This window comes from Rhodococcus sp. RCBS9 (genome assembly GCF_029457415.1).
Taxonomy (GTDB): Bacteria; Actinomycetota; Actinomycetes; order Mycobacteriales; family Mycobacteriaceae; genus Rhodococcus_F; species Rhodococcus_F qingshengii.
The window spans coordinates 4,867,808-4,925,478 of record NZ_CP120422.1 but is presented as its reverse complement, the minus strand read 5'-3'; the positions used below and the strand labels follow the sequence as shown (position 1 = coordinate 4,925,478).

Annotated in this window: 59 protein-coding genes (2 of these 59 running past the window's edge); 27 read left to right on the top strand and 32 right to left on the bottom strand. The window is 63.0% G+C overall.

From position 1 onward, the window contains the following. From P0M12_RS23090 to P0M12_RS23045, 10 genes are all read right to left on the bottom strand, one after another. A protein-coding gene (locus tag P0M12_RS23090) for a TetR family transcriptional regulator (protein WP_063316632.1) crosses the window boundary here: on the bottom strand, nt 1–184 show its start. 458 nt of this gene lie to the left of the window's left edge; the window shows 184 of its 642 coding nt (coding positions 1–184); it begins with the start codon at nt 182–184; its stop codon lies off the left edge, out of view. A 48-nt stretch (nt 185–232) separates the two neighbouring features. Continuing rightward, nucleotides 233–415 carry a rubredoxin gene (locus tag P0M12_RS23085; RefSeq protein ID WP_003940894.1) on the bottom strand — a complete coding sequence of 61 codons (183 nt, stop codon included), beginning with the start codon at nt 413–415 and terminating at the stop codon, nt 233–235. Next, complete coding sequence (locus P0M12_RS23080) at nt 412–597, bottom strand: rubredoxin (RefSeq protein ID WP_003940827.1); 186 nt, start codon at nt 595–597, stop codon at nt 412–414. Before P0M12_RS23080 ends, P0M12_RS23085 begins: the two co-directional genes overlap by 4 nt. Next, nucleotides 597–1,823, bottom strand: a complete 1,227-nt coding sequence (locus tag P0M12_RS23075) for an alkane 1-monooxygenase (RefSeq protein ID WP_030535014.1) — start codon at nt 1,821–1,823, stop codon at nt 597–599. Before P0M12_RS23075 ends, P0M12_RS23080 begins: the two co-directional genes overlap by 1 nt. A gap of 111 nt (nt 1,824–1,934) precedes the next feature. After that, nucleotides 1,935–3,431 (bottom strand): amino acid permease, encoded by a 1,497-nt coding sequence (locus P0M12_RS23070; RefSeq protein ID WP_030535015.1) that lies wholly within the window; start codon nt 3,429–3,431, stop codon nt 1,935–1,937. 86 nt (nt 3,432–3,517) lie between these two features. Further along, the gene (locus tag P0M12_RS23065) at nt 3,518–4,477 is read right to left on the bottom strand and encodes a cation diffusion facilitator family transporter (RefSeq protein ID WP_003940794.1); all 960 of its coding nucleotides are present in this window, start codon (nt 4,475–4,477) and stop codon (nt 3,518–3,520) included. A gap of 8 nt (nt 4,478–4,485) precedes the next feature. After that, on the bottom strand, nt 4,486–5,718 hold the full coding sequence (manA, locus tag P0M12_RS23060; RefSeq protein ID WP_063316634.1) for a mannose-6-phosphate isomerase, class I: 1,233 nt from the start codon (nt 5,716–5,718) through the stop codon (nt 4,486–4,488). Then, entirely contained in the window at nt 5,719–6,813 is a 1,095-nt protein-coding gene (locus P0M12_RS23055) for a tobH protein (protein WP_221741983.1), read from the bottom strand. A 163-nt stretch (nt 6,814–6,976) separates the two neighbouring features. Next, nucleotides 6,977–8,350, bottom strand: coding sequence for a phosphomannomutase/phosphoglucomutase (locus tag P0M12_RS23050; protein WP_003941022.1), 1,374 nt, complete (start codon nt 8,348–8,350; stop codon nt 6,977–6,979). 127 nt (nt 8,351–8,477) lie between these two features. Continuing rightward, nucleotides 8,478–8,864, bottom strand: a complete 387-nt coding sequence (locus P0M12_RS23045; protein WP_007731177.1) for a DUF3499 domain-containing protein — start codon at nt 8,862–8,864, stop codon at nt 8,478–8,480. 79 nt (nt 8,865–8,943) lie between these two features. On the opposite strand from P0M12_RS23045, the gene P0M12_RS23040 reads away from it, so the two are divergent. Further along, the gene (locus P0M12_RS23040) at nt 8,944–9,432 is read left to right on the top strand and encodes a metallopeptidase family protein (protein ID WP_003940797.1); all 489 of its coding nucleotides are present in this window, start codon (nt 8,944–8,946) and stop codon (nt 9,430–9,432) included. Nucleotides 9,433–9,607: 175 nt separating this feature from the next. Here P0M12_RS23040 and P0M12_RS23035 read toward each other — a convergent pair whose 3' ends face one another. Further along, entirely contained in the window at nt 9,608–9,886 is a 279-nt protein-coding gene (locus P0M12_RS23035) for a WhiB family transcriptional regulator (RefSeq protein WP_020907098.1), read from the bottom strand. A 380-nt stretch (nt 9,887–10,266) separates the two neighbouring features. Between P0M12_RS23035 and cofD the strand changes: the two genes are divergently transcribed. The 3 genes from cofD to P0M12_RS23020 are packed head-to-tail and all read left to right on the top strand — an operon-like array spanning nt 10,267 to nt 13,206. Further along, nucleotides 10,267–11,259 carry a 2-phospho-L-lactate transferase gene (gene cofD, locus P0M12_RS23030; RefSeq protein ID WP_003940958.1) on the top strand — a complete coding sequence of 331 codons (993 nt, stop codon included), beginning with the start codon at nt 10,267–10,269 and terminating at the stop codon, nt 11,257–11,259. Next, nucleotides 11,256–12,641: a coenzyme F420-0:L-glutamate ligase gene (locus P0M12_RS23025; protein ID WP_003940947.1), complete on the top strand. Its 1,386-nt coding sequence runs from the start codon at nt 11,256–11,258 to the stop codon at nt 12,639–12,641. The genes cofD and P0M12_RS23025 overlap by 4 nt, the downstream gene beginning before the upstream one ends. Nucleotides 12,642–12,645: 4 nt before the next feature. Beyond that, nucleotides 12,646–13,206 (top strand): NUDIX domain-containing protein, encoded by a 561-nt coding sequence (locus P0M12_RS23020; RefSeq protein WP_003940680.1) that lies wholly within the window; start codon nt 12,646–12,648, stop codon nt 13,204–13,206. Here the strand turns inward: P0M12_RS23020 and P0M12_RS23015 are convergent. The 4 genes from P0M12_RS23015 to rfbD are packed head-to-tail and all read right to left on the bottom strand — an operon-like array spanning nt 13,197 to nt 16,876. Then, entirely contained in the window at nt 13,197–13,967 is a 771-nt protein-coding gene (locus P0M12_RS23015; RefSeq protein ID WP_003940765.1) for an SGNH/GDSL hydrolase family protein, read from the bottom strand. The two genes, P0M12_RS23020 and P0M12_RS23015, sit on opposite strands and share 10 nt — an antisense overlap. Nucleotides 13,968–13,999: 32 nt before the next feature. Beyond that, nucleotides 14,000–15,082, bottom strand: coding sequence for an NDP-sugar synthase (locus P0M12_RS23010; protein ID WP_037125580.1), 1,083 nt, complete (start codon nt 15,080–15,082; stop codon nt 14,000–14,002). Beyond that, a complete protein-coding gene (locus P0M12_RS23005) occupies nt 15,079–15,993 on the bottom strand; it encodes a glycosyltransferase family 2 protein (protein WP_277376877.1) in 915 nt (304 codons plus the stop codon). Before P0M12_RS23005 ends, P0M12_RS23010 begins: the two co-directional genes overlap by 4 nt. 43 nt (nt 15,994–16,036) lie before the next feature. After that, nucleotides 16,037–16,876 (bottom strand): dTDP-4-dehydrorhamnose reductase, encoded by an 840-nt coding sequence (gene rfbD / locus P0M12_RS23000; RefSeq protein ID WP_042450118.1) that lies wholly within the window; start codon nt 16,874–16,876, stop codon nt 16,037–16,039. Between the two features lie 114 nt (nt 16,877–16,990). Between rfbD and P0M12_RS22995 the strand changes: the two genes are divergently transcribed. Together P0M12_RS22995 and P0M12_RS22990 are read left to right on the top strand one after the other, a co-directional pair. Next, nucleotides 16,991–18,475, top strand: a complete 1,485-nt coding sequence (locus P0M12_RS22995) for an LCP family protein (RefSeq protein ID WP_346772268.1) — start codon at nt 16,991–16,993, stop codon at nt 18,473–18,475. A gap of 38 nt (nt 18,476–18,513) precedes the next feature. Continuing rightward, the gene (locus P0M12_RS22990; protein ID WP_003940786.1) at nt 18,514–19,227 is read left to right on the top strand and encodes a TIGR03089 family protein; all 714 of its coding nucleotides are present in this window, start codon (nt 18,514–18,516) and stop codon (nt 19,225–19,227) included. 3 nt (nt 19,228–19,230) lie between these two features. Here the strand turns inward: P0M12_RS22990 and P0M12_RS22985 are convergent, their stop codons facing one another. The 7 genes from P0M12_RS22985 to P0M12_RS22955 form a co-directional block, all read right to left on the bottom strand. Next, a complete protein-coding gene (locus tag P0M12_RS22985) occupies nt 19,231–21,681 on the bottom strand; it encodes an FtsX family ABC transporter permease (protein ID WP_275231479.1) in 2,451 nt (816 codons plus the stop codon). After that, complete coding sequence (locus tag P0M12_RS22980; protein ID WP_007731166.1) at nt 21,678–22,475, bottom strand: ABC transporter ATP-binding protein; 798 nt, start codon at nt 22,473–22,475, stop codon at nt 21,678–21,680. Before P0M12_RS22980 ends, P0M12_RS22985 begins: the two co-directional genes overlap by 4 nt. A 134-nt stretch (nt 22,476–22,609) precedes the next feature. Further along, a complete protein-coding gene (locus tag P0M12_RS22975; RefSeq protein WP_003940960.1) occupies nt 22,610–23,302 on the bottom strand; it encodes a response regulator transcription factor in 693 nt (230 codons plus the stop codon). Between the two features lie 35 nt (nt 23,303–23,337). After that, a complete protein-coding gene (locus P0M12_RS22970; RefSeq protein ID WP_007731164.1) occupies nt 23,338–24,525 on the bottom strand; it encodes a sensor histidine kinase in 1,188 nt (395 codons plus the stop codon). A gap of 35 nt (nt 24,526–24,560) precedes the next feature. Continuing rightward, on the bottom strand, nt 24,561–24,938 hold the full coding sequence (locus tag P0M12_RS22965; RefSeq protein WP_218748893.1) for a hypothetical protein: 378 nt from the start codon (nt 24,936–24,938) through the stop codon (nt 24,561–24,563). A gap of 7 nt (nt 24,939–24,945) precedes the next feature. Beyond that, nucleotides 24,946–25,458: a 5-(carboxyamino)imidazole ribonucleotide mutase gene (gene purE / locus P0M12_RS22960; RefSeq protein WP_037129065.1), complete on the bottom strand. Its 513-nt coding sequence runs from the start codon at nt 25,456–25,458 to the stop codon at nt 24,946–24,948. Then, nucleotides 25,442–26,710, bottom strand: coding sequence for a 5-(carboxyamino)imidazole ribonucleotide synthase (locus P0M12_RS22955; protein ID WP_047271712.1), 1,269 nt, complete (start codon nt 26,708–26,710; stop codon nt 25,442–25,444). Before P0M12_RS22955 ends, purE begins: the two co-directional genes overlap by 17 nt. Before the next feature lie 122 nt (nt 26,711–26,832). Between P0M12_RS22955 and P0M12_RS22950 the strand changes: the two genes are divergently transcribed. Further along, entirely contained in the window at nt 26,833–27,432 is a 600-nt protein-coding gene (locus tag P0M12_RS22950) for a GtrA family protein (protein ID WP_064688941.1), read from the top strand. A 26-nt stretch (nt 27,433–27,458) separates the two neighbouring features. Here P0M12_RS22950 and P0M12_RS22945 read toward each other — a convergent pair whose 3' ends face one another. The 5 genes from P0M12_RS22945 to P0M12_RS22925 form a co-directional block, all read right to left on the bottom strand. Next, nucleotides 27,459–28,781 carry a HAMP domain-containing sensor histidine kinase gene (locus P0M12_RS22945; protein WP_003940828.1) on the bottom strand — a complete coding sequence of 441 codons (1,323 nt, stop codon included), beginning with the start codon at nt 28,779–28,781 and terminating at the stop codon, nt 27,459–27,461. Between the two features lie 26 nt (nt 28,782–28,807). Then, nucleotides 28,808–29,488: a response regulator transcription factor gene (locus tag P0M12_RS22940; RefSeq protein WP_003940916.1), complete on the bottom strand. Its 681-nt coding sequence runs from the start codon at nt 29,486–29,488 to the stop codon at nt 28,808–28,810. Between the two features lie 37 nt (nt 29,489–29,525). Further along, nucleotides 29,526–30,092, bottom strand: a complete 567-nt coding sequence (locus P0M12_RS22935) for a PH domain-containing protein (protein WP_003941034.1) — start codon at nt 30,090–30,092, stop codon at nt 29,526–29,528. A 90-nt stretch (nt 30,093–30,182) separates the two neighbouring features. Then, a complete protein-coding gene (locus P0M12_RS22930) occupies nt 30,183–30,758 on the bottom strand; it encodes a DUF308 domain-containing protein (protein ID WP_003941007.1) in 576 nt (191 codons plus the stop codon). A 118-nt stretch (nt 30,759–30,876) separates the two neighbouring features. Continuing rightward, the gene (locus tag P0M12_RS22925) at nt 30,877–31,731 is read right to left on the bottom strand and encodes a biotin--[acetyl-CoA-carboxylase] ligase (protein WP_003940755.1); all 855 of its coding nucleotides are present in this window, start codon (nt 31,729–31,731) and stop codon (nt 30,877–30,879) included. 115 nt (nt 31,732–31,846) lie between these two features. Between P0M12_RS22925 and P0M12_RS22920 the strand changes: the two genes are divergently transcribed. The 3 genes from P0M12_RS22920 to P0M12_RS22910 are packed head-to-tail and all read left to right on the top strand — an operon-like array spanning nt 31,847 to nt 34,483. Next, nucleotides 31,847–33,487, top strand: a complete 1,641-nt coding sequence (locus tag P0M12_RS22920; RefSeq protein ID WP_003940853.1) for an acyl-CoA carboxylase subunit beta — start codon at nt 31,847–31,849, stop codon at nt 33,485–33,487. Next, complete coding sequence (locus tag P0M12_RS22915; RefSeq protein WP_007731147.1) at nt 33,484–33,825, top strand: acyl-CoA carboxylase epsilon subunit; 342 nt, start codon at nt 33,484–33,486, stop codon at nt 33,823–33,825. The genes P0M12_RS22920 and P0M12_RS22915 overlap by 4 nt, the downstream gene beginning before the upstream one ends. Nucleotides 33,826–33,841: 16 nt before the next feature. Beyond that, nucleotides 33,842–34,483 carry a nucleoside triphosphate pyrophosphatase gene (locus P0M12_RS22910; protein ID WP_007731146.1) on the top strand — a complete coding sequence of 214 codons (642 nt, stop codon included), beginning with the start codon at nt 33,842–33,844 and terminating at the stop codon, nt 34,481–34,483. A gap of 109 nt (nt 34,484–34,592) precedes the next feature. Here P0M12_RS22910 and P0M12_RS22905 read toward each other — a convergent pair whose 3' ends face one another. Then, nucleotides 34,593–35,897, bottom strand: a complete 1,305-nt coding sequence (locus P0M12_RS22905) for an HNH endonuclease signature motif containing protein (protein ID WP_277376873.1) — start codon at nt 35,895–35,897, stop codon at nt 34,593–34,595. Between the two features lie 61 nt (nt 35,898–35,958). After that, a complete protein-coding gene (locus P0M12_RS22900) occupies nt 35,959–37,656 on the bottom strand; it encodes an MFS transporter (RefSeq protein WP_231783243.1) in 1,698 nt (565 codons plus the stop codon). A 150-nt stretch (nt 37,657–37,806) separates the two neighbouring features. On the opposite strand from P0M12_RS22900, the gene P0M12_RS22895 reads away from it, so the two are divergent. The 9 genes from P0M12_RS22895 (at nt 37,807) to P0M12_RS22855 (ending at nt 46,751) form a co-directional block, all read left to right on the top strand. Next, nucleotides 37,807–39,300 (top strand): condensation domain-containing protein, encoded by a 1,494-nt coding sequence (locus tag P0M12_RS22895; protein WP_042449584.1) that lies wholly within the window; start codon nt 37,807–37,809, stop codon nt 39,298–39,300. Continuing rightward, nucleotides 39,300–40,763: a condensation domain-containing protein gene (locus P0M12_RS22890; protein WP_042449587.1), complete on the top strand. Its 1,464-nt coding sequence runs from the start codon at nt 39,300–39,302 to the stop codon at nt 40,761–40,763. Before P0M12_RS22895 ends, P0M12_RS22890 begins: the two co-directional genes overlap by 1 nt. A gap of 118 nt (nt 40,764–40,881) precedes the next feature. Further along, complete coding sequence (locus P0M12_RS22885) at nt 40,882–41,787, top strand: sulfurtransferase (RefSeq protein ID WP_003940962.1); 906 nt, start codon at nt 40,882–40,884, stop codon at nt 41,785–41,787. Continuing rightward, on the top strand, nt 41,784–42,200 hold the full coding sequence (locus P0M12_RS22880) for a SufE family protein (protein ID WP_003940804.1): 417 nt from the start codon (nt 41,784–41,786) through the stop codon (nt 42,198–42,200). Before P0M12_RS22885 ends, P0M12_RS22880 begins: the two co-directional genes overlap by 4 nt. Nucleotides 42,201–42,204: 4 nt before the next feature. Then, the gene (locus P0M12_RS22875) at nt 42,205–43,605 is read left to right on the top strand and encodes a condensation domain-containing protein (RefSeq protein WP_003940858.1); all 1,401 of its coding nucleotides are present in this window, start codon (nt 42,205–42,207) and stop codon (nt 43,603–43,605) included. A gap of 138 nt (nt 43,606–43,743) precedes the next feature. After that, the gene (locus P0M12_RS22870; protein ID WP_030535031.1) at nt 43,744–45,540 is read left to right on the top strand and encodes an acetyl/propionyl/methylcrotonyl-CoA carboxylase subunit alpha; all 1,797 of its coding nucleotides are present in this window, start codon (nt 43,744–43,746) and stop codon (nt 45,538–45,540) included. A 76-nt stretch (nt 45,541–45,616) separates the two neighbouring features. After that, nucleotides 45,617–46,042 carry a DUF1707 domain-containing protein gene (locus tag P0M12_RS22865; protein ID WP_277376872.1) on the top strand — a complete coding sequence of 142 codons (426 nt, stop codon included), beginning with the start codon at nt 45,617–45,619 and terminating at the stop codon, nt 46,040–46,042. Beyond that, on the top strand, nt 46,042–46,392 hold the full coding sequence (locus P0M12_RS22860) for a hypothetical protein (protein WP_003940792.1): 351 nt from the start codon (nt 46,042–46,044) through the stop codon (nt 46,390–46,392). The genes P0M12_RS22865 and P0M12_RS22860 overlap by 1 nt, the downstream gene beginning before the upstream one ends. After that, nucleotides 46,389–46,751, top strand: a complete 363-nt coding sequence (locus tag P0M12_RS22855; protein WP_003940977.1) for a VanZ family protein — start codon at nt 46,389–46,391, stop codon at nt 46,749–46,751. The genes P0M12_RS22860 and P0M12_RS22855 overlap by 4 nt, the downstream gene beginning before the upstream one ends. Here P0M12_RS22855 and P0M12_RS22850 read toward each other — a convergent pair whose 3' ends face one another. Beyond that, the gene (locus P0M12_RS22850; protein ID WP_007727222.1) at nt 46,752–47,552 is read right to left on the bottom strand and encodes a tyrosine-protein phosphatase; all 801 of its coding nucleotides are present in this window, start codon (nt 47,550–47,552) and stop codon (nt 46,752–46,754) included. It lies immediately after the preceding gene. 130 nt (nt 47,553–47,682) lie between these two features. Between P0M12_RS22850 and uraD the strand changes: the two genes are divergently transcribed. From uraD to P0M12_RS22820, 6 genes are all read left to right on the top strand, one after another. Beyond that, nucleotides 47,683–48,201 carry a 2-oxo-4-hydroxy-4-carboxy-5-ureidoimidazoline decarboxylase gene (gene uraD / locus P0M12_RS22845; RefSeq protein WP_030535033.1) on the top strand — a complete coding sequence of 173 codons (519 nt, stop codon included), beginning with the start codon at nt 47,683–47,685 and terminating at the stop codon, nt 48,199–48,201. After that, the gene (gene uraH, locus P0M12_RS22840; protein WP_007727227.1) at nt 48,198–48,527 is read left to right on the top strand and encodes a hydroxyisourate hydrolase; all 330 of its coding nucleotides are present in this window, start codon (nt 48,198–48,200) and stop codon (nt 48,525–48,527) included. The genes uraD and uraH overlap by 4 nt, the downstream gene beginning before the upstream one ends. Nucleotides 48,528–48,591: 64 nt before the next feature. Continuing rightward, nucleotides 48,592–49,494, top strand: coding sequence for a factor-independent urate hydroxylase (pucL, locus tag P0M12_RS22835; protein ID WP_065352890.1), 903 nt, complete (start codon nt 48,592–48,594; stop codon nt 49,492–49,494). A 53-nt stretch (nt 49,495–49,547) separates the two neighbouring features. After that, entirely contained in the window at nt 49,548–50,861 is a 1,314-nt protein-coding gene (locus P0M12_RS22830; RefSeq protein WP_231917462.1) for an 8-oxoguanine deaminase, read from the top strand. A 7-nt stretch (nt 50,862–50,868) separates the two neighbouring features. After that, nucleotides 50,869–51,678 (top strand): FAD binding domain-containing protein, encoded by an 810-nt coding sequence (locus P0M12_RS22825; protein WP_277376869.1) that lies wholly within the window; start codon nt 50,869–50,871, stop codon nt 51,676–51,678. Continuing rightward, the gene (locus P0M12_RS22820) at nt 51,675–54,383 is read left to right on the top strand and encodes a molybdopterin cofactor-binding domain-containing protein (protein ID WP_277376868.1); all 2,709 of its coding nucleotides are present in this window, start codon (nt 51,675–51,677) and stop codon (nt 54,381–54,383) included. Before P0M12_RS22825 ends, P0M12_RS22820 begins: the two co-directional genes overlap by 4 nt. On the opposite strand, the gene lat is transcribed toward P0M12_RS22820, so the two are convergent. Further along, on the bottom strand, nt 54,380–55,708 hold the full coding sequence (gene lat / locus P0M12_RS22815; protein WP_277376867.1) for an L-lysine 6-transaminase: 1,329 nt from the start codon (nt 55,706–55,708) through the stop codon (nt 54,380–54,382). The genes P0M12_RS22820 and lat overlap by 4 nt on opposite strands. 65 nt (nt 55,709–55,773) lie before the next feature. Continuing rightward, nucleotides 55,774–56,238 (bottom strand): Lrp/AsnC family transcriptional regulator, encoded by a 465-nt coding sequence (locus P0M12_RS22810; protein WP_003940830.1) that lies wholly within the window; start codon nt 56,236–56,238, stop codon nt 55,774–55,776. Between the two features lie 30 nt (nt 56,239–56,268). On the opposite strand from P0M12_RS22810, the gene P0M12_RS22805 reads away from it, so the two are divergent. Continuing rightward, nucleotides 56,269–57,564: a VOC family protein gene (locus P0M12_RS22805; RefSeq protein WP_081557646.1), complete on the top strand. Its 1,296-nt coding sequence runs from the start codon at nt 56,269–56,271 to the stop codon at nt 57,562–57,564. Further along, nucleotides 57,551–57,671, top strand: the 5' portion of a protein-coding gene (locus P0M12_RS22800) for an aldehyde dehydrogenase family protein (protein ID WP_277376866.1). Its footprint extends 1,385 nt past the window's final position; the window shows 121 of its 1,506 coding nt (coding positions 1–121); its start codon is at nt 57,551–57,553; its stop codon lies beyond the right edge, outside the window. Before P0M12_RS22805 ends, P0M12_RS22800 begins: the two co-directional genes overlap by 14 nt.

Here is a 57,671-nt window from a genome sequence, read left to right as displayed (position 1 = left end):
GCCTCGAGCCGAACTCGTTGTAGAGCGTCTGACGACTCACACCGGCATGCTTGGCCAGAACCGTCAGCGTCACCTCGGACCAGTCGCGCTCGGTCAACAACTCACGCATCGAATCGAGCACCGACGTACGCAGCAGCAGGCGCGACGCTTCTTTCTGCGGCAGACGAGTGGGCGTCGAAGTCATGGTGACGACACTACCGCCGCACCTAGGTCCGTTCGACGCCGACGCATCTCACCGTCGTTCGACCTCAACCATGAAGAAGTCGCTCTTCGCCGCCCCGCAGTCCGGGCAACTCCAGTCTTCGGGAATGTCGTCCCAGCGAGTGCCCGGTTCGATACCGTCCTCCGGCCAGCCGACTGCCTCGTCGTACTCGAAGCCGCATTGCGCGCACTGATACAGCTTGTAGTCGTTCATGATTCACTCCCCGCCGTTGCCGGCATCGGCTCGAAGTCCAGCTTTTCCCTCACGCCGCAGTCCGGACAGCACCAGTCGTCCGGCACGGCATCCCACGGCGTGCCCGCCGGAAACCCTTCTCGTGGTGCACCCTTCGATTCGTCGTAGACGTATTCACACACCGGGCATCGATAGCTGCTCATCACGCTGCTCCGTACCGAGCAAGGATGCGATCACGCTTGGACGGCTGAACGTTGACGCGGGTGATGTCGCCGCCGTAGTGCGCAAGGACTTTGGGATCCATCACTTTTCGCCACAGCGGTGGAACGTAGGCGAGGATGATCATGCTCGCGTACCCACTGGGCAGGTTGGGCGCACCGTCCATGCTTCGAAGCGTCTGATAACGACGCGTCGGGTTCGCGTGATGATCGCTGTGACGCTGGAGGTGATACAGGAAGATGTTGGTGCAGATGTGATCACTGTTCCAACTGTGCTCCGGTGCTGCACGCTCGTACCGCCCGCTGTCCAGACGACGACGCTTCAGTCCGTAATGTTCGAGGTAGTTGACGGTTTCGAGCAGACAGAATCCGAACACGGCCTGCAGCACCAGGAACGGCAGTACCGAGAGGCCGAAGACGGCGACGAGGACACCGAACAGTACGACGGACATCAACCACGAATGCAGGACGTCGTTGCGAATTGTCCACGGCTTCTTACCCAGTCGATCGAGTCTGGCCTTTTCCAGGGACCACGACGAGCGCAGAGATCCCCACACACTGCGCGGCAGGAAGGTCCAGAAGCTCTCACCGAAGCGAGACGACGCCGGATCCTCGGGCGTGGCGACGCGCACGTGGTGTCCACGATTGTGCTCGATGTAGAAGTGGCCGTAAAACGACTGCGCCAGAGTGATCTTCGACAACCAGCGTTCGAGATCGTCCTTCTTGTGACCGAGCTCGTGTGCGGTGTTGATCCCGATTCCTGCGACACAACCGATACTGATCGCCAGACCGATCTTGGAGATCAGCCCAAGTCCCCCGTCGATTCCGAGCCAGGACAGATCGGTCGCCGACCAGAGGTAGCAGGCCAGGACCAGGCTGACCAACTGGAACGGTATGTAGATGTAGGTGCAATACCGGTAGTACTTGTCGTTCTCGAGGCGCTCCATCACTTCGTCCGGCGGATTCTCGCCGTCCGGGCCGAAGAAGATGTCGAGGATCGGGAGCAGGATGTAGACGAGAAGCGGCCCGATCCACCACCACACCGGCGAGACCGCATTCCATCCGAGACTGTTGAACAACGCGACCAATCCGACGGCGATGAAGACCGCCGTCGGCGGCACGAGGCCGAGCAGCCAGAGGTATCTCTTCTTGTCACGCCACTGCTCGGGCGGGAGCGTCTGGCCGGATTGCGAGTCCACGTGCGTCGACACGGTCTACCTCCTCGATTCGGACCGACCCGAAAACTGTGAGTCAGTTCACTATGAGGTAGACAGTACTACTGATTTTGTACAAGTGATAGACAAATCATAAACTTTGTACATCTACTCGATTTCGCCGCGTTCACGCTTCCCGATCATCGAATGCTGCCTGCTGTAGGCAAAATAGATGACAACGCCGAGGGCCATCCAGACCACGAACCTCATCCAGGTCTCCACCGACAGGTTGAACATCAGCCACAGACACGCGAGGACGGCCAGAATCGGGACCAGCGGGACCAGCGGCACCCTGAATCCGCGAGGTAGGTCGGGACGCGTCCGACGGAGCACGAGAACCCCGATCGAGACGAGAACAAAAGCGAACAGTGTGCCGATGTTGACCATTTCCTCGAGGGTGCCGATCGGAAAAACGCCGGCGAGCACCGCGACCACGACGCCGACCAAGATCGTGATCCGCACAGGGGTTCCGTGCTTGCCGGTCGGTGCCAGGCGTCGTGGCATCAGACCGTCGCGTGCCATCGCGAAGAGCACCCTGGTCTGCCCGAGCATCAGCACCATCACCACTGTCGTGAGACCGGCCAAAGCGCCGAACGAGATGACGTTTTTCGCCCACGTGATGTCGTGGAAAGCGAATGCCGTTGCCAGGTTGGAGGTATCGCCCTCGAGCTCGGTGTATTTCACCATCCCCGTCAGCACCAGTGTCACCGCCACGTACAGAACCGTGACGATCAGGAGAGAACCCAGGATGCCGCGTGGCAGCGCCTTCTGCGGCTCCTTCGCCTCCTCCGCCGTCGTGGCGACGACGTCGAAGCCGATGAACGCGAAGAACACCAGACTGGCTGCCGCGAGCAATCCGTACCACCCGAACGTGCTGCCACCGGCCCCGGTCACGTACGAGAACAACGACTGGTGGATGCCCTCTCCCGTCGAGCCCGGCTCCGACGGCGGAATGTACGGCGAGTAGTTGTCGGTGTCGATGTAGAACAGACCGACGATGATCACCAGCAACACCACCGCGACCTTGATCGCCGTGATCACCAGTGACACCCTCGACGAGAGTTTTGTGCCGGTCGCGAGCAGGATCGTGATGACAGCGATCACCAGCACCGCACCCCAGTCGAAGGATATCGGCCCCAACTCGACGATCGGGCTGCGTGAGCCCATCACTTCGCCGAGGTACAGCGACCAGCCTTTGGCGACCACCGAAGACGCCAAGGCGAATTCGAGGATGAGATCCCAGCCGATGATCCAGGCGACGAATTCGCCGAACGTCGCGTACGAGAACGTGTACGCGCTACCGGCAACCGGGACCGTCGACGCGAATTCGGCGTAACACAGCGCTGCCAGTCCGCAGGCGATGGCGGCAATGACGAACGCGAGCGAGACCGACGGCCCGGCGACATTTCCCGCCGTCCGAGCCGTGAGTGTGAAGATGCCCGCACCGATGACGACTGCGACACCGAACACCGTGAGATCCCACGAGTTCAGTTCTTTCCGGAGTTTGGTTTCCGGCTCGTCGGTGTCCTTGATGGACTGCTCGATCGATTTGGTTCGAAACAGCTTCGACCGTCCAGATCCGGCCTGCTCGTCCTTGACAGCCATTGCCGCCTCCTTGCTGGGGACCAGCAGGTCCCACCATGGGCAAGTAGAGAGATGGCATCAGCCTAAGCCCGCAGGCGCAGCTTTGTTCAGGGTTTGTCGGGGGCCTGTAGATCTGTTTCAGGGCGATCTCCTGCGCTGAGACGATCCAGGTCCGGCTCGAGGTAGATCACCCGCGCCGCAGGCACTGCAGCGCGCACGCGAGACTCGGCCTCGTCGATCGCCGTCGCCACATCCGAGATCGTCGATCCGATCGGCACCGCAACCTTGGCAGCAACAAGGATCTCCTCGGGACCGAGGTACTGCGTCTTGCAATGAATGACGCGTTCGATACGAGTTCCGTCGACCAGGGCGTTGAGGATCAGTTCGGTCTCCACCGCCGTTGCGCCCTCACCGATCAGCAGCGACTGCATTTCGATGATCAGAATGACCGCGATGATGCCGAGCAGGACACCGATGCACAGAGTTCCGATGCCGTCGAAGACCGGATTTCCGGTCACCATCGTGAGGCCGACGCCGCCGAGTGCAAGGACGAGACCGATCAATGCGCCGGTGTCCTCGAGCAGCACAACCGGGAGTTCCGGGCTACGAGAGGTTCGGATGAAGTTCCACCACGACGCATTTCCCTTGAGCGGTCGTGATTCCTTCGCTGCGGTCCGGAAGCTGTAGCCCTCCAGACAAATCGCTATGACAAGAATCGCGATTGCCACGAAAGCCGAATTGAGTTCTTCCGGATGTTGAATCTTGTGAATACCCTCGTAAATCGCGAACAGCGAACCGAGGGTGAAGAGCACCAGTGCAACGACGAACGAATAGAAGTATCGGTTGCGCCCGTAGCCGAACGGGTGCAGTTGATCCGCGTCACGTTCTGCCTTCTTCTGCCCCAGGAGCAGCAAACCCTGATTGGACGTGTCGGCCACCGAGTGCACCGATTCGGCGAGCATCGACGACGATCCGGTGATCAAGAATCCGGCGAACTTGGCTACGGCAATTCCGGCATTGGCTCCGAGGGCCGCCAGAATTGCCTTCTTGCCACCATGAGCCGACACAATGTCTCCTAGTTTCCGACTACGGCACTGAAAACCTGCGCAGTCGGGGTCCGTGTGCTCAGGTGTATCGCAGGCTCGTCGGCAGCGATCCACGCCGCGCGGCCTCGATCGAGGTCGAGAGTGTCGGCGCCGCACGTCGCAGTGACCGCGCCGTCGGTGCAGATCAGAATCCGCGGGCCTGAAGCGTCGACGACGATGTCCGTGGAATTAGCGTCGAACTCCAGACGCGTCAAACGAAATTCGGGCGCCGGCGTGACGTACTCGTATCTACCTGATCCTGACTGACCTGATCCAGATGACGGGGCCGGATCGAGCACTTCGATATCGGCCCCGACGAAGTCCAGAACCCTCAGCAATTCGGGCACGTCGACGTGCTTCGGTGTCAGCCCGCCGCGCAGAACGTTGTCGGAGTTGGCCATGATCTCGACCGCGAGTCCATGGAGATACGCGTGGAGATTGCCGGCAGCGAGAAACAGTCCTTGGCCGGGCTCGAGGGTGACGCGGTTGAGCAGCAGTGCCGCCAGAACACCGGCGTCGCCGGGGTACGCCTCGCTCAATTCCAGCGCGGTGCGGATCTCGGTCACGAATTCGGCGTCGTGGTGCGCGACGTAGGTGATGCACCCGGCAAGTACGGCAGGGAGCAAGGTCCCGAGCACCGTGGACGGCAGCGTGATCCATGTCGTGAACAACGCCCGCAGTCCGTCGGAATCGGGTTGGCCTTCGAGCAGGCCGATGTACGGCTCCAACTCGTCGACGGCCAGAGCGCGCAGCAGTTTGACAGTCCGCGTCGGCTCGCGGAATCCGGCAAGCGCTTCGAATCTGCTGAGCGCGACAACGAGTTCGGGCTTGTGGCTGCCGTCCTTGTAGTTGCGAATCGGCGATTCCATGGGAACGCCGAGTGCGTTCTCACGACGAAAACCCTCGTCGGCTTGAACGGCGCTGGGGTGCGCTTGAAGTGACAGCGGTTCTTCCGCCGCAAGCAGCTTGAGCAGGAATGGGAGTCGCTCACCGAATGCCTCGAGGTTCTCACGGCCGAGTTCGCGTTCGGGTTCGCGGTGCAGGACCTCGAGCAACGACTCGCTTCCGGATTCGGTGATCACGCGCGCCGGGTCACCCGGGTGCGCGCCCAACCACAATTCCGCTTCGGGATGATTCGACGGAGTCGAAAGACCGCGTAGTTCGGCAATTGCCGTTCGCGAGCCCCACGCGTAAGAACGAAGTGCACCTTCGAGTTCACGCACTTACTTCGCACCGCCTGTCAACTGCACGTACGCCGCGGCCATGTCTACTCGAGACGCCAACACGAATACCTGCTCCATCTCCGATATGACCACGTTGGTCTGGTCTTCGTCTGCCGCAACCACCAGGTCGGCGTCAGCCAGCGCGTCCATCCGGCGCCTCGCCTCCCCGCGCGTGGATTCGGTCGCGAAGACGAACGCCCGCACCGGCGGGGTCGGCAGCGCGCCGTCGAGTTGCGGATCGTGAAAGAAGGGGTCGTGGAACACCGAATCACGTGAAGCTGCGTCCGGCGCGAACAGTGCACGCGCCGAACGAATCACCTCGGACATCTCGGCGGCAGCGGCGTTCAGGCCGGAGCTCATCAGCGCAACGCTCGAGAACTCTGCGAGTGCTGTTGTCACGGAACCACTTCCACACAGAACGACTCGCCGGCCGCTCATCCTGGTGGCCAACGACTTGGCCGGGTTGTGGAATACCTCGTTGGCCGGTCCGTCCCGCAGCGCCTCCACATCAACTGCGTCGGCGATTCGACCGAGCACCGCCGAACGGTCCTCGATCGATCCCTTGCCCTCGATTTCGGCGGCAACCGCGAGGAAGACGGCGAGGAACCGCGTCATCGTGTGCCGGGGCGAGGCGTAGAGCCGCGGCGGCAAGGGCATGGTGCGCCCGGCCGCCACGGCTCGCATGGGCCCCTCGTCGGGAACGGCGACAACAACCTCGGCGCCGCGGCGTACGGCACTGTCAACGGATTCGACGAGGCGTGGATCACCGGCATCGTCACCGGCGACGACGATCACGTCCAACGGCCCGGCCCACGACGGCGTCCGGTCGAGTACGAGGAGCGGGCAACCGACCGAATCTCCGACGAGAGCAAGCGCGATCCTGGCTCCGTGCCGGGCGCCACCCGCGCCGGCGATGAGTACGACGCTGCGCGGACGCAGACCGGCCAATCGGGAGATCACACCCTCGCCGACGGCCGATGCGGTCGCCCGAATCTGTGCGCCGCCCATGGCTACAGACCGCAGTAGCCCTTCCGAATCGGCAGCTGACAAACCCTCGCTGTCGTCGAGGTCGAGAAGCGGCATCGGCGCTGTCATCTCACCGCACCCCCTTCTCCGTTAGCAGTTCCCGCACCATCCAGCATTCCAGCTCCACGCGGTCCGTGGTGGCAAAGCCCTCGTTCCCGAGGCCGTCGTTCCTGAGATAGTCCCCCAACTATCCCAGGGCTTCGGCTCACCGACAAACCGATCAGACTCGGATTCAAGCCCGGACGATCGCCAGAATTTCGTTCACCAATGCGTCGACATCGGCGGACGTGGGTGCTTCGACGTTGAGTCGCAGCAGTGGTTCGGTGTTGGACGCGCGCAAGTTGAACCAGGCATTTCCCTCGAGACTGACCGTGACACCGTCGAGGCGATCCACCGACTCGGTGCGGTCGGCAAATGCCGCCAGTACAGCGGCCGTACGATCTGCCGCGTCAGCCACGGTGGAGTTGATCTCGCCCGAGGCCGCGTAGCGGGTGTACTCCGCCATCAACTCGGAGAGCGGACGATCCTGCTCGCCCAGTGCGGCGAGTACGTGCAGCGCCGCGAGCATGCCGGAGTCGGCGCCCCAGAAGTCGCGGAAGTAGTAGTGAGCGGAGTGCTCGCCGCCGAACACCGCACCGGTCTCGGCCATCTCCTGCTTGATGAACGAGTGGCCGACTCGGGTACGAATAGCGACGCCGCCGAGTTCTTCGACGAGTTCGGGAACTGCCCGTGACGTGATCAGGTTGTGGATGATCGACGCGCCCGGTTCCTTCGCGAGTTCGCGCTTGGCGACAAGTGCCGTCACCGCGGACGGCGAGACCGGGTCGCCCTTCTCGTCTACGACGAAGCAACGGTCCGCGTCACCGTCGAACGCCAAGCCGATGTCCGCTCCGGTTTCGCGCACGTAGGCCTGCAGGTCGACGAGGTTGGCCGGATCGAGCGGATTGGCTTCGTGGTTGGGGAACGTGCCGTCGAGCTCGAAGTACAGCGGCAGGACGTCGAGGGGCATCGGCCCGAATACGGCCGGCGCGGTATGGCCGCCCATACCGTTGCCTGCATCGACTGCGACCTTCAGCGGGCGCAACGCAGCCAGGTCGACCAATCCGCGGAGGTAGCTCGCGTATTCCTCGAGGACGTCCTTGGTGCTGGCGGTGCCTGCCGGTCCGTCGTACGCGGGAACACCCGAGACGACCTCGGCGGAGATGACTGCGAGGCCGGTGTCCTGACCGACCGGCTTGGCGCCGGCCCGACACATCTTGATGCCGTTGTACTTGGCGGGATTGTGGCTCGCCGTGAACATCGCGCCCGGGCAGTTCAGCAAACCGGATGCAAAGTAGAGCTCGTCGGTCGACGCCAATCCGATGTAGACGACGTCGAGCCCTTGAGCAAGCACGCCGTCACCGAAAGCCGAAGACAGTGTGGGCGACGATGCGCGCATGTCGTAGCCGATCACAACCGTCGTGGCGGCGCCGGCCTCGTCGCGGACCAGGCGGGCGAACGACGCACCGACGTCGCGGACAAAATCTTCGTCGATCTGCTCACCGACCACACCGCGTACGTCGTACGCCTTGATGATTGCAGCAACCGACTCGGCTGTTCGCCCCACTGAAAACTCTCCTTGTGCATGCACCCTCACAGACGGGAACATCCGGGCGCATGGCGTCCGGAGATTCGCAGTACTCGGGTGTGGAAGTACTCGGTCGAGCCTAGCGTCTACGGCGACGAATCTCGCGTCAGTTGGACGGGTCGGGCAGAACGCGTAGGTGTCCACGACGCCCTGTACGGGCAGTACTCGGAGCTGCGGGACGTATGTCCTCATCTGCATCGACGTTGGACTTGCTGCGATCTCCGAGACCGGCCTCACGTACAGCTTCGGCCAAAGCGGTCAGATCGTCTTCGTCGGGAGTACTCGACGCGAATCCGCCTTCGTGGCGGACGAGTTCCCACCCCTTGGGGGCGGTGATTCGAGAGCCGTGAGTGTCACACAAATCCCATGAATGGGGCTCGGCGACGGTTGCCAGCGGCCCGACAACCGCAGTGGAGTCCGAGTAGACATACGTAAGCGTCGCGACGGCGGGGTTCTTGCACCCGGGGCGGCAGCAGCGACGCAGAGATCTCACAGGTACGGAGCCTAGCCCTCCCCACGTCCGGAACCTACTCGGACACACCGAGCAGTTTCTCCTGTCGTAATCTGGCGCCATGCCACAAGCCCGCCGCCGACGCTCGGTCACTACTCGTTCCATCGAGCGACACGGCCGTGGCCTGCGCGGACCGCTACTTCCCCCGGAGGTGCCCGCCAGGCGTACCCGCGCGGAGAAGTTCGATCTCCTGGTGCTCGACGCCTTCTCTCCCGTCGACCTCGCATGGCACGACCGGCTGACGAAACTCGACATCGCAGTGGACGAAGTTCCGAAGATTCACGCGCACGATCCGGAGTCCGTCACATGGCCGCCGGAGGTCATCGCAGACGGCCCGGTTCCACTGTCACGACTGATTCCGGCCGGAATCGACCGTCACGGAAATACGACTCGCGCAAGAATTGTGCTGTTTCGCCGCCCATTGGAGCAGCGAGCGAAGGATCCGGAAGAACTCACGGATCTGGTGCACGACGTGTTGGTCCATCAAGTCGGCACGTATCTGGGCGTCGACCCACAGGTCATCGACCCCACGCTGCCCGACGAGGACTGATACTGCCCGACGAGGACTGACGCACTGTCAGACGAAAAAACTGATGTCACACGAAGAAGTAAATCCACACGAAGAACAAAACAGTCGTTGCTTGACCTGCAATTCCCCGTTGCAGGTCAGACTTTCGAAGACCGCCCGTCAGCCCCGACGCTGACAGAACCGATTCAGCAGCAGATCAGATGATCCCCCGCTTGAGTCGCCGACGCTCGCGCTCGGACAACCCTCCCCAGATTCCGAACCGTTCGTCGTTCGCGAGCGCGTACTCGAGGCACTCGTCACGAACTTCACAACCGAGGCAGATCCGTTTTGCTTCCCTCGTCGATCCTCCCTTTTCAGGAAAGAACGCTTCGGGATCGGTCTGCGCGCAGAGAGCACGCTCCTGCCACTGATCCTCGATGGTGTCGAACAATTCTTCGAAGCCGGTGACGAGACTCAGCACTGGCCGAGTACTCATACCGTCGAACTCACTGCTGCAGGCACCTTCTGCTGCGCCTGCTCGGGAATCGGTCTGCGGTTCGTCGCTTACTGTCATTGCGAGAGAACTGATCTCGACATTTTCATTGGGCATCGTTCCGCCTCCTCACCTGTAATAGCGCAGAATTTTCACTCCATCTTCAACCCCACCCCGTCGACCGTTCGAAACTGTGTTCGAAACCGGCCCCGCTGCAAGTGAACTCACAAGTAGCGGTTGGAATGACACATTTGAGATTACACACGTCCAGCGTGTCGCGGTCAAGCTAAACGAGATGAATCCATTAGTATTCCGGCCCTCAATTGACGGGACCTTCTGCCCGCCAGACACGACGACGCGCCGACCGCCTAGGCTCTGTTGTCGTGAACGTGACTGTATTGGTTGGCGGCGTCGGCGGGGCCCGTTTCCTTCAAGGTGTTCAAAACGCGCTCGGAATCGCCGGTGGTGAATCCCTCGAGAAATACGAAGGCCCACATCGCATCACGGCCGTCGTCAACGTCGGGGACGACGTGTGGATGCACGGTCTGCGCATCTGCCCCGATCTGGACACTTGTATGTACACACTCGGCGGCGGTATCGACACCGAACGCGGGTGGGGGCACGCCGGCGAAACCTGGAATGCGAAAGAAGAACTCGCGGCATACGGAGCGAAGCCGGACTGGTTCGGCCTCGGAGATCGCGATATCGCAACGCATTTGATTCGCAGCCAGATGCTCCGCACGGGATATCCGTTGTCCGCGATCACCGAAGCGTTGTGCAATCGCTGGAATCCCGGTGTCGCACTGCTTCCCGTGAGCGACGACCGCAGCGAAACACACGTCGTGATCACCGATCCGGAAGACGGTGAGCAGAAGGCGATTCATTTCCAGGAGTGGTGGGTACGCCATCGGGCACAGGTGGAAACGCACAGCTTCGCTCACGTCGGCGCCGAGCAGGCCAAGCCCGCGCCAGGGGTGGTCGAGGCGATCGACGGTGCCGACATCGTGCTGATCGCACCGTCCAATCCCGTCGTGAGCGTCGGCGCGATCCTCGCGGTGCCCGGCATTCGCGGTGCCCTGCGAACAACCGCGGCCAAGGTTGTCGGCCTCTCCCCCGTCATCGGCGGAAAACCGTTGCGCGGCATGGCTGACGAGTGCCTCGAGGTGATCGGGGTCGAGACGACTTCGGAGGCGATCGGTCGCCACTACGGAGCTCGTTCGATCAACGGCATTCTCGACGGCTGGCTCGTCGACGAAGGTGACACGGCCGACATCGACGGGGTGGACGTGCGAAGCATCCCACTTTTGATGACGTCCCCCGAAGAGACCGCGAAAATGGTTCGCACGGCTTTCGAGATCGCCGGAGTCGAACTGTGACCGAGCCCGGAACCGAAGCAAGCCGCGACAGAAATCACTCTCCCGGTGATCACTCCCCCGGCGCCGCAATCGAAGTCATTCCCGTGCTCGGGCTTCCCGAGTTCCGGCCCGGAGACGACTTGGCCACCGCTGTCGTCGACGCGACGCCGTGGCTCGAGAGCGGCGACGTCGTTGTCGTCACGAGCAAGGTGTTCTCCAAAGTCGAGGGTCGCATCGTTTCCTCACCGACCGATCCGGAAGAGCGCGACGCGGCACGACGCCTCCTGGTGGATCAGGAAGCCGTCCGCGTCGTGGCACGCAAGGGCCGCACTCTGATCACCGAGAACAAACTCGGAATCGTGCAGGCCGCATCGGGCATCGACGGCTCCAACGTCGACGGTGCCGAATTGGCGCTGCTCCCCGTGGATCCAGATGCGAGCGCTGCGGGTCTGCGCGCCCGAATTCTCGAGAGCACGGGCAAGTCCGTCGCCGTCGTCGTCACCGACACGATGGGTCGTGCGTGGCGCAACGGGCAGACCGACGCCGCAATCGGTTCCTCCGGCATTCCGGTCCTGCACGGCTACCTCGGAGCACAGGACAGTCAGGGCAACGATCTGATCGTCACCGAGATCGCGATCGCGGACGAAATCGCCGCTGCGGGCGACTTGGTCAAGGGCAAGCTGGGCGGCGTTCCCGTCGCCGTCGTTCGTGGGCTTCGGTTCGAGGACGACGGTTCGAGTGGCCAGGATCTGATTCGCCGCGGCCCGGACGATCTGTTCTGGCTGGGCACCGAGGAAGCTACGGCGATGGGCCGTGGCCAGGCGCTGCTGTTGCGTCGATCGGTCCGACAGTTCGCAAGTGATCCCGTCGACGCGGAGATCATTCGCAGCTCGATCGCCGAGGCACTCACCGCTCCCGCACCGCACCACACGAGACCGGTTCGATTCGTGTGGCTACGCACGGAGTCGGTCCGCACGGCTCTTCTCGAGCAGATGCGCGAGAAGTGGGCCGCCGATCTTCGCGCCGACGGTCGCAGTGACGAATCCGTCGAGGCCCGGGTTGCCCGCGGAAACATCCTGTTCGACGCCCCCGAGGTCGTCATTCCCTTCTGCGTGCCCGATGGCGCACACAGTTATCCGGATGCCGGACGAACCGCGGCGGAGTCGACGATGTTCACGGTCGCCGCCGGCGCGGCAGTGCAGGGACTGCTGGTCTCGTTGGCCACCCGCGGCGTGGGAAGCTGCTGGATCGGATCGACGATCTTCGCCGCCGATCTCGTACGCGAACAACTCGATCTCCCGGCGGATTGGCAGCCACTCGGTGCCATCGCAATCGGGCACCCCCTCGAACCACTGACTCCGCGCTCTGTCTCCGCCCCCGGGGACGCGTTGGTGGAGCTGTAGGTCCATGTCAGCCGAATCGCTGCACGCCTCCGCCAAGGGCGTCCTGGAGGGCTGGGAGACGTCCTCCGAAGCGGACGAATCATTGCGGCACACGATGCTCGCGTTCCTCGATTCGGCTCCGGACGGCTGCCTTCGTCGCCACGCACCGGGACACATCACCGCGTCGTCTCTCGTTCTCGACGAGAGTGGCTGCCACGTCTTGCTGACCCTGCATCCCAAGGTGGGCAGGTGGATTCAGCTCGGCGGCCACTGCGAGCCCGACGACGAGACGGTGGTAGATGCGGCATTGCGGGAAGCTCGCGAGGAGTCCGGAATTCACGACGTTCGGATAGACGCGGACCTACTCTCCGCCCACACGCATCCGATCACGTGCTCACTCGGAGTACCGACTCGCCATCTCGATCTACGGTTTCTTGTTGTGGCGCCGGACAATTCACATATCGTCCGCAGCGCAGAGTCCACCGACCTCAGATGGTGGCCGGTGGACGCGCTCCCACCTACAGCGGAACGCGAGACCATCGACCACCTGGTCGCGCTCGCCCGTCAGCGCAAGAATCAGGACTGAATCGGAGAAAGCTGGGGCTGCTTGGCGCTCACGCCGTCGCCCGAAGATGTTCCCTTCACGCGCCGAGCTACCCACGGCACCAAGAACTCTCGCGCCCATTGACGATCCTCGCGACGAGTTTCGGCTTTCGTGAGAACCGGCGCAGGCCCGAGATCGGGCGGGGTCAATCCGTGTTCGACGCCGAGCACGTCGAGCACACGCGTCGCCATGTTCTCGTGCCCGGAGGGCGACATGTGGAGGCGATCCCAGTCCCACATCCGAAGGTCCTGATATTCGGAGAATCGCCAGAAGTCGACGAGGGTCGCGTCGTGGCGGTCGGCCACCTCGCGAACAAGCTCGTTGTAGATCGCCAGACGTCCGCGGAGCTTGCCGAAGAAGGCGGACCATCCGGTGTCGTACGCGGTGAACATCAGAACCCGAGCGCCGGATGCAGTGAGCTGACCGATTGCCGAATCGTAGCGGGCGACCATCGCATCGATGTCGAGCTTCGGACGCATCATGTCGTTTCCGCCGGCGTAGATGGTCACCAGATCGGGCTTCAACGCCAGAGCGGGTTCCAACTGCTCGTCGATGATCGGTCCGAGTAGGCGACCACGAATCGCCAGGTTGGCGTAGCGGAAGTCGGGATTGTTCACCGCCAGCTGCTCGGCCACTCGGTCTGCCCACCCGCGCAGACCGTTGGGGAATCGTTCGTCGGCGTCGCCGACGCCCTCGGTGAACGAGTCACCGAGGGCAACGTAACGGCTCGGAAGAGAAGTCATACCCGCCAGTATTCCAGTAGGTCAGCTAACGATCACACATCTGTGCTGAAGCGCACGCCACCGTCCGGCAGCGTCACCCCCGGCCACACGCGTGCGCCGCGCAACAATTCACACCGCGCACCGATGTCCGCGCCGTCGCCGATGACAGCGTCGCGGACCAGCGCTCGGGGTCCGATACGGACGCCGAATCCGAGGATCGATCGTTCGACCACCGCCCCGGCTTCCACAACGGCGCCGTCGAAGAGAATTGCACCGTCGAGGCGAGCGCCTGCACCAACTTCTGCGCCTCGACCGACAACCGTGCCGCCGATCAGAACAGCGCCCGGCGCGATTCCGGCCCCGGGGTGAACCAGCGACTCGCCGCGCGGACCTTCGAGAGCCGGCGAAGGTGCGATACCTCGCACCAGGTCGGCGGAACCGCGAACGAAGTCCTCGGGGGTTCCCATGTCACGCCAGTACGACGAGTCGACGTGGCCGAACACCCGCTTGCCCTCGGCCAGGAGATTCGGGAACACCTCGCGCTCGACCGATACCGGTCGTCCTTCGGGGATCTGTTCGATGATCTCGCGCTTGAAGACGTAGCAGCCGGCGTTGATCTGATCCGTCGGCGGATCCTGAGTCTTCTCCAGGAATGCCGAGACTCGTCCGTCCTCGTCGGTCGGAACACAACCGAATGCTCGCGGGTCTCCCACACGAACCAGATGCAGGGTCACGTCGGCGTCCGTCTTCTCGTGGGTCTCGAGAATGCCGTTCAGATCGGTGCCACCGAGCACGTCGCCGTTGAACACCATGACGTTGTCACCGCGCAACTTCGGCAGAACGTTGCGGATTCCGCCACCGGTGCCCAGCGGTTCGGTCTCGAAGACGTAGTCGATCTCGAGGCCCATCTTGGAGCCGTCGCCGAAGTAGTCCTCGAATACCTCTGCCTTGAAGGACGTTCCGAGCACGACGTGCTTGATTCCGGCTGCCTCGATGCGGGCGAGCAGGTGCGTCAGGAACGGCAGGCCGGCGGTCGGAAGCATCGGCTTGGGTGCCGACAGCGTCAGCGGACGCAGCCGAGTGCCTTTGCCGCCTACCAGGATTACGGCGTCGGTCGGATTCGGATCGGACATCATTTTCCCCCGTGGTTCGAAACTGATGGGTTGTCGGTCGAGTTGTCGGTGCGAGCGCGCTCGCGAACTGCAGAAGCTACGGCGATCTTGGATCGCACCGCGAGGCCACCGCGCAAGGCAAGTCGTAGCGGAGCCTGCCACCAGTGCGGATGGCGATCAGCCTGGAACTGGTACGCACTGCGATGATGGGCAGGCAACATCAGTTCCGGATGACGTCCTGCCGCATGGCCTTTGGCATGGGTGACGACGGCCGAGGGGACGAATACGTTGAGCCACCCGGCTTTTCCGAGGCGGTCACCGAAGTCCACGTCCTCCATGTACATGAAGTAACGAGAGTCGAAACCGGAGATGGTGTCGAAGGCGTCGCGTCGCACCAGCAGGCACGACCCGGAAAGCCACCCCACTGCACGCTCGGTGACGGCCTCGTTCTCCTGACGGTAACGAGCAGTCCACGGGTTCTTCGGCCATACGGTACCGAGCAACGCGTGCCCGACGCCCGAGGTGATGTCGGGCACCGTTCGCGCCGACGGATAGACACTGCCGTCCGGTTCGAGGACCTTCGGCCCCAGTGCACCGGCCCTTGGCCACCGATTTGCCGCAGCCACCAATTCGTCGAGTGAACCGGGTGCCCATTGGACGTCCGGGTTGGAAATCACGACGAATTCGATCGACGAATCGATCTCCGCTACAGCCCGATTTATCGCTCCCCCGTACCCGATGTTTCCGCCGGTTCGAAGCAGACGGACATGCTCGTACCTGGCATCGGCAGCCTCGGGGGCACCATCGGTCGACCCATTGTCGGCCATGATGACCTGGGGTTTTTCTGTCGTCGCCACAGCGAGCGTGCTCAAGAAATTCTCGAGATGCTCGCCTGGCGAGTAGGTCACCGTTACCACGGCCAGCTTGGGACTCACGCCGGTCAGCCTAGCCGTCCGCGGCTACTGCCCCGAACAATGCTCACGCCAGAGCGGCGTGCAGAGCCTCTCGCCACGGACGCAGCGGCGTCATTCCCGCGGTAACCCACGCGCGCTCGGACAAGACCGAATATGCAGGGCGCGGGGCAGGGCGTACGAACTCCGCACTGCTGCACGGGCGCACCCGAGCAGGGTCTGCGCCGATCTCCTCGAAAACAGCTCGCGCCAACTCGTACCAACTTGCTTGCCCGCCATTGGTCACGTGGAATGTCGACGCACCCGTGAAGTCCAGCAGCGCGAGTTCGACGATGCCGCCGGCCAGATCGACGCTGTACGTGGGTGACCCGATCTGGTCGTCCACGACGTTCACGAATTCGCGTTCGGCTTCGAGCCTTCTCATCGTGGCGACAAAATCCGTGCCGACACCGGAGTACACCCACGCGGTGCGGACAACGGCCGCGTCAGCCCCCGACTCTCGAACAGCGATCTCGCCGTCCAGTTTGGTTCGGCCGTAGACCGTCGCGGGACCGGTCGGTGCATCGACGTCGTATGGCGAGCTTGCATCGCCCGGAAAGACGTAGTCCGTCGAAACGTGGATCAACCGCGAACCCACCCGCGCACAGGCTTGCGCGAGATTCCGCGGTCCGATCTCGTTGACCGCCCTCGCCGCCTCCTGGTCGGTCTCGGCAGCATCGACGGCCGTGTACGCAGCGCAGTTGATCAGCACCGAATCAGGCGAGACGAAGTCGTCAACCGCGCGGCTGTCGGTGATGTCGAGCTCGCGGGAACCGACGGCCGTCACAGTGTGACCCGCCGACGTTGCGAGAGCATCGATACGTGTTCCGAGCTGCCCTCGGGCGCCGGTGAGCAGGATATTCGTCACACGGTTGAGTCTGGCACGCCGCGTCGAGGTACCCGCGGCCGAGCATCGGACCAGTAACCTGAAGGGGTGTCCCACCAGCAACCGCAGCGCCGCGCGCGTCCACGACCTGCGCCGATTCGGACCAAGACGAGCCCGGCTCGCATAGCGGTCGCGGTGCTGTCCGTGCTCGTACTGCTGGTCACCGGGTTCGCATGGCGGGGTGTGGACTCGTTGAGAAACAGCCTTGCCACTGCCAGCGGACTCGGCCTCGGTGGCGGCAAGGACGGAGCAATCGACATTCTGATGGTGGGAACGGACAGTCGAACCGACGCGCACGGCAACCCGCTCTCACAAAGCGAGCTCGACTCGTTGCGCGCAGGTGAGGAAGTTGCGTCCAATACCGACACCATCATCTTGATCCGCGTCCCCAACGACGGGAGTTCCGCGACCGCGATCTCGATTCCCCGCGACGCGTACGTCAACGTCCCGGGTATCGGTATGTCGAAGATCAACGCCGCGTTCGGTGCCACCAAGGAAACCGAGCGGCTGAAGTTGGTCAACAATGGGTCGTCCGACAGCGACGCAGACAAGAAGTCGACGGAAGCCGGCCGGACCGCGCTCATCGGAGCGGTGGCGAATCTGACCGGCATCACCGTCGATCACTACGCCGAAGTCGGACTACTCGGATTCGTCCTGCTGACCAACGCAGTGGGCGGAGTCGACGTGTGCCTCAACGCGCCGGTAGACGAACCGATGTCCGGAGCCAATTTCGCGGCCGGGAAACAGACACTCGACGGCGCCGACGCGCTGAGCTTCGTGCGACAACGACACGACCTTCCTCGCGGCGACCTGGACCGGATCGTTCGCCAGCAGGTGTTCATGGCTTCTCTCGTCAGCAAGGTACTCAGCGCAAAAACCCTCAGTGACCCCGGCAAGCTCAGTCAGCTGACCTCGGCTGTCCAGCGTTCCGTCGTGATCGACGACGACTGGGACATCATCGAGTTCGCCAAGCAGTTGCAGAATCTGGCTGGCGGCAAGGTGCAATTCGAGACAATTCCCGTTCTCGACATCAACGGCATGACCGATTACGGCGAGTCCATCGTCAAGGTCGATCCCAAGGCCGTCAAGAAGTACATCGCGGGATTGGTCGGCGCCGACAGCGAGGACTCGGAGGAGACCTCCGAAGCACCGACCACGGTGAATGCGACCTCGATCACGGTCGACGTCGCAAACGCCAGTGACATCGCAGGGTTGGCCAGCGGGGTTTCCGAAGCGTTGAGTGCCCTCGGGTACAAGCAGGGTCAGGTCGGCAACAACACCGGCTCCGACGTCACCGAATCGACGGTGTTCGCAAAGTCCGCGGACGACGACGCAGCACTCGCGGTGGCCGAGGCACTCGGCGGTCTGACGGTCAAGGCGGATTCGTCATTGTCCTCGGGCAAGGTTCGGGTTGTCATTGCCGAGGACTACAGCGGCCCGCAGTCCGCGGACGCGGTATCCCCGTCCGAAGGAGCGACAAGCACGACTGAATCGTCGAGCACCACCGAGACCAGCCCCACTCCCGCCCCTCCCGGTCCGCCGATCGACGCGGCCTCCAACGGCCCGCGCTGTGTCAACTGAAAAATTGTGTGAACTGAGCGGCTGCGTAAGCTGACGACGTGCCTTCGCCTGTAGACAACCTGACCGACGCCCTCCTCGGACCGATCCTGGCTGCCGACCCGGCCGGCCCTCGCGTGACCTACTACGACGACGCCACCGGCGAGCGCATCGAATTGTCTGCGAGCACTCTGGCCAACTGGGCGGCAAAGACAGCGAATATGGTCCGCGACGAGTTCGCTCTCGAGCCCGGCGGCAAAGTTGCCGTGCTGCTTCCCGCGCACTGGCAGAGCGTCGCCGTCTTGCTGGGTGTGTGGTGGGCAGGCGGTGAGGTGGTCCTCTCCCCCGACGCCGACGCCGAACTGGCTTTTGTCACTGCGGACCGACTGGACGATGTTGCGGACGTACCGGAGGTAGCCGCACTCTCACTCGACGCGTTCGGCAAAGGTTTGAGCGATCTTCCGCTCGGCGTCGCCGACTACGCAACCTCCATCCGTGTGCACGGCGACCAGTTCCGTAGCGCCGGAGCCGGTTCGGCGCTGGAAGGCCGGTCCGTAGCGGACACGATCGACGCGGCACGGGCATCGGCGAAGAACGTCGAATTGGTGTCGACGGATCGTGTCCTCTCCAGTCGCACGTGGGACACGGCAGACGAATTGATCGACGGGCTTCTGGCAGTTCTCGCCGCGGGTGCCTCACTCGTGCAGGTGGCCCACCCGGACGCGGAAGCTACCGCGCGCCGAGTGGGCACCGAGAAGGTCACGAAACAGTTCTGAACGCTAGCTCGCGAGAGCTGTCACCGGTGACACCAGCCCCGCCCGCCTAGCGGGGAGCAGTGACGCGATCACACCGCAGATTCCGCCGATCAACACGATGGCTACCAACTGCACCCACGGCACTGCGCTGAGGGCGACGTCCTCGATCCCGAAAACCGATGCGGTACCGGCTACACCGAACACCATCCCGAACAGCACTCCGATCACCGATGCGACTCCTGCGACGAGCAGCGCTTCCCAGATCAACATGGCTCGAATTCCCTTCTTGGTCAGACCGAGTGCGCGAAGCAGTCCGGATTCGCGGCGCCGTTCGAGAACGGACAGTGCCATGGTGTTTCCGACGCCGATCAAAGCGATCAACACCGCTACCGACAGCAATCCGGCAACCACCATGAGCATGGTGTCGAGGATCGAATCGAGAGCTGAACGCATCTCGGTCATGCCCTGAACATCGCTGCCCGGCGCTTCCTGGCGTGCCAGTTCGGTGATGCGGTCGGTGGCGGCCAAAGCCTGTTCGTCAGTATCCGTCCCCAGCCTTACCCAGTACGAATCGGTGGTCGGCACGGTGGCCGCTGCACCGAGATCGCCTCGATCCAGTAGTGCTGGTTGACCTTTCACGCCCTCGACCACGCTGACGTTCACGACGCCGCGATCCCCACGCACCGTCGCCGTATCGCCCGCCGAGAGCTTGTATTCGGTCAGGTCAGCGGGCGAGAGCACCAACTGACCGGCCGCGGGTACCGAGATCTCGGTACGCAGAACATCTTTCACCCGCGCAGCGTCGACGCCGAATCCGGCCAACGAACCGCGCCCGTCGATCGTCAGTTCGGCCTTGTCCAGACCGCTCACCGCGCCGACACCGTTGACCGCGGCGATGTCTGTGCCCAACCCTGCGGGAAGCGGTGCCGAACCTGAACTGCTCACCATGACGTCGACGGGGAATTGACTGTCCATCGCCGCGGGTGCGGCTTCCTTGACCGTCGCGATTCCCACGACGAGCGTGCTCGTCAAGGCAACACCGATCAACAATGCGGTGGCCGTCGCCGAGGTGCGGCGTGGGTTCCGACCGGCGTTGCCTGCTGCCAGGCTTCCCACCGGACCGATCAGTCTCGCCAACACTCCGCCGGCCGCATTGATCAGTGCAGGCACGATTCGACCGGACAGTGCCGCGATCCCCAGGAACGAGAACAATCCACCGGCGGTTGCGGCCGGCACCTGCTGATTCGTCACTCCCAGGACGGTCATCGCGATGCCCGCGAGCAGGGTCACGACGCCGAGAACCCGGCGCACCACCGATACCTGAACGCTCTCGGGCTTGGACTCCATCGGCTGCAGTGCTGCCAGCGGGGAGAGCCTCGTTGCCGCCCGCCCGGGCGCAGATGCAGCGAGCATCGTCATCACGATGCCGACGGCAAGACCGACGAGCACGGTCACCGGGGTGACGCTCAGTGACGAAAGAGGAACCGGCACATCTGCGGCCGTTGCTACGCGACCGATTGCCCAGGCAAGTCCGACACCGAGTCCGACGCCGATCACCGAGGCGATCACGCCGACCGCCGCGGCTTCACTGCGAATGCTCCGGCGAACCTGTTTGGCCGTGGCGCCGACGCATCGCAGCAACGCAAGTTCCTGAGTGCGCGCCGCGAGCAGCACGGCAAATGTATTGGCGATCACCAGCGCGGCAACAACAACGGCGATGGCGCCGAAGGCGAGCAACACCGTGCTGAGGATCTTGGTGCCGCCCATGTATTCGGCTGCGGCGTTGTCTGTGGCTTCTTCGCCGGTCAGCACGGTGGAGTCCGCGGGCAACGCGCTCGAGATCGAATCCACGAGTTCTTGCTGAGAGCGTGAACCGTCACCGGCGACACGGAACTCACGTTCGGCACTGTCACCGGCCCACGCGCTCACCTGCTCGGCGGTGGTGAATATCTTGATCCCGCCCAGTCGTTGCGCCGAACCGGAGAGGTCGACCAGTCCGACTACCTCCGCGGTGGGTGCGGCGGCACCGACCGTCGAATCCCGTGCCGTGACTGTGATTCGGGCACCGATCGGTATCCCGGAGTCCGCGCTCACCAACACCTGCCCCAGACCGGCCGGAATCGATCCCTCCGACACCTTCTCCCAACGCAATTCGGGATTGTCGGCAATCGAGAGCGCATCCCCGTAGGACGCGCCCTTTGCCTCGGAGTCGACACGAACATAGGTCGACACGTCGTCGGCCACCGCCGAGACGCCCGGCACCGCGCTCAGCAGTGCTTCTGTCACGCCTGGACCGGACGCGACGACATCTGTGGTTTCGTATTGCGTCGCAAGTGATTTGCTCACACTCGCGTCGACCGTCGAGCTCAAGGTCAAAGTCGCGACGATGTATCCGACGGCGATCACCACCGCGAGTATCGACGCCACATAGCGCCCGGCATGTGCCCGCGCCTGCGCAAAAGCCAGACCTCTCATCGCAGTGCACCCGAAACTGCAGGAACATCGGCCAGGTCGTCTGCACCGAGAGCTCGCATGGCACCGATCACCGAGTCGACGGTGGGATGGTCGATCTCTCCGGCTATACGCCCGTCCGCGATCAACACGACTCGATCCGCGTACGACGCCGCCACCGGATCGTGTGTCACCATCACGACCGTCTGACCGGTCTCCCGGACACTGGTGCGCAAGAGTCCCAGAACCTCTGTCCCGGAACGGGAATCCAGGTTGCCGGTAGGCTCGTCGGCAAAGATCACGTCGGGCTGGGGCAGTAATGCACGGGCGACAGCTACACGTTGCTGCTGACCGCCGGACAACTCGTGCGGCAGGTGGTCGAGGCGCTGCGACAGGCCCAGCTTTCCGATCACCTCGTCCATCCACTCGGACGAGGGTTCACTACCTGCCAGCTTCATCGGCAGCAGCATGTTCTCCCGAGCAGTGAGCACCGGTAGCAGGTTGAACGCTTGGAAGACGAATCCGATCCGCTCGCGTCGCAGTTCGGTGAGCTCCGTGTCGCCGAGTTTCGTGACTTCGGTGTCGCCCAGGAAAACCTGCCCACCCGAGACCGTGTCGAGTCCGGCCAGGCAGTGCATGAGCGTCGACTTTCCGGAGCCGGACGGGCCCATGATCGCGGTGAACCGCTCGCGACCGAAGTCCACGTCGACTCCGCCGAGCGCGTGAACCGTGGTCTCACCGGTGCCGTACACCTTGGTGACACCGCGGGCAGTGATCGCCGGCACTGCGGCTGGTTCCGTCGTGGTGTGCGCATGCATTTTTTGCCCTCCGTAAAGCTTCTCGCTATGACGGAATCGACGTTATTGCAGCGCAAGTGGTCTCCGCGTCGGAGTGCGGGGCGATCTTGGAGAGCCCGGTGTCATCCCGGGGTAGGACTGGACAGGGCGGCGTGTCAGCCCTCGGTGCCGAGGAGATCTGCGCGCCGGACGAGTCCGATCTGGAAGGCGAAGACGACTGCCTGTACACGATCACGAGAATGAGTCTTTGAAAGAACCCGTCCGACATGGGTTTTCACTGTCGTCTCGGAGACGTGGAATTTCGCAGCGATCTCCGAATTCGACAGCCCGTACGCCATGGCTTCGAGCACCTCGACCTCGCGCGGCGTCAACTCTTCGGGCAACTGCGCTTCGGGCGCCGAGCCTTCCAGGAGTGGCCCGACGTGCTGAAGCAGTCGCCGAGTGGCCCGGGCTTCGATCACCGCGTCCCCGCGGTGCACGGTGCGGATGGCGTCGAGCAACTGCTCCGGTGGCACGTCCTTGAGCAGGAAACCACTGGCGCCCGCCCGGATAGCCGACATCACGTACTCGTCGTTGTCGAAGGTGGTGAGCACCACGACCTTCGGCGCATCGGGGTCGGCCAGGAGCCGACGAGTCGCCTCGATGCCGTCCATCTTCGGCATCTGGACATCCATCAGAACGACGTCGACATGACGGGCGGCCAACTCGGTCAGCGCCTGCTGACCGTCCGAAGCCTCGACAACCACCGACAGATCCGGCTGTGAGTCGATGACCATTCGAAAACCTGCGCGGACCAGCTGCTGATCGTCGATCAGTGCCACTGCGATCGGAGCCACGTGTTCGTCCATGCCACTCACCTTAAGACCTTCGGACGTTTCAAGACCTACCCAGACGTTCGTTCGTACGGCAAGACGGCCCGGACGCTGTATCCGCCGCCTGATTTCGGTCCGGCGGTCACTTTGCCTCCGTGCAGCTTGGCTCGCTCGGCCATTCCGATCAGTCCCTGTCCGCCTGGTGACGATTCGACCAGCGCGGCGCTGCCGCCTCGTCCGTCGTCGGTGATACCGAGAACGAGTTCGGTTTCAGCCCATGTCATCTCGACGCTCGCCTGTGCTCCAGGCCCCGCATGTTTGAGAACGTTCGTCAGCGATTCCTGCACGATGCGATACGCCGTCAACCCCGCACCCGCAGAGAGTTCGCGTGGTTCCCCGGTCACGCTGACGGCGATGTCGAGTCCGCTGCTGCGTAACTCGTGGAAGAGACTGTCGATGTCGCCGGCGCCCGGGATCACCGAGAAATCACGGGGCGTGTCCTCACGCAGGACGGACAGCAGCGATCGCATGTCGGTCAACGCTTGGCGGCCGGTGGAGGCAATTGTTTCGAGTGCCTGAATTGCAGCCTGAGGATCCTTGGCCGCGCTGTAGCGTCCACCGTCGGCCTGAGCGATGACAACGGTCAACGAATGCGCGACGATGTCGTGCATCTCGCGCGCAATCCTCGAGCGTTCGCTGATCGTCGCGATTTCCGCTTCCTGCGCACGCTCGAGTTCGAGCAACCGTGCGCGCTCGGTCAGACCTTCCAATTGTTTGGTGCGAACTCGACGCAAATCACCGAACGCCCAGACCGCGAGCATGAAGATCATGACGGCCACGGACTGCATGACCTGCGAGGACACCGGGATTCCGTCGTAGCCGAAGTATCGAACAGTCCCGGCAATCGAGCCGAGCAACGCGAGCACCAGCCCGGTGAGTGAACTCCACCGAGCGCCGTAAGCGGCCAGCGCGTACAGGGAGATGGGTACGACAACGGCCGATGCGAGCAGTGTGTTGCCGATGAAGATCACGTGTAGAACTGCGAACCCTGCGATCACCATGCCGGAGAGTTCGGGGCGCGAGCGTCGCCACGCCAACGGAACGGTCATACCCAGCGAGATGAACACCGCCAGCGGACTCGCCTCGACCGCCACGACAACGCTGAACAGTGCGGCAACCGTCGCAATGCAGATGTCCACACCGCGAGCATGATCCGCGCTCCAACGGACGAAGCGTTCACTAGTCGGAAAACGAGCCATGCCGCCAAGAGTAGCTTTTACTGACGAGCTCTCACTCAGGTGCGGTAACCGCCGTCTTCGAGACCGGCCTCGATTTCGAAGCGGTTGCGCGGCCCGCGATGACGCAGTTCCTCACGCAGGTACAACAACCCGAATATGATTCCGTACCTGGCCCATTGGTCCGCGTGGACTGCCTCGTGGCGAAGGACGGATCGCGTCGTGTTTCGCCGCGTGAGATACACACCACCGAGAGTTGTTCCCCCTCTGGCGAACCCGCTGCGCAGCCCGGAAGCGACGAAGATCCCGGACTCGTCGTCGAAGCGGATGTCCGCGCGGAGAATCCCGGCGTAGAACAGGGCGATGCGGGTGACGAACGCGGACTGCGCGCTGCCCCGACTCGCTCGGATCAGCGGCAGCCCGCGTCGTGCACACACGAGAGAATCAGCCCAGCAGTTTCTCGCGGAGCGACTTGTCCTTGTCGAGGACCATCGACTCGAGGCTCTCCTGGAAGGCCACCATCCGCTGCTGAAGTGCAGGGTCCGAAGCGCCGAGGATCCGAGCAGCCAACAGACCGGCGTTGCGAGCGCCACCGATCGAGACCGTCGCGACCGGGACGCCGGCCGGCATCTGCACGATCGAGAGCAGCGAATCCATACCGTCGAGGTACTTGAGCGGCACCGGAACACCGATGACCGGCAACGGCGTAGCCGAGGCAACCATGCCCGGAAGGTGCGCGGCGCCACCGGCACCGGCGATGATGACCTTGATTCCGCGGTCGGAAGCTTCCTTGGCGTAGTCGAGCATCCGCTGAGGCGTGCGGTGCGCCGAGACGACACCGACCTCGAAGCGGATACCGAACTCGGCCAAAGCTTCGGCTGCAGCTTCCATGGTCGGCCAATCCGAATCGCTGCCCATGATCAGGCCGACCTGCGCGCTCTCACTCACCGTGTACATCCCATCCGTCGGTCCAAACTGCATACGAAAGCCAATGTGCTGCACGCTCGGCGCGTTCCCGTACTGCGGCAACGTAATTCGGATCGTCGATGGATCCGGCGCCGCCCACGATGTTGACGTGACCGATCTTGCGATCCTTGCGCTCACCCTTGCCGTACAGGTGGATCTTCGCGTCGGGCATCCGAGCGAACAGGTGATGGACACGCTCGTCCATCGTCATCTCGGGTGCTTCCGGTGCACCGAGAACGTTGGCCATCACCGTTACCGGCGCGATCGGCGAGGTGTCGCCGAGCGGGTAGTCGAGAACTGCACGCAGATGCTGTTCGAACTGAGAGGTGCGAGCGCCGTCCATCGTCCAGTGACCGGAGTTGTGCGGGCGCATGGCCAGCTCATTGACCACGAGAGTGCCGTCAGTCGTCTCGAAGAGTTCGACGGCCATCGAGCCGACAACACCGAGCTCGGACGCGATGCGCAACGCCAATTGTTCGGCTTCCTCGGCAACGGCACTCGAAAGGGCGGGAGCAGGTGCGATCACGACGGCGCACTGGCCGTTGCGCTGAACGGTCTCGACGACCGGCCACGTAGCGCCCTGGCCGAACGGCGACCGCGCGACCATGGCGGACAGTTCCCGACGCATCGAGACCATTTCCTCGACGATCAGCGGAACACCCTTGTCCAGCTGCTCGGTGACAATGGCCTCTGCTTCGTCCTGATCGTCGGTGATCCAGACTCCGCGGCCGTCGTAGCCTCCGCGAGTTGCCTTGATGACAAGCGGCCAACCGTGTTGGGCACCGAAACGCACGACGTCTTCTGCCCACGTCACTTCGGCGTACGCAGGTACGGGCGCGCCCAGTTCGGCAAGTTTGCGACGCATCAGCAGTTTGTCCTGAGCGAAGATCAGAGCCTGCGGCGGCGGCTGAACGTTCACGCCTTCGGCAACAAGAACCTCGAGATGCTCCGTGGGCACGTGCTCGTGGTCGAACGTCAGTGCATTGGAACCGACCGCTGCGCGGCGAAGAGCGTCGAGGTCGGTGTGGCTGCCGAGCACGACGTCGGGGCTGACCTGAGCTGCCGGCTCGTCCGAAGTCCCGGAGAGCACTCGGAGCGTCTGGCCCAGGGCCACCGCAGCCTGGTGAGTCATCCTGGCCAACTGTCCGCCACCGATCATGGTGACGACGGGCATGGATGCTTTTGCCGGTCGAGGGGTGGTCGGGCGGGCGGGGATCTGCGCGGGATCGTTGTTGCCGGTCACGGCTCTCTATGTTGTCATGTGCCGCGTTCGCCCGTTCATTCAGCGTTCCCAATCTGTGATTCTGCTGATGAATCCGCGGCAAATTGGTGGTAACGCGGTTTCGTTTCGTAAACTCATCTGTTGTGCCATTTGTCGACGGGGTCATTGCCCGCATACCCCAACCGTTTCGTGACATCGCTCTGCGTCACAGCGAGCTGATCAAATTCGCGATCGTCGGCGGAACGACCTTCCTCATCGACTCGGGCATCTTCTACACACTCAAGCTGTCGATCCTCGAATCCAAGCCGATCACGGCCAAGATCATCGCCGGCGTCGTCGCGGTGATCGCGTCGTACATTCTCAACCGCGAATGGTCGTTCAAGAACCGTGGTGGCCGTGAACCAGCGCACGAAGCTGCGCTGTTCTTCATCATCAGCGCCATCGGTGTCGTCATCAGCTTCATCCCGCTGTACATCTCCAGTTACGTCTTCAACCTGCGCGTACCCGAAGTCAGCCTGGCGACGGAGAACATCGCCGACTTCATCAGTGCATATGTCATCGGCAACCTGCTGCAGATGGCGTTCCGATTCTGGGCCTTCCGCAAGTTCGTGTTTCCCGACGAGAATCCGGAACCGCTCGAACTGTCCGACACCACAGGATTGTCCGAAACCACAGCGTTATCCGAAACCACAGCGCCTGAGCCGGTAATTCCTGACGCCGAAGAGGAGCTCGGGCACTCCTGAGTTTTCCGTCTGCGCCGGCCTTTCGGTCAGCGCGGTTCGCGGCGCGGAACGACGTCCGCGGTCGGCGCCGTGTTGGCCACCGGCAGGAAGACGGCGAACAAGGCAGGCTTACGCCTCTGCAGTTCCAGTCGGCCCCCGTCGGCTTCGATCAGTGCACGTGCGAGCGCCAACCCGACGCCGGTGGACCCCGCCCCCGAAAATCCTCTGTCGAAGATGTGCGGCGCCAGATCGTTCTCCACACCGGAGCCTTCGTCGGTGACCTCGACGCACACCATCGAGTCACGGCGAGACGAACTGCGACCCGTACCGTCGATCAATCGCACAGACACCGTGCACGTGCCTTCACCGTGTTCGAACGAATTGTCGACCAGAACGGAAACAGCTTCACGCAGACGCGAGCCTGTGGTCGCGGCCATCACCGTGCGATCGCCGCGTAGGCGCAGCCTGCGTCCCTCTCCGTCGAACTGAGCCTGCCAGTCGCGAGTCACCTGTTCCAGCTCGCCGACTACCGACACCAGACTCGCCGATGACCCACTGGTGCGCGACGAGCGAATCAGGTCGTCGATTCCGTCGGTGAGCCTGTCCACTTGCGCCATGGCTTCCTCGGCCTCGTTCACGACGTCAGGATCTTCGTGAACGGACAACTCGTCCAGGCGCAGCCGCACTGCAGTCAGTCGACTGCGCAGTTGATGCGAGACGTCCGCAACCAGCGCGCGCTCTCGTTGCAGCCGCACGGAGATCTCCACGGTTGCCGCATCGAGGACGTCGGACACGCGGTCGAGTTCGGGGATGTCGTGCCGACGAGGATCCGGCCGGAAGTCGCCTTCGGCGAGGCGCGCCGCCCGGTCGGCCACATCCTGCAGCGGATCGGCAAGCCGACGCGCAGTGACCACAGCTACCACGGTGCCTGCCGTGATGGACAGAAGCACGAGCACGCCGACAGCCATCACCGCCTGTTTCTGCTGGGTGCGCAGGTTCTCCGACGGCACCTCGAGGCGCAACGAGCCGGACGTTCCCATCGCGAGCGATTCGACGAGTGCGTTCTTGACCGTCGCCTCACCCACGTCGACGCGTGCGGCGCCGTCGACGACGGTCGGATACACGACGACGAGGCGCCCGTCGTTCGGGGTGAGAACCTTGAGCGAATCTGTGTTCAACGCACCTTCGACGAGTCCGTTCGTCCCCTCTTGCGCGATGACCTCAGCGGCCATCCGGTCGAGGCGCACCCGGAGATCACTTCGCGTCACGTCCTCCACCCAGAGCCACGCCGTGTAGATCAGCGGAACCCCCAGCAGCAACGCCGTCATGATCACGACAGCGAGAATCGACTGCAATATGCGACGCCGCATGCCGGCAGTTCCTGATTCTCGAGAAGTTAGTCGGTGTTGATTCGGAAACCGACACCGCGGACGGTGGCAATCCTGCGTTCCACGGCGGGGCCCTCGTCGCCGATCTTGCGGCGCAGCCACGACATGTGCATGTCGAGCGTCTTCGATCCACGAAGCTCGACGTCGCCCCACACCTCACGAAGGATCGTATCGCGCGAGACCACTTCACCGGCGTGCTCGAGGAGGACCCGCAGAAGCTCGTATTCCTTGTTGGCCAAGGCGATTTCGGAGCCGTTGACGAGTACGCGTCGTGCCGCGGGCTCGAGCCTGATGCCACCGACCTCGACGATCGTGTCCTCGCGGCCACCGTGGCGACGCAGGAGTGCTCGCACACGTGCCATCAACTCGGCGAGACGAAACGGCTTGCTGACGTAGTCGTCGGCGCCCGCGTCCAACCCGACCACGAAGTCGACTTCGTCGGTCCTGGCGGTCAACATCAGCACGGCGAGCGAGGTGCGATGCGCACGAATCTGTCGGCAGACCTCGAGGCCGTCCATGCCCGGAAGGCCGAGATCGAGAATCAACAGGTCGAAATCACCTTCGAGCGCCTGCTGCAACGCAGCGGGTCCGGTCGGTTCGACCGTCACCGAATACCCTTCACGCCCCAAGGCGCGGGAAAGGGGTGCAGCAATGGCCTCGTCGTCTTCGGCTAGCAATACGGCAGTCACACGAACAGACTACGGACAACACGCCTTTGCACGTTGATTACCAGCCATTTCGATCATTCGGGTCGTCGTTTTCACCTGACGGCCACTGCGGTGCCTGCGATGGTGGCTGCTGCATGGAATCGAAAACCTGGTGATACAGCAGGGCGTGAACGTGCTCGACGTCAGGAATGTCGTCGAACTCGAGCGGATCGTCACTGGCAGATGCAATGACCAGAGTTCCGGTCTTGAGCATTCGATCAATCAGGCCGTGACGGAACTGAACATTGCTGATCCGTCCCATGGGAATGTCGATACCCGTGTGCGTGAGCACTCCGTGGCGGATGAGCACTCGCCGATCGGTGACGATGAAATGCGTGAACTTCCAGACCGTGAACGGCGCAACCGATCGCCAGGCCACGACACCGAGCCAGATGATTCCGACGGCAATGGACGACACGGTGCGAGCCGTGCCGTCCAATCTCGTCTGTGCGAGGCCCAGCAAGAACCCGGCGACGGCCGTCGCAAGTACGAACGTCAGCGCCGGAAGCACCAACATCTTCCAATGAGGATGGCGATGCAGTATCAGTTCCTCGTCCTGAGCGAGGGCGTCTTCGGGATATCCCATGACGGGAAGTCTGCCACCCCGCACCGACTTTCAGGCACACCGACTTTCAGGCACACCGACTTTCAGGCACACCGACTTTCAGGGCAACGCTCAGGGCTGCGCGATCTTTCGCAGCACCAACGGGGTCACGACGATGATGATGCCGTACAGCACCATCCACACGCCGACCACGATGCGGAAGACGTCGAGCGAGAGTTCGGGCTGCAGAAGGACGATTGCACCCGCGACGATGCTGATGACTCCGAGCACGATCGACAGACCGCGATCGACGGTGTGCCCGGACGCCGCGTCGACCAGATCGAGAACGCCACGGAATACCCACCAGGCACCGATCACCAACGCGATCAGAACCACCGTCTGCAAAGGGCTACGGAGAACCAGGAATCCGAGGAGCACTGCCAACGCGCCGGAGATCGCGACGAGCGTGCGAGTTCCACCCGAAGCCGTCACGTCCGCAAACGAACGGATGATCTGAACGATTCCGAATCCGAACAACTGGATCGCAATGACAACCGCGACCACGAACAGCGTGGCATCCGGCCACGCGAGTACCGCGATACCCAGTCCCAATGTGAGGACACCGAGCAGCACCGTCACGCCGGTGAGTACGCGGCGAGCGCTCTCGGCCGTCTCGGCTTCGGTCGGAACAACGATCGGTGTGGTCATGACGCCCCTAGGCAGCTCGGTAAATCCCGCAGTTGAGTGAAATGAAGGACGGACGGTTGGTTCGAAAACCGGTCCGGGCCAAAAATTAGCACTTTGGTGCCAGAAAATCCGGCAACGTTCACGATTCGGTGACCGGGGCGGCGCGAAGGTGCGTGATATCACCCGCTGCGACCGCAAAGGTCTCCCCATCTGTTCCCTCGATTTCGATGACGACGCGTCCGGAAGTGTCGACGTCGGTCGCGATACCGAACACCTCCTTGTCGCCCGGCAAGACCGCGCGGACTCGTTTGCCCAGCGTCCCGCAGCGCTGCCGGTATTCGGCAGCCAACACAGATGTATCCCATTTCGACGATTCCCAAGCACGGAATTGCGTCGCCAATTCACGGGCGATTGCGCGAACGAGAGTGTCGCGGTCGACAGTCGATGCTTCTTCGATCAGCAGTGACGTAGCGGTCGGGACGGGCAACTCCTCGACGCCGAGGCTCACGTTCAGCCCGATCCCCACCACCACCGCGGGATCGGGCGCCGTCCTCGCCACCTCGGCCAGAATGCCGGCGACCTTCTTGTCACCGATGAGAACGTCGTTCGGCCACTTGAGTTCTGCGGGCACTTCGGCCACGTTGCGCAGCGCGTCGACGACCGCGATTCCCGACAGTAGCGGGAGCCAACCCATGTCCGCGAGATTCATTCCGGGCATCGACAGCAGAACCGACATCGAGATCTGCGCTTGCGGCGGACTCACCCACGTGCGCGAATGACGGCCACGGGCACTCGCCTGATATTCGGCGATCAGAACGTGACGGTCGGCATCCGGATCTGCCGCTCGCGCAAGGAGATCCGCGTTCGTCGAACCGGTCTCCTCGACAACGTCGAGGCGGTTCCAGAAAACGCGCGCGTCGTCGTTGTCACTGCGCACGAGTGCGCGTCGTAGGGCATTGCCGTCGAGGGGCGGTCGGTTCAAGTCGGTCCACATAGCCCCAGCCTATGACGACGGCGAGAATGTACTGGTCAGTAGCTTGAGCCTGCAAGACAGCGACAATCGGACCTGCCTTCGAAGCCCCCCACGCACTCTCGTTAAGCTCACGTCCATGACCACTGTCCAAGAGCCGAACGCGCCGGAGGCGGCGGCCGCACCCGATATCCACACGACCGCGGGAAAGCTCGCGGACCTGCGGAATCGCCAAGCCCAGGCGCAGGCACCGAGCGGCGAAGCCGCCATCGACAAGGTGCACGCCAAAGGCAAGCTGACCGCCCGCGAGCGCATCACCGCCCTCCTCGACGAGGGCTCCTTCGTCGAACTCGACGCACTGGCACGGCACCGAAGCGTGAACTTCGGTCTCGCTGACAACCGCCCGGTCGGCGACGGCGTCGTCACCGGTTACGGCACCATCGACGGCCGCGACGTCTGTGTCTTCTCACAGGACGCCACCGTTTTCGGCGGATCGCTCGGCGAAATCTACGGTGAGAAGATCGTCAAGGTCATGGACCTCGCGATCCGCACCGGACGGCCCCTCGTCGGCATCAACGAAGGTGCAGGCGCGCGCATTCAGGAAGGCGTCGTCTCGCTCGGCCTCTACGGCGAGATCTTCCACCGCAACGTCCAGGCCTCGGGTGTCATCCCCCAGATCTCACTGATCATGGGACCCGCCGCCGGCGGCCACGTGTACTCCCCCGCACTGACCGACTTCGTCGTGATGGTCGACGAGACCTCCCAGATGTTCGTCACCGGCCCCGACGTCATCAAGACGGTCACCGGTGAAGACGTCACGATGGAAGACCTCGGCGGTGCTCGCACCCACATGGTCAAGTCCGGCGTCGCCCACTACGTCGCTTCCGGCGAGCAGGACGCACTCGACTACGTCAAGGACCTGCTCAGCTACCTGCCGTCCAACAACCAGGCAGCGGCTCCCCGCGGCGAGATCACCGACCCCATCGTCGGTTCGATCGAAGACAGCCTGACCGCCGAGGACATCGAACTCGACACCCTCATCCCGGACTCGGCCAACCAGCCGTACGACATGCACGAGGTCATCCGTCGCATCCTCGACGACGACGAGTTCCTCGAGGTCCAGGCCGAGCGCGCGATGAACATCATCGTCGGTTTCGGTCGCGTCGACGGACGCTCGGTCGGCATCGTCGCCAACCAGCCCACCCAGTTCGCGGGCTGCCTCGACATCGACGCCTCGGAGAAGGCCGCTCGCTTCGTGCGTACCTGCGACGCGTTCAACGTCCCGATCATCACCCTCGTCGACGTTCCCGGCTTCCTCCCCGGAACCGAGCAGGAATACAACGGCATCATCCGCCGCGGCGCGAAGCTCCTCTACGCATACGGAGAAGCAACGGTCGGCAAGATCACGGTCATCACCCGCAAGGCTTACGGCGGAGCGTACGACGTCATGGGCTCCAAGCACATGGGCGCCGACGTGAACCTGGCATGGCCGACCGCTCAGATCGCCGTCATGGGTGCATCCGGAGCAGTCGGATTCGTCTACCGCAAGCAGCTTCTCGAAGCCGCGAAGAACGGCGAAGACGTCGATGCACTGCGCCTCAAGCTGCAGAACGAGTACGAGGACACACTCGTCAACCCGTACGTCGCCGCTGAGCGCGGATACGTCGACGCTGTCATTCCTCCGTCGCACACCCGCGGACAAATCGTTTCCGCATTGCGACTGCTAGAGCGCAAGGCCGTTTCCCTTCCGCCCAAGAAGCATGGGAACATTCCCCTATGACCGCAACCACCGAGGACATTCTCAGCGAAGATGTCGCACTGGCGGAGACTGCACCGACCAACGGTGCGGTCGTCGAGGGAACCGCGACGGATGCTTCGCTCACGGAGCTGACCGAGACGTCGACCTCCGACGCGTCGGTCATCAAGATCGTCAAGGGTTCGCCCACCGACGTCGAGATCGCGGCACTGGTCAGCGTGCTTGCTGCGGCTGCCGGCAGCGGTCAAGCTCCCGAGTCGAACGTTCCCGCGGAGACCTGGGGCGATCCGACTCAGTTCCACCGCACGCGTGCGCCGTTCTCGCCGTACGCGTACCTGAACCCCGCGATCCGTCGCAGCTGACGATCACTCTGCTGACGTGACTCAACTGGTTCTAGCTTCAGCGTCCCCGGCTCGCCTCGCAGTTCTGCGGGCGGCCGGGGTTTCGCCGCTTGTGCGTGTCTCCGGCGTCGACGAGGACAAGATCGCCGACAACCTCGGACCCGACGCCGCCCCCGAAAAAGTCGTGACGGTACTGGCGGAGGCCAAGGCCGCCGAGATCGTTCCCGGTCTTGCCGCCGACAATCTCACCGACGTAGTCGTTGTCGGGTGCGATTCGATGCTCCTGATCGACGGGCAACTTCAAGGCAAGCCGGGCAGCGTCGATATCGCCCGAAAGCGATGGGCCGCAATGGCCGGACGCAGCGCCACTCTCTTGACCGGGCACTGTGTCCTACGCGTCGCCGACGGCCGCATCGTCCGCATGGCCTCGGATCACAGCGCAACAGTGGTTCATTTCGCGCAACCGTCCACCGAAGATCTCGAGGCATACCTGGCAACGGGCGAGCCGCTCCAAGTCGCCGGAGCATTCACGCTCGACAGTCTCGGCGGCTGGTTCGTGGAGAGGATCGAGGGTGATCCCTCGAGTGTCATCGGTATCGGATTACCTTTGGTACGAACACTTCTCGAGCGTGTCGGGGTTTCCGTCTCGGATCTCTGGCGCACGCAGAGCATCTTCTGACGCGTTTTCTCCAAGCACGTTTTCTCTAAGCACCACTGACCAGCCCCGCATCGGGTCCATGCCGATGCGAAGCTGGTCGTTTTTGTTGTCACCGAAAAGGTTTGACCCTTCAGGTTTTGAAGGTGGTGTTGGCCGGCCGCGGGTGCTGCTGCGGGTCGATCGAGGGCGGCGGAATGAACCACGGCTTGTTGTCGACACCGATCCGAATCTCCCACTTCCCGACGAACCCGGATTTCCGGTGCATCAACCGATGATGTGAACGGCACAGCAGGACCAGGTTGTTCATCACCGTCGGGCCACCGTTCGCCCAGTGCCGGATATGGTGCGCATCAGTCCACGCCGGTACACACGTGCAGCCGGGGAACGCGCAGCCTTTGTCTCGGGCGATCAACGCCACTCGCTGCTCCGCGGTCACCAACCGTTTCCCGGGTTTCGCATCCAACGGCGCGCCGTGATCGTCGAGCAGAACGGTGGAGAGGAAACAATCACATCCGAGGAGCCTGGTCCGCGACACCGACAGCGGCCCCAGCCAGGGCATGTGCCCGACATCGAGATCCGATACAGCCATTCCGTCATCAGCAGTGGAGGGTGTTGCGGCGCAGTCCCGGTGCTCGGCGAGATCGCGAGCATTGATGTGCACGTTCACGTGCGGGCGTTGACCACCGTCGGTGCCTGTTTTGGCGCAGTCGAGATAGCGGCGGATCAGTTCGGTGAACCCGTCGGCAGTTCGTTTCGCTGCCGACCGAGAATCCGGGGTTCCATCGGGTGCCGGGGTGGGCATCGTCAGATTCGACAACGCCGACAACAGCATTTCGCCGGTGAGGGCGTCGAAATCCCCGCGCACCACCACTCGACCGTTCAATGTCGACGCGATCCGCAGCTCATTCCGGTCGACGTCTTCGGCGGGTGGAATTTCATCGGATTCGAAGATTCGCTCCAAGGTCGCGATCACGTTCCGCACTTTCGTGGTCGTCGCTTCCACGCCCGACGCAGCCGCAAGCAGTAGGTCGATACAGCGAGGGAGCGCGGCGTCTGGCATGCCTTTCGGCGGTGACTCACAGAACGCCACGATCAACACCGCATGCTCGAACGAACAGTCCCCGCAATCGAACCGAGCCGCCACCGCCGGAAACGGCCGCAAAGCTGCACCCAGCGCGGCGATCTTCTTCCCGTCCCGAACCTGCAGCATCGTGTTGGCCGCCAACCAGGACCCCACACCGCGGCCGGCAATCACCTGATCATCGGAACGCAACGAGAGTTCGTCGACCACGGCCACTCGAACGGCTTCCAGGCGCAGAATCTCCGCGCTCGCCGACACCGCAGCCGCACGCAACTCCGCAGCAGACAACTGCCACAACCGTCCGCGTAACCCCACCGCAGGACCAGACACCACGTCCGACAACAAGACACTCATTGAATCCCCCGATCCCCTGCACACAGGGTACTCGAACACCTGTTCGAGTCAAGGGCAATTTTCAGACCGGCGAATTGACCCGCGGCAGAGCAGTCGACGCCAATCCGATACCGAGCGCAATTGCTGCGATGATCGCGAGCACACGGCGCTGCGCTTCGAGAAATGCTTCGCCGGCCGCCGCGCGAGTCGATGCGTACGCGGCATCAACTGCCACCTGAACGGATTGACCCCCGGCACCGGCGGAGCCGTCCCGGCGACATTCCGGCGCCACCTCCATCGGTGTTCCGGATGCCAATTGGCTTGTTGCGCAATCGACAAAGGCCTTTTCGGCGATGCCGATCAGGCCGGGACCAACGCCGGCAGCTTCAAGGTTCGCAACGTACTCGGGTCGCTCCCCCTGCACTGCTTGCGGAGCTTGCCCCGCGACGAGCGAGAAGAACACCACTCCGATCAAGGCCAGTCCGATGGAGCTGCCAACCTGCTGAACGGTAGGAAGCAGTCCCGACACCGAACCCGCGTGCGCGGGTTCGACCGTCGCAAGGATCGCGGTTTGCAGTGGTGCCACGAACAGTCCGAGACCTGCGCCACCGAGAAGCAGCGGACCGGCGAGCGCGAGCCAGCGTGGATCGGTTCCTTCGCGTTCGAGGATGATCGACAGCGCGATCAGCGAGCCGGCAAAGACGACCATCCCCAGGATCAGAACACGGTTTCCGAGCATCCGGTACACCGCCGATGAGAGAACCGCCGCCACGCCCATTCCGACGGCCCACGGCAGCGTCATGACGCCCGCTCGCAATGCGGAGAACCCGAAGCCGAACTGAAGGGTGAGACTGATGGTGAAGATCAAAGAAGTCAGGGTTCCGAAGAAAACGAACGCAAGAACCGCGCCGATTGTGAAGGCTCGGTCGCGGAAAAGCTCGAGACGAAGGACCGGATCGCCGCCTCGTTTCGCCAAACGCGATTCGTAGAGCACAAACGCCACTGCCACCGGCGCCGACATCGCGAGCATTACGACAAGACCTGTGGGCCATCCGCGCGCCCTTCCCTCGGCCAGGGGAAGGATCAGCAGGAACAGCGCCAGTGATGACAGTGCGGCGCCGATGAGGTCCAGTGAGCGTACATGCTCAGCGCGAGCATCGACGAGATGGAAATATCCGAGAATCAAGGCGGCGATGCCGATCGGGATGTTGACGAAGAAGATCAGGCGCCAGCCCCAGTCGAACAGATTCCACTCGATCAGCAGCCCGCCGATCAGAGGCCCACTGACCGTTGCGAGCCCGATGGTCGCACCGTAGATCCCGAAGACTCGCGGATGCCTGGCCTTCGGAAACAGACCCGAGATGATGGCGAACGTCTGGGCGGACATCGAACCGGCCGCCAATCCTTGCAGACCCCGGAAGACGATCAACATCGTCGCGCTCTGCGCGAGCCCGCACAGCAACGAGGCAACCACGAATACGGACAAGGCGGTCAGAAAAACAACTCTACGGCCGAACAGGTCCCCCAGCCGCGCTGCAGTGATCAACGAACACGCGAAAGCCAGGATGTACACGCTGACCATGAGCAACTGCGCCGATACGCCTGCTTGAAGATCGACGGCGATACTCGGAAGCGCGACGTTGACGATGGTCGCGTCGAGCAATTGCATGAATGCCGCCGCCAGACTCGTCGCCAACCCGAGCCAGGGCGTCAGAGAACCAGCTCGCCGCCCGCCCTTGTGGTCGGCGCCGACAGCGTCACCTAAAGGGTCCGGAAGCACCGAATGATCCTAATCGAACACAACGCTTCTAGAACCTGTTCTTGTTTAGATTGTAGTATTTCGGACAATTCAGTCCCCCAGATGGGATAGTTCGTCGTCTGCCCATTTTCAGAGCAGGCTTCTCGACGACACACGCAGGAGTTCTACTCGATGGATCTGAACTTGATCACCCATTGGCACCCGCTTCCTGGGCGGGTAATCGAATGGGGCGTCACGCATGCTTCCGCTCAACGAGCCGCCGAAGCCGAGATCGACCGAGAACTACCCCCGACCACGATGCAGGATCGCCACCTGCGACGCGCCCGCGTCACCGCAGAGAAGGGCGATCCGCAGTCTCCGTGGATCGGTATCGCCTTCGATTTCGCAGGAACACTGGACCGCGACGCCATGACGCGAGCACTTCAGCGCTACATCCGTCGCCACGACACGCTGCACAGCTGGTTCTCGTTCGACGAAGCAACCACCGACGCTGCGGACACCTCGTTCGAGGTCCGTCGACACGTGGTGCCGGTCGAAAGCATCGAACTCGAGTATCGCGTCGGCGACGACGTCTCCGAATCCGAGGCGATCCGCGCGCTCGTCGCGACCAAGTTCGCCACCGAAACCAGCGCGCTGCAGTGGCCGGCCTTCGTGTTCGGTGCCGTCGAGCACCACCATGCCGACCTCGAAGCCGATCCGAGCTTCACCCTGTTCCATGCAGTCGACCACGCCCATTCGGACATGAACTCGATGGTGCTGATGTACGCAGAATTGCGTCAGCTCTACGCCGCGGAAACGACCGGATCGCATCCCGAGCTCGGGCCGGCCGGAAGTTACGCACAGTTCGGTCGCGTCGAACGCGAGCGAACAACCGAACTGACGATGCAGTCACCCGAAGTGCACCAGTGGCTCGGTTACCTCATGCGCAGCGGCGGCTCGTTCCCCGGATTTCCGCTCCCACTCGGGGCCGAAGACGCGCCCAAACCGGCTATCGGTTCACGCTTCGACCTGGCCGACGACATCGAGTGCGAGAAGTTCGGTGCGGTTTGTAAAGCCAACGGCGCCAATTTCATCGGCGGAATGTTCACCGCGCTCGCGATTGCGGAATTCGAACTCGCCGGACGCGACAAGTACATCGCCCTCTCGCCGGTCAGCACACGAACCGAGGCCGACTCGTTTGCGCAGGGCTGGTACATCAACCTGATCCCGGTCGGCATCGACGTCGACGACAAGCGACGCTTCACCGAGTTGGCAAAGCTCGGGCAGCAGGGGTACCACGACGGCAAGGCACTCCTCGATGTCTCTGTGCAGCAGGTCATCGATCTGGTTCTGTCGAGCTTGGCCGAGTCGGATTCCGCACCCGGCGGACTGTCGAAGACGCTCACCCCGCCGCCGATCGTCTCGTACATCGACGGCCGACGCATGCCGGATCCATACAGTTACGCCGAGACGAAGGCAACGGGAATCGTCGGCGGCAAAGAGACTCAGATCGCGTCGATGTGGATCAACCGGATGCACACCGGAACCTGGATCGCCGTGTCTCACCCCGACACCCCCATTGCCCACGAATCGGCCACCCGCTTCGCCGAGCATGTCTCGAAGATCATCAAAACTGTTGCAGCTCAAGGCGACTACTCGTTCGTGGCACCAGAGGGAGTGGCCTGATGCATGTCACCTCGATCGATCGATACGGACTCGACCCCGGAATCGTCACCGAATGGTCGCTTCAGCCCGCGGACGGCGCCGTCACCGAGTCGGAAGTACCACCGTCGTACAACCAGCATTTTCACCTCGAGACTGCGCGAACACACGGCATGGGCCGGAGTGTGTGGATGGCAGCCGCATTCGACCTTCCCGGAGAACTGAATCGGCCTGCACTCGACCTCGCGCTGCGCCTGTTCATCAGTCGCCATGACACTCTGCACACAGGATTCGAGGTGGGCGAGTTCACCACCACCCGAATGGGACTCGATCCAGACGGCACACACATCGAGACTTCGGAACCTCTGAAATTCGATTCGACCGAAGACCTCCGAGCGCATCTCAAGAAGCGATTCACGACGGTATGCGATCCACTGACCTTCCCTGCATACACGTTTGCCACGGTCGAACGCGAAGAGCATTACACGGTCCTGAGCGCGTTCGATCACACACTCGTCGACGGCTACTCGTTGGTCATCGCTCTCGGGGAACTGCGACAGATCTACGAGGGACTGATCGCCCTACCCGACCTGACCGACCACGAGGCCGTCGACGCAGTGATGAGCCGACTGGGTGACCCGGGAAGTTTCGTGCGGTACTGCGAACTGGAGGCAGACGCTCTGCTTCCCGTCGACAACGACCCTCGAATCCGAGAGTGGGCAAGGTTCTACGAGATCTGCGGTGGCACATCACCGAGTTTCCCCTTGGATCTCGGCGTCGAGGGCGGAAAGCCCGCGCCGCAGGGCGCCGATGTGCGCGTGCTGCTCGACGAGGAATTGACTGCGACGTTCGACGAGATCTGCCTATCCGCCGGCGGTAGCGTGTTCACCGGAATCCTCACTGCGATGGGACTTTCCGTCCACTCGTACACCGGCCAGTCGACGCTTCCGCTGCAATTTCCGCTTCACATTCGCAAAGATCCGCGGTGGGCCGACGCGATCGGCTGGCTCACCACCAGCGCGCCGATCACGGTCCAGATCACTCCCGACGCGGATTTCGGTGCATCCCTTGCACATACGCACGCGTCGTTCCGAGTTGCGTTGACGCTCGAGGGCGTCACCATGGCCCAGGTTCGAGATGCTTTGGGCGACAAGATTCGACGCACGCGCACCGACGTCTTCATGGTGTCGTACATCGATTACCGCAAACTACCCGGCACAGACGATCATGATCTCCTCAACGCCCATCACATCAGCAATGTGACGGTCGCCGACGATGCCCAGTTCTGGATTTCGCGAACGAACCGTGGTCTCTCGCTGCGTTCACGCTTTCCCGATACCGAGACGGCAAACGAAACCATGGTGAATTTCCTCACCGAACTCGACCGGATTCTGAGAGAAGTCTGCGCCCGGGGCGTGACGCCGATCGGAAGTGTCACCGAACAATTGAGAGATTCGAGCGTCGGAGCAGGAACACCGAGGATTTAGGGTCGGCAACGGGCACGAGCAGGCAGAACCTGCTTCCGGGCGTCTCACCTTGCGCACAGCGCATAGAATCGATCAAGTCCGTGTTCGAACCGAACGATTCGTCTTCAGGAGTACGCCCGTGCCCGTTGCCCCCGATCCCTCAACCGCGTTTGCCGAGTTCGCGCATCCCGACCGGTTGGTCTCGACGGAATGGCTCTCGGCGAATCTCGGTGCGCCGGGCCTCAAGGTTGTCGAATCCGACGAAGACGTGTTGTTGTACGACGTCGGCCACATCCCCGGAGCCGTGAAGATCGACTGGCATCTCGACCTCAACGATCCGGTCACCCGCGACTACATCGACGGTGCGAAGTTCGCAGAGTTGATGAACCGCAAGGGCATCGGCCGCGACGACACCGTGGTCATCTACGGCGACAAGAGCAACTGGTGGGCGGCCTACGCACTGTGGGTCTTCACTCTGTTCGGCCACGAGGACGTCCGTCTTCTCGACGGTGGCCGCGATGCGTGGATCGCCGAGAACCGCGACACCGCTTTCGACGTTCCCGACATCACGTCAACGGATTACCCGGTCGTCGAGCGCAACGACGCTCCCATTCGCGCATTCAAGGACGACGTTCTCGCGCACTTGGGCGACGGGCCGCTCATCGACGTGCGATCTCCGCAGGAGTACACCGGCGAGCGCACCCACATGCCCGACTACCCCGAAGAGGGTGCGTTGCGTGGTGGACACATTCCCAGCGCGCTCAGCATCCCGTGGGCGAAGGCAGCGGCACCGGACAGCCGCTTCCGCACCCGTACCGAACTCGGCGAGATCTACGGCGACCTGTCGGCCGACGACAACATCGTCGCGTACTGCCGCATCGGTGAGCGTTCCAGTCACACCTGGTTCGTGTTGACTCATCTTCTCGGCTACCCGAACGTTCGTAACTACGACGGTTCATGGACCGAGTGGGGCAATGCCGTGCGCGTCCCGATCGTCCAGGGCGAAGAGCCCGGCGCCGTTCCGTCCTCTGTATCGGCGTCATGAGCGCTCTTCCTTCGGCTCTGGCCGAGATCGTCGACGACTTCGCGGCCGTCGGCGCCTCGGACAAGCTCACCCTTCTTCTCGAGTTCAGCCGAGAGCTGCCGCCGTTGCCGGCGGAGCTCGAGCAGAGCGCGATGGAGCCGGTCCCCGAATGTCAGTCGCCGCTCTTCCTCTCGGTCGACGATTCGGATCGCGACAACGTCCGTCTGTACTTCAGCGCTCCCCCCGAGGCCCCCACGACGCGTGGTTTCGCATCGATCCTCGCGCAGGGGCTCGACGGCCACAGCGCCGACGAGATCCTCGGTGTACCCGACGACTTCTATTCGGCGCTCGGTCTCGCAGAAGCCGTGAGCCCGCTCCGTCTGCGCGGAATGTCGGCCATGCTCGCGCGCATCAAGCGGCACTTGCGGGGCTGAAAACATGGAGTTCACCGAACTGGCCGACTATGCGATTCCGGCCGGCGCACTCGTCGAATGGTTGCCGTGCGCAACCGGGCCCTGGGTTCCGGATCCGCGCCCCGTCTCCTACATTCACGAGGCACATCTCAACCGTTCCGCTGCAGGCGCAGGCGACAAGTCTTGGCTGGGAACAGCTTTCGAGATTTCCGGCCCGCTCGACGTCGATGCGTTCCGAGTCGCTCTCGGCCGGTGGATCGACCGTCACGAAGTTCTGCGCTCGCATACCGTGCTCGAGCCCTCGAGCGGCGAGATCACCCGGCACACGGTCCCGCTCGGCGGAATCGACATCGGGGTCGTCAGCCACGGCTACGACGCGTCCAGCCAGGACAACTTCGACCACCTTCACCGCCTGTTCGACGATTACGCGTCCCCGCACAGTTGGCCGTCGTACGTCTTCGCGACGTTGACGCCCCGCGGTGGCGACGGTCCGTTCACCGTGTTCTTCGCGGCGGACCACTCGATCATCGACGGGTTCTCGATCGTGCTGGTCGCTCACGAGATTGCAGCTCTCTACCGCGAGGCCTCGACCGGTAGTGCTGCAAATCTGTTTCCGGTGGGTAGCTACGTCGATTTCGGTGCCGTCGAACGCGAGCAGATGGCCGACATGGAAGCCGAGAAGGCTGCGGTCGAGATCTGGCGAAAGGCTCTCGGCACGGACGGTCTACCCCAGTTCCCGCTACCGATCGGAGACCGTGGAACCGATTCTCAGAACGGCCTGTCGACCTGGCTGCTCGACGCCGACCAGTCCAAGGCCTTCAGTTCGACGTGTGCAGCCACCGGCGTGGGGTACTTCGCCGGACTTCTCGGCGGACTTGCCGCTGTAGGTCGCGAAGTCGCGGGATCCGATCGATTCGAGGTCGTGACGCCGGTTCACACCCGCAGCGCTCAGGAGTGGGCGGGCGCGCTCGGCTGGTTCGTCGGACTGTGCCCGGTCGAGTTCGCCGTTGGATCGGACTGTTCGTTCGGCGACCTCGCGACACGCGCCGCCGAATCCATCGCTTCGGTCAAGCCTGCCGCAGCTGTCCCGTTCGATCGGATCGGTGAGCACCTCGAAACCCCGATCCGACCGCGATTCGTCGTGTCCTACATGGACGTTCGCTTCGTGCCCGAAGCCGCACAGTGGCCCGAATGGAACGCCAGAGCACTTCGAAGCAAGGCATATACGCACGACGTCTACATCTGGATCAACCGCACACCCCAGGGACTCAACCTCGCGGTCAGGTACCCAGGCAACGAGACGGCGAACGCGGCGGTTCACGCCTACGTGGCCGCACTGCGCCGGACCATCGAAGAAATCGTCACCGAACCGGACGCCGCCACCTCCGACAGCTACTCATCGGTAGTTTTCGAAACCGTTTCCTAAGCCGGAGTGGGCTTTAGCGATCCGGTTACAACCAGCGCCGAAGCGATGCATACACTCCGAAGTGATGCCAATCCCCCGATGGTGAAATCCCAGAGGAATACACCGCGGAGACAGACTATGCGAACCACAGGAGGCTCAGTGCCCAGTCATGCCAGCGCGCACATTACGAAGGTGCTTGTCGCGAACCGCGGTGAAATCGCGGTACGGGTCATCCGGGCGGCCAAGGATGCCGGCTACGGCAGCGTTGCCGTTTACGCCGAGCCCGATGCAGACGCGCAGTTCGTGAAGCTCGCAGACGAGGCATTTGCCCTCGGTGGACAGACGTCCGCCGAGTCCTACCTCGTGTTCGACAAGATCCTCGACGCAGCCAAGAAGTCCGGCGCCGACGCCATCCACCCCGGCTACGGTTTCCTCTCCGAGAACGCCGACTTCGCCCAGGCCGTCATCGACGCGAACCTCATCTGGATCGGTCCGTCACCGCAGTCCATCCGCGACCTCGGCGACAAGGTCACAGCACGCCATATCGCAGAACGCGCGAAGGCGCCGATGGCAGCAGGCACCAAGGATCCCGTCAAGGGCGCCGACGAGGTCGTCGCATTCGCCAAGGAATACGGCGTCCCGGTTGCGATCAAGGCTGCCTTCGGTGGCGGTGGACGCGGCATGAAGGTCGCCCAGACCATCGAGGAAATCCCCGAGCTGTTCGAGTCGGCCACCCGTGAGGCCATCGCAGCCTTCGGTCGCGGCGAGTGCTTCGTCGAGCAGTACCTGGACAAGGCCCGCCACGTCGAGGCTCAGGTCATCGCCGACCAGCACGGCAACGTCGTCGTCGCCGGTACCCGCGACTGCTCGCTGCAGCGTCGCTTCCAGAAGCTCGTCGAAGAGGCTCCCGCTCCCTTCCTGACGGACGACCAGCGTGCACGCATCCACGCATCCGCCAAGGCCATCTGCAAGGAAGCCGGCTACTACGGCGCCGGAACGGTCGAGTACCTGGTTCAGGGCGACACCATCTCCTTCCTCGAGGTCAACACCCGCCTGCAGGTCGAGCACCCCGTCACGGAAGAGACCGCGGGCATCGACCTCGTGCGTCAGCAGTTCCTCATCGCCAACGGCGAAGAACTCTCCATCAAGGAAGATCCCACCCCGCGTGGACACTCCTTCGAGTTCCGCATCAACGGCGAAGACGCCGGCCGCGGCTTCATGCCTGCCCCCGGCCCGGTCTCCGTCTACCGTGAGCCCACGGGCCCCGGCGTTCGCGTCGATTCCGGTGTCGTTGCCGGCGACGTCATCGGCGGACAGTTCGACTCCATGCTCGCCAAGCTCATCGTCACCGGCGCCACCCGCGAAGAGGCCCTCCAGCGGGCATCGCGCGCTCTGGCCGAGTTCGAGATCGACGGCCTCGCGACCGTTCTCCCGTTCCACCGCCACATCGTCGAGAACCCGGCGTTCATCGGCGACGGCGAGAAGTTCGACATCTACACCAAGTGGATCGAAACCGACTGGGTCAACCCCATCGAGCCGTACGCAGGCGCCGGTGCTCCCGTCGACGACGAGGACGAGGCTCTGCCGCGTCAGAACGTCGTCGTCGAGGTCGGTGGACGTCGCGTCGAGGTTTCCCTCCCGGGCCAGTTCTCGCTCGGCAACGGCGGCGGCGCTGCCTCCGGTGCGATCCGCAAGAAGCCGAAGGCGCGCAAGCGCGGCGGCGCCGGCGGAGGTGCAGCATCGGGTGACGCTGTCACGGCTCCGATGCAGGGCACCGTCGTCAAGGTTGCAGTGACCGAAGGCCAGGAAGTCGCAGAAGGCGATCTGATCGCCGTTCTCGAAGCCATGAAGATGGAAAACCCCGTCAACGCGCACAAGGCCGGTGTCGTCACCGGACTGTCCGTCGAGCCGGGTGCAGCAATCACGCAGGGAACGGTTCTCGCAGAACTGAAGTAGGGCCTCCGGCCCCGTGCGCCTTTCCGGTAGTCCCCACTACCGGAAAGGCGCACAGTCGTTTGAGTAGGCTGTAACGATGGCTGACGTCCCCGACATTCGCATCGGCACTGCAGAACGCGAGCAGGCACTCGATCTCCTGAGCGAGCACTTCGCCGCAGGCCGCCTCACCGTCACCGAGTTCGACGAGAGAAGCGGAATCGTCAGTGCCGCAACAACTCGCAGTGAACTCGTTCCGGTGTTCGCCGATCTTCCGGGCAACTACCAAGCCCCCGGCACCGCTCCCCTGTCGATGGTGATGCCTCCCGACGCACCGGCGGAGCGAGGCTTCAACCCCGACTGGTCCGGTCGCGTCATGGCCGTCGTCCCGATTCTCGCGGTGATCCTGTTCTTCGTCACCGGCACCTGGTTGTGGTTCCTCGCGATTCCCCTGGCCGGTGCACTGCTGTTCGGTACCGACCGGGAACGCAAAGCCAAGCGCCGCCGCGAGCGGGACTCCGACTGATGGAGCCGATCGAGATCAACGCAGGCGGCTGGTATCTACGCGCACTACGCGCAGACGAGCGTGTGGACGACCGCCCCGCCCTTGCCGATGGTGGTATCACCGACCCCGATTACGTGAGTCAGCGAAGCGCTCAGTGGCACGAAAACAGCGTCTACTCCTGGGCAGTGTGCCAACCCAACACCGGTGAGCTTCTCGCCGAGGTCGTTCTGACGCCTCTCGACTCCACCGCCCTGCTCACCGGCTGGGCCCGCGACGGGCACACCGAGGCGCTCACGACGGCCGCCGACGCCGTCACCAGATTCGCCGAAGGTGCACTCGGACTCGTCGTCGTCGAGGGGCAGACGAATTGAAGAACAACCGATACTGGCCGTTGGCGATCGCCGTGGTCATTGCCCTGATCATGCTCTTCTCCCCGGGTTCCACCGTGCCCTCGAGCCCGGAGAACACCGACAAGATCACTCACACGCTGATGTTCGCGGTATTGGCGATCACCTCGTTGCACGCGCGGATCCCGGTGTGGCTCACGGCTGTGTGGTTGTTGATCTTTGCCGCGACGTCCGAGGTTCTTCAAGCAGCGCTGCCCATTTCGCGTTCCGGTTCGATCTGGGACGGCAGCGCCGACCTGCTCGGCATCGCCATCGGGATCGGTATCGTCAGCCTCTTGACGAGGCGACGAACTTCCCGCCGAGACGAGCCGAGCAGGTCCTGATCAGCTGAGCAGGTTGCTCCGCAATTGGTCCTGGGTCGACGCGTCGATCTTCAAGCCGTCGGTGAAGTAGGCCTCGATGGATCCGTGTACCTGCGCGAGCTCTGCCATCGACGCCTCCAGGTACTCGCGCCTGACACCGAGGACACCCTCGAGCAGGGTCGGGTCGATCCCCTTGGCCTCGAATCGCTCGAGGAGCGGCGCGAACATCGGCAACAAAATCTTGTTGGTTTCGAGGTAGTCCGCGAAGACCGCGTCCTCGGAGGCACCCAGGAACAGCAGTAACGCGGCCGCTGCCCAACCCGTGCGATCCTTGCCCGTGGTGCAGTGAATGAGTGCCGGCGAGCTGGGCGGCTGCGCCAAGTCGACGAACAGTTGCCGGTACGACGCGACCGCACTCGGCAAGGTCACGAAATCGCGGTAACTTCCCTGAAAGTACTCGAGCGCCTGGCCGCTGCCCAACGCTTCGGCAGCAAACGCCGGGTCGGCGATCATCTGCTGCATCTGAGCCGGAATGGCGCGATACTGCTTGTCCGCCAATACGTCCAGGCCGATTTCTCGGATACCGTCCGGCGTCAGATCCGGTGCCGTCTCGCGTTCGGATTCGGTGCGCAGATCGTAGATCGTGACGATGCCCAGATCGGCGAGGGTCTGTGCGCCGTCCGCACTGAGCGATGCCAGATCGGTGGAACGAAACACGCTCCCGGTGCGGACGGTGCCACCGAAGCTCGATTCGGGGCCACCGATGTCTCGGAGGTTCGCCAGGGACGGTACGACGGAAGACAGCTTCGGAGTATCGGTCATACCTGAGAATGTATCGGTCGCCGAGAAACCGTGATCGGGGAAGAGCAGCCGGAGAAATAAGATCGAGACACATCATCTCCCGTAATTGCTGCGCTACAGATCCGTAACATGCTCAAGTAATCCTGTGGACATGCCTACAACGAATTCCAGTGGTCTCGGAGCCTTCGATGCGCTCGGTGACCACCAGGCAGTCGCGGCGCTGCTCGAGTGTTGCCATTCCGCCGTGTGGGCACAGGAAATCGCCTCGTCTCGCCCGTTCGCCGATCTGGAAGCTCTGTTCGACAAAGCAGATGCGGTGCTGGCCGAGCTTCCCGAGTCCGAGATCGACGACGCTCTCTCCGGCCACCCACGAATCGGTGAGCGAAGCGAGAGCGCGGCCTCTACCCGTGAACAGTCGGGAGTCTCGTCGGCGACAGAAGACGTACTCGCGGAACTTCGACGGAAGAACGCCGAGTACGAAGAGACATTCGGCCATGTTTACCTGGTCTGCGCGTCGGGGAAATCTGGAACGGAGCTCCTCGACATCCTTCGAGGTCGTCTCCGAAACGACCCGGCGACCGAGCGTTCCGTGCTTCGAACCGAATTGGCCGCCATCAATCGGATCAGACTCGCCCGTCTGATCGATGCACTCGCCGGAGGCACAGCATGAGCAAGACCCTCAGCACGCACGTTCTCGACGCGACGACGGGCAACCCCGCGGCGGGGATTCGCGTCGAACTTCGTGATCGAGACGGCGCCTCCGTCACCACTGCGGAGACCGACTCCGACGGCCGCATCCCCGAACTTGCTCCCGGTGGCCTGACCGCCGGTCACTACACCCTGACTTTCGACACCGGAACGTATTTCGAGACCAACGGACAAGAAAACTTCTACCCGGAAGTGACAGTGACCTTCCGGGTGGACGACACGGCACGGGGCTATCACGTCCCACTGTTGCTGTCTCCCTTTGCTTATTCCACCTATCGCGGGAGCTGAACACGTGACTACCGAAAACATCACGACCGGCAACATCACAACCGGCAGTACGAACACCGAACGGTTGAGCGGATCGATCGAACTATCGGGTCACCAGTACGGCAAAGCGGAAAATCGAGTAGTCCGAATCTATCGAGACACCCCCCGTCACGAAATTCACGACATCAACGTCTCCACCTGCCTGCGTGGAGATTTCGCCGACGCGTACCTCACCGGTGATCAATCGAAGGTTCTGCCGACCGACACGCAGAAACAAACGGCCTACTCCTACGCCAAGGAAAAGGGTCTGATCTCGATCGAGACGTACGGACTCGAACTCGCCCGTCATTTCGTCGACGACATCGAACCGGTCAGTGGCGCGCGGATCGAGATCGAGGAATACGCCTGGGAGCGTGCGATTGTCGACGGCAGCGAGCACGACTACACCTGGATTCGGAAGGGTCAGGAAGTTCGGACGGCGTCGATCACCATCGCCGATACCGGGACATGGGTGATCGGCGGCCTGAAGGACCTGGTGATCCTCAAATCGACCGGTAGTGAGTTCTCGGGTTTTCTCGAAGATCCGTACACCGTTCTCGAGCCGACCGACGACCGCGTCATGGCGACGACGTTGGTCGCCCAGTGGCGATTCGTCACCACCGACGTCGACTGGGAATCGGTCTACACGGGCATCAAGGCACAGATCGTCAAGCAGTTCGCACAGGTACATTCACTTGCCCTGCAGCAGACGCTCTTCCACATCGGCAAGGCAATCCTCGAGGAATTCCCGATCATCGCGGAGGTTCGACTGTCCGCACCCAACAAGCATCATTTCGAATATGCACTCGGCCGCTTCGGAGTGGAGAACGACAACGAGGTGTTCCACGCTGCAGATCGTCCGTACGGCCTGATCCAAGCTGCGGTCAGCCGATCCGACGCACCAGACGCGGGACCGTCGTGGACCACCTACGCCGGTTGGTTGTCGTGACCGAATCAGTTCTCGGGGCAACACTCGTCGTGGCGGGCGCTCATGTGGTCACGATGGACGGCGACCGCTCCGAGTACTCCGACGGCTATGTGGTGATCTCGGGCAACAAGATCGTCGACGTCGGCGCCGGAACGCCACCCGAATACCCGGGTGCGCAAGTGATCGACGGGAGTGGTTGCCTGATCACGCCGGGTCTGGTCAACACACATCATCATCTCTACCAATGGATCACCCGAGGCCTGGCCGCGGACTCGACGCTTTTCGAGTGGCTGACCACCCTGTACCCCGTCTGGGCGGGTATCGACGCCGACGCCGTCCACGTGGCGGCCACCGGCGGCCTCACGTGGTTGGCGAAAACCGGATGTACGACCACCACCGACCACCACTACGTCGTTCCCCGCGACGCCGGCGACGTTTTCGAGGCCGAGATCACCGCGGCTGCGCAGGTCGGCCTTCGATTCCACCCGTGCCGTGGGTCGATGGATCTCGGCCAGAGTTCCGGCGGCCTGCCACCGGATCACGTCGTGGAAAAACTCGATGACATCCTGACCGGCACGCAGTCGGTGATCGACCGTTGGCACGACCCGAATCCCGGATCGATGCTGCAGATCGCGGTAGCTCCCTGCTCACCCTTCTCGGTGACGGAGGCATTGCTCCGCGAGTCCGCGACGCTGGCCCGCGAAAACGGCGTGCGTATGCACACGCATCTGGCCGAGACACTGGACGAGGAGAGATTCTGCCGCGAGCATTTCGGTTGCACGCCGGTCGAATACATGGAACGAGTCGGCTGGGTGGGCCCGGACGTCTGGTACGCCCACGCAGTCCATCTCGACGACGCCGGTATCGAGACGATGGCGCGAACCGGAACTGCGGCGGCGCACTGCCCGACCTCCAATGCGCGCCTGGGAGCCGGTATCGCCCGTGCCGCCGATCTGGTGAACGGCGGGGTCACCGTGGGGCTCGGCGTGGACGGCGCGGCGAGCAATGAAGCTTGCAGCCTGATCGAGGAGTCTCGTCATGCACTTCTGTTTGCTCGCGCGAAGGGCGGACCGCAGACGATGACGGTGCGAAAAGCCTTGGAATTGGGAACGATCGACGGCGCACGAGTTCTGGGCCGCGAGGGCGAAATCGGATCGATCGAGGTCGAAAAACTTGCCGACCTGGCGGTGTGGAAACTCGACACCGTCGCGCATGCCGGCATCACCGATCCGGTGGCGGCGCTCGTACTCGGCTCGACTCCCCCGCTGAAGTTACTGCTCGTCAACGGGCGAATCGTAGTTGCCGACGGACGAGTCACCACCGTCGACGAGGACGTCGTGGCCTCGGATGTCGCACGCGCACACCGCGATCTACTCGGAAAGGCTTGAGGTCGCGATGGACCTGCACAGCGTCGACGAAGTTCTGGTGCCGCGGACCCGCGCCGAACTCCCCTGTGCGTCACCCGGCATCGGGTTCATCGGTGGCGGCACCTGGCTGTACTCGGAACCGCAGCCGCACCTGACCACCCTTGTCGACCTTGCGGGCTTCGACTGGGAAGCTGTGGCGGTCGGCGATCTCGGTCTCGAGATCGCGGCCACCTGCACCATCGAGGAACTGTGCCGCGCCGAACTTCCCGCATCCTGGCGCGCCGCAGCGCTGTTCCAACACTGCGCTGACGCACTACTCGCATCGTGGAAGGTGTTGCGATACGCGACAGTCGGCGGCAACATCGCGCTCTCCTTCCCGGCCGGAGCGATGACGACTCTGTGTACCGCTCTCGATGCCGAACTGACGATCTGGCGTCCGGACGGTACCGAATACTCGTTCCCCGTAGTCGATTTCGTCATCGACGATTCTCGAAACGTACTCAGGTCCGGTGAGATCATCCGCAGTGTCCGGATTCCCGTGCATGCATTGACTGCACGTACCGCGATGCGAAAGCTGGCTCAGACGTCACTCGGGCGATCGGCCGTAGCCGTGGCCGGACGCTGCGGCGCCGACGGTTTCACGCTGGCGATCACCGCCGCGACCCGCCGTCCGTACGCTCTGAAATTCGACGAACTCCCCGACGCCTCAGCACTTGCGGATGCGTTGCGCAGCAGGATTCCGGAAGACGCCTACTTCACCGATGTCCATGGAACTGCGCCGTGGCGGAAGGCGATGACCGAGCTTCTTGCCGAAGAAATCCGAGGTGAACTGGAATGAAGTACTCGGTGGACGGAGTTCCGCGCGACGACCAGGCCCGCCCAGGACAGTGCCTGCGAACCTTCCTCCGCGAGCACGGAGCGAACTCCGTCAAGAAGGGGTGCGATGCCGGAGACTGCGGCGCCTGCTCGGTGCTGGTCGACGGACACCCCACCCATTCGTGCATATTTCCCGCCCATCGCATCGACGGCCGCGACGTCGTCACCGCCTCCGGTCTCGGAACCCCGGAGAAACTTCACCCCATTCAACAGGCATTCGTGGACGCGGGCGGATTCCAATGTGGTTTCTGTACAGCCGGAATGGTAGTCACCGCATCAGCGTTGTCGGTCGAGCAAAAATCCGATCTCGCGTGCTCGATGAAAGGTAACCTGTGCCGCTGCACCGGTTATCGGTCCATTCGTGACGCTCTCGCCGGTACATCCAATACAGAGACCGCCAAAATAGGCGGGGCACAAGGGCGTTCGATCGCAGCACCGGCGTCCGCGCGCATCGTCACGGGAACCGAGCAGTACACCATGGACTTCTCCCCGGGTGAGAAGCCGGTCGACCTGCTTCACGTCGCAGTACTCGGCAGTCCGCACGCACACGCACACATAAGCCGGATAGACACGGCAGCAGCCGAAGCGGCGCCGGGCGTCACCGCGGTCCTCACTTTTCATGACAGTCCGGACGTGCTGTTCTCGACCGCCCGGCACGAGGACCGCAACGACGATCCGGACGACACGCGCGTGTTCGACAGCACCCTCCGTTTCCGCGGCCAGCGCGTAGCCGCGGTCATCGCCGAAACCCCGACGCAGGCGGAACGTGCACTCTCGCTGATCGAAGTCGACTATGAGGTACGCGACGCGGTATTCGAACCAGATCTGGCGCGTTCCCCCGGCGCTCCACTCCTGCACGGCGACAAGGACGAGAGCTCGCGGATCGCCGAGGCCCCCCGCAACGTGGTTGCCGCGCTTCACGATGGTGTCGGCGATCTGGACCGTGCGCTCGCAGATGCGACTACAGTCGTCGAAGGTACGTGGAAAACTGCGCGAGTCCAGCACGTGGCCTTGGAAACTCACGGCGCAGTGGGGTGGCTCGACGAGGAGGGCCGTCTCGTCATCAGAAGCAGCACACAGGTGCCGTTTCTGGTTCGGGACGAATTGGCCCACATCTTCGATCTCGATCGCAGCCGAATCCGGGTGTTCGCAAAACGGGTAGGCGGGGGTTTCGGCGGGAAGCAGGAATTACTCACCGAGGATCTGGTCGCACTGGCCGTCTTGAAGACCGGCAAGCCCGTAGCCTACGAGTTCAGCCGAAGCGATCAGTTCACCATCGCACCGTCACGGCATCCGATGCGAGTATCGGTGCGTGCGGGAGCCGACGCCGACGGAACTCTCACTGCGCTCGCTATCGACGTGCTTTCCGACGCGGGGGCGTACGGGAACCATTCGATCGGAGTCATGTTCCATGGGTGCGCCGAATCCATGGCGGTCTATCGCGCTGCGACCAAACGCGTCGACGCCGAAGCGGTCTACACGAACAACGTTCCCTCCGGGGCCTTTCGTGGTTACGGGCTCGGCCAGATCATCTTCGCCGTCGAGTCGGCCATGGATCAGCTCGCGGATCGTCTCGGCATGGACCCCTTCGAGTTTCGGCGGCGCAACGTCGTCGTTCCCGGAGACGATTTTGTCGACTGGCACGTCGAAGACGGTGATCTCGAATTCGGCAGCTACGGACTGGACCAGTGCATCGACCTCGTCGACAGTGCACTGTCGAGCGGACGCGGAGAGGCTGCACCGGCTGGGTCGCGTTGGCAGATCGGTCGGGGCATGGCAATTGCCATGATCGCGACGATCCCGCCGCGTGGTCACTTCTCCGACACCACCGTCGCACTCGAGGCCGACGGTCGGTACGTCGTGAACATCGGCACCGCTGAGTTCGGCAACGGAACCACTACGATTCACCAGCAGATCGCGGCCACCGAATTGCGGACGACAGTCGATCGCATCACGATTGTTCAATCCGACACCGATGCCGGCGGATACGACACCGGAGCATTCGGGTCGACAGGAACGGTGGTCGCCGGAAAGGCGCTCCTGATCGCCTGCGAGCGCCTTCGCGAGCGGATACTGACCCGTGCGGTGCGATCGAGCGGTCGCGGCGCGCAGATCGACGACCTTTCGCCGGACGGTGTCGAAACGTCCCACGGTTGCCTCGATTTCGCGACGCTACTCGAAGGTGGCCCGCTCGCCGCTGACGGTCGCCACGACGGGACACCGCGCTCGGTCTCGTTCAACGTTCACGGTTTTCGCGTTGCCGTCGACACGAACACCGGCCGGGTGAAGATCCTGCAGTCGGTTCAGGCCGCCGATGCCGGCACTGTCATGAACCCGGCACAACTGCGAGGGCAGGTGGAAGGCGGTGTGGGACAAGCGCTCGGCGCTGCGCTGTCGGAGGAGATCGTCATCGAAGAAGGTCGGGTGATCAATCCGCAGTTGCGCAATTATCACGTTCCCCAGATCGGGGATCTGCCGATCACCGAAGTACTGTTTGCCGACACGTACGACAAGCTCGGGCCTTTCGGCGCGAAATCGATGAGTGAGGCCCCCTTCAATCCTGTAGCACCGGCGTTGGCAAACGCGATTGCCAACGCGTGTGGAGTGCGTATGTACTCCACACCGATGACACCGGATCGAGTGTGGGAACAGCTACAGAGGCCCTAGGTCTCGCGTGCGAGCACGCGCTCGACCGCGTCGACCGCGTCGTCCAGCTCACTGGTGGTCACCGTCAGCGCGGGCCGGAATCTGATTCCCCTCTTCCCGGTAGGCAGTATCATCACGTGCTCGTCTTCACGCAGTCGCTGTACGACGCGATCGCGAAGGTCACTGTCTTCCAGAGTGATCGCGCACATGAGGCCACGACCGCGCGGCTCGGTTGCCGCCGCGTACCGCCCGCAGACTTCGGTCAACCGGGCAAGGAGATGCGCACCCGTGAATCGCACGCGGTCGATCAGTCGGTCCTGCTCGACGACTTCGAGTATCCGCCGGGCACGAACCATGTCGGTGAGGTTGCCACCCCACGTCGAATTGATCCGAGAACTGACGTGAAACACGTTGTCATGCACTTCATCCACGCGCCCGCCGGCCATGATTCCGCACACCTGCGTTTTCTTGCCGAACGCCACCACATCCGGACTCAGACCCAATTGTTGGTAGGCCCAGGCAGTTCCGGTGATTCCGCAACCGGTCTGTACTTCGTCGAGAATGAAGAGGGCGTCGTTTTCGTGGCACAACTCCTGCATCGCCTGCAGAAATTCCGGCCTGAGGTGATGGTCGCCGCCCTCGCCCTGGATCGGCTCGGCGATGAAACAGGCAATGTCGTCGGGGTTGTCGGCGAAAGCTCGGCGCGCTTGATCGAGAGCTTCCCTCTCCGCAGCTTCGACATCGCGGCCGTCTGCCAGGTACGGCGAGTCGATACGTGGCCAGTCGAACTTGGGGAATCGCGCGACCTTGCCCGGTTCGGTGTTGGTGAGCGACATCGTGTAGCCACTGCGGCCGTGAAAAGCCTCGGTCAGGTGCAGGACCTTTGTCCCCAGATCTGCTGACAACCCACGGCTTTCGTTCCACCGACTCTTCCAGTCGAAGGCAACCTTGAGTGCATTTTCCACCGCCAGGGCTCCGCCGTCGACGAAGAACAAGTGTGGGAGTGCCGAATCCCCCAGTACCCGAGCGAAAGCCGCAACGAAGCGCGCCATGGGTTCGGTGTAGATGTCGGAGTTACTCGGCTTGTTGGAGGCCACGACAGCCAACTCCTGTTGAAACTCCTCGTCGCCTGTGATCGCAGGGTGATTCATACCCAGGGCCGAAGAGCCGAAGAAACCGAACATGTCCAGATACTCGGTTCCGTCTCGCAGGTCACGGAGATAGGAACCCCGCGACCCTTCGACGTCGAGAATCAGATCGAATCCGTCGACGAGGATGCTGGCCTTCAACACGTCGTAGACCGGAAAGAGCGCACTGTCACCGAAGTCTCGCATCGCAGTACTCATACGCGAAGGTTATGTCAATTTTCCGGGAGTGTCGATAGAGGACCGTAAAAGTTACTGAACAAGCGTCATTCGTCGTAAAAAGTTTGTAGGATGATGGTGCTTCGTGTGTTGACGTTGGCTGCCGTACGGATCTCCTGCAGCAATCGCTCCAACGCCCGAGGTGACGCCACCCGGACCAGGAGGACGTAGCTTTCGCTCCCGGCTACCGAGTGACACGAGACGACCGCCGGCAGATGACGCAAGCGGGCAGGCGCATCGTCGGGCTGCGAGGGATCGAGAGGAGTGATGGCGACAAATGCGGACAGATTGTGACCGAGTGCCTCCGGATCGATCTTCGCGGAGTACCCACGGATCACCTTGCGAGATTCCAAACGACGCACTCGCGACTGGACTGCGGAGATCGAGAGTCCAGCCTTCTCAGCAAGACTCGCGAGAGTGGCACGGCCGTCCAAGACCAATTCACGCATCAAGAGTCGATCGGTTTCGTCGACCGGAACACCGGCAACGTCACTGGTTTCTGTTTCTCGCACCTGCGCAGGCTAACGCAATCGGACATTCGTATGGTTGAAACCTGGGAGCTACGTGCACGGTTCGCAGCGGCCCTCGCCAAGATGTATGGCGACGAGGTCCCCGCTTACAACACCTTGGTAGATGTAACCATGCAGGTGAACCGTGATTTTGCCGCCGAACATCCGGATTCTGCGGAGCGCCTGGGCAGCCTGGCGAGAGTCAGCGCCGAGCGTCACGGCGCCATCAGACTGGGGACTCTCGACGAACTACGTGACGTAGCCACCGTCTTCGGCGGATTCGGTATGTTTCCGGTCGGCTATTACGACCTCCGGCTCACAGACTCCCCCATTCCCGTTGTCTCGACGGCATTTCGCCCCACCGATCCCGCCGAACTCGCCCGGAACCCGTTCCGCGTTTTCACCTCGGTGCTGACCAGTTCCGATTCCAGGTTCTTCGACACCGACCTCGAGCGTCGGATCACCGGGTTTCTGCGTCGCCGGACCCTGTTCTCTCCCGAACTTCTGCAGTGGGCACGTCAATCGAGTCGCGAGGGCGGCCTGACGGAGCCCGAGGCGACACAGTTCGTCGATGCAGCGACCTCGGCGTTTCGGCTCGGCACCGATCCCATCGACGCGGGCTGGTACCGCGAACTCGCCGCAATCTCGCCTGTCGCTGCAGACATTGCGGGGCAGGGCTCGACCCACGTCAATCACCTCACCCCGCGAGTGCTCGACATCGACGAGTTGTACCGCCGCATGACCGAGCGCGGTATCACCATGATCGACCGCATCCAAGGCCCGCCGAGATGGAGCGGACCACCACTACTTCTGCGGCAGACGTCGTTTCGTGCGTTGGCCGAAGACAGACTCTTCCGTCAGCACGACGGATCGGTCACCACTGAGCCCGTCCGCGTCAGATTCGGCGAGGTGGAGGCACGCGGAATCGCGTTGACCCGCAGCGGGCGAGCGATCTACGACCGACTGATCGCCACGCCCGAGGACGCCGATTGGGACAGCGAATTTCCGCACTCCGAAAGCGAACTCGATGCCGCGGGGTTGGCGTACTTCACGTTCCGAACCGAAGGAACTGTTGTCGTCCGCGACCCGATCGTCTACGAGGACTTCCTACCTGCCTCCGCGGCCGGGATCTTCGCATCCAATCTCGATTCCGTGACCGGATTCGTTTCCGATGCGCCCGGCGCCGAATACGGGCAGGATCGATTGGAGGGCGCCGTCGACCGCACCATCGAAGATCCGTTCGAGCTGTACCGCGCACAACAAGAGGCGTCACGTGCGGTGCTGCCTCCCGCCCACAACAACAGAGGACTCCCCAGTGAACCTGCCTGATTCTTCGAGCCTCGCCGATCGCGCCGAAAGCGCCCTTGCCGCGTGCGGTGTCGAGTGGCCCGCCGGCGACCTGACCGCACGAACCCCCATCACCGGTACGCAACTGC

Bases quoted from the DNA above. Each gene is read 5' to 3' on its own strand.
- P0M12_RS22805 (WP_081557646.1), top strand. From the start codon at position 56,269: ATGGTTGAAACCTGGGAGCTACGTGCACGGTTCGCAGCGGCCCTCGCC.
- P0M12_RS22970 (WP_007731164.1), bottom strand. From the start codon at position 24,525: ATGGCTCGTTTTCCGACTAGTGAACGCTTCGTCCGTTGGAGCGCGGAT.
- P0M12_RS22985 (WP_275231479.1), bottom strand. From the start codon at position 21,681: ATGAGAGGTCTGGCTTTTGCGCAGGCGCGGGCACATGCCGGGCGCTAT.
- P0M12_RS23055 (WP_221741983.1), bottom strand. From the start codon at position 6,813: ATGACAGCGCCGATGCCGCTTCTCGACCTCGACGACAGCGAGGGTTTG.
- P0M12_RS22935 (WP_003941034.1), bottom strand. From the start codon at position 30,092: ATGGGATATCCCGAAGACGCCCTCGCTCAGGACGAGGAACTGATACTG.
- P0M12_RS22875 (WP_003940858.1), top strand. From the start codon at position 42,205: ATGGAGTTCACCGAACTGGCCGACTATGCGATTCCGGCCGGCGCACTC.
- P0M12_RS23015 (WP_003940765.1), bottom strand. From the start codon at position 13,967: ATGACTTCTCTTCCGAGCCGTTACGTTGCCCTCGGTGACTCGTTCACC.
- P0M12_RS23085 (WP_003940894.1), bottom strand. From the start codon at position 415: ATGAACGACTACAAGCTGTATCAGTGCGCGCAATGCGGCTTCGAGTAC.
- P0M12_RS23040 (WP_003940797.1), top strand. From the start codon at position 8,944: ATGCCACAAGCCCGCCGCCGACGCTCGGTCACTACTCGTTCCATCGAG.
- P0M12_RS22865 (WP_277376872.1), top strand. From the start codon at position 45,617: ATGGCTGACGTCCCCGACATTCGCATCGGCACTGCAGAACGCGAGCAG.
- P0M12_RS23020 (WP_003940680.1), top strand. From the start codon at position 12,646: ATGTCAGCCGAATCGCTGCACGCCTCCGCCAAGGGCGTCCTGGAGGGC.
- P0M12_RS22905 (WP_277376873.1), bottom strand. From the start codon at position 35,897: ATGAGTGTCTTGTTGTCGGACGTGGTGTCTGGTCCTGCGGTGGGGTTA.
- P0M12_RS22850 (WP_007727222.1), bottom strand. From the start codon at position 47,552: ATGACCGATACTCCGAAGCTGTCTTCCGTCGTACCGTCCCTGGCGAAC.
- P0M12_RS22945 (WP_003940828.1), bottom strand. From the start codon at position 28,781: ATGCGGCGTCGCATATTGCAGTCGATTCTCGCTGTCGTGATCATGACG.
- P0M12_RS22920 (WP_003940853.1), top strand. From the start codon at position 31,847: ATGACCACTGTCCAAGAGCCGAACGCGCCGGAGGCGGCGGCCGCACCC.
- P0M12_RS22890 (WP_042449587.1), top strand. From the start codon at position 39,300: ATGCATGTCACCTCGATCGATCGATACGGACTCGACCCCGGAATCGTC.
- P0M12_RS22825 (WP_277376869.1), top strand. From the start codon at position 50,869: ATGGACCTGCACAGCGTCGACGAAGTTCTGGTGCCGCGGACCCGCGCC.
- P0M12_RS23080 (WP_003940827.1), bottom strand. From the start codon at position 597: ATGAGCAGCTATCGATGCCCGGTGTGTGAATACGTCTACGACGAATCG.
- uraD (WP_030535033.1), top strand. From the start codon at position 47,683: ATGCCTACAACGAATTCCAGTGGTCTCGGAGCCTTCGATGCGCTCGGT.
- P0M12_RS22930 (WP_003941007.1), bottom strand. From the start codon at position 30,758: ATGACCACACCGATCGTTGTTCCGACCGAAGCCGAGACGGCCGAGAGC.
- lat (WP_277376867.1), bottom strand. From the start codon at position 55,708: ATGAGTACTGCGATGCGAGACTTCGGTGACAGTGCGCTCTTTCCGGTC.
- P0M12_RS22975 (WP_003940960.1), bottom strand. From the start codon at position 23,302: ATGGACGAACACGTGGCTCCGATCGCAGTGGCACTGATCGACGATCAG.
- P0M12_RS22895 (WP_042449584.1), top strand. From the start codon at position 37,807: ATGGATCTGAACTTGATCACCCATTGGCACCCGCTTCCTGGGCGGGTA.
- uraH (WP_007727227.1), top strand. From the start codon at position 48,198: ATGAGCAAGACCCTCAGCACGCACGTTCTCGACGCGACGACGGGCAAC.
- P0M12_RS22860 (WP_003940792.1), top strand. From the start codon at position 46,042: ATGGAGCCGATCGAGATCAACGCAGGCGGCTGGTATCTACGCGCACTA.
- P0M12_RS23070 (WP_030535015.1), bottom strand. From the start codon at position 3,431: ATGGCTGTCAAGGACGAGCAGGCCGGATCTGGACGGTCGAAGCTGTTT.
- P0M12_RS22915 (WP_007731147.1), top strand. From the start codon at position 33,484: ATGACCGCAACCACCGAGGACATTCTCAGCGAAGATGTCGCACTGGCG.
- P0M12_RS23010 (WP_037125580.1), bottom strand. From the start codon at position 15,082: ATGATGTCCGATCCGAATCCGACCGACGCCGTAATCCTGGTAGGCGGC.
- P0M12_RS22880 (WP_003940804.1), top strand. From the start codon at position 41,784: ATGAGCGCTCTTCCTTCGGCTCTGGCCGAGATCGTCGACGACTTCGCG.
- P0M12_RS22980 (WP_007731166.1), bottom strand. From the start codon at position 22,475: ATGCATGCGCACACCACGACGGAACCAGCCGCAGTGCCGGCGATCACT.
- P0M12_RS23035 (WP_020907098.1), bottom strand. From the start codon at position 9,886: ATGAGTACTCGGCCAGTGCTGAGTCTCGTCACCGGCTTCGAAGAATTG.
- purE (WP_037129065.1), bottom strand. From the start codon at position 25,458: ATGTACACGGTGAGTGAGAGCGCGCAGGTCGGCCTGATCATGGGCAGC.
- P0M12_RS22925 (WP_003940755.1), bottom strand. From the start codon at position 31,731: ATGTGGACCGACTTGAACCGACCGCCCCTCGACGGCAATGCCCTACGA.
- P0M12_RS22830 (WP_231917462.1), top strand. From the start codon at position 49,548: ATGGACGGCGACCGCTCCGAGTACTCCGACGGCTATGTGGTGATCTCG.
- P0M12_RS22820 (WP_277376868.1), top strand. From the start codon at position 51,675: ATGAAGTACTCGGTGGACGGAGTTCCGCGCGACGACCAGGCCCGCCCA.